This window comes from Streptomyces sp. NPDC006463, from assembly GCF_042870715.1.
Lineage (GTDB): Bacteria > Actinomycetota > Actinomycetes > Streptomycetales > Streptomycetaceae > Streptomyces.
On record NZ_JBIAHP010000022.1, the window covers coordinates 1 to 55,236 of the forward strand.

Genomic DNA, 55,236 nt, shown 5'->3' on the forward strand with positions numbered 1-55,236 from the left:
TGTGGTTGGTGTTCTTGTTGTGGGAGTTGGTGTTGGTCCGCCACCGCCACTTATACACTTAGTGTCCGTCGCTGTCCGCCGGGGCCCCCCCCCCCCGCCCCCCCCCCCCCGCCACCGGAAGGGGTGAAGAGTCGTAACTTTCCCGTACGGTTCGCGTTCGAGCACGCTAGGAAGGGGTGCCGTACACGAAGATCTTCCGCCGCGGCGCACGGCGTTCGGCGGAAGGACCGGAGTCCGGCGGGGATGGCCAGCGCCGGGTCAACTCCCCGGAAACACCCAGGGATTGGGCTTGCACTGGATCCCGTCGATGTCGAGGGACTTGGTCTGCTGCTGCATGATCGGCGCGAGCGCGCCGGGAGTGCGGCAGCTCACGTGGCCGTGTCCGAGCCGGTGGCCGACCTCGTGGTTGATGAGCATCTGGCGATAGGCGAACATCTGGTCCGGGCCGTACGTGGCCGAACCCTGGGCCCAGCGGAACGCGTTGATCATCACCCGGTCGGTGGACGCCGAGTCGCACGAGACGTTGTCGATGGTGGTGTCCAGCCCGGATTTGGCGCACCACGTCCCGGTGGTCCCGGGACTGGCCAGGGTGATCACGAAATCGGCCTCACCGCCCGGCACCCGCTCGAAGGTCTTCGCGCCGCCGTGGCCCCAGCTCCGGTCGTCGTTGAGGGTACGGTGCACGGCCTCGGCGAACAGCTGCGGGTCCAGGCCCAGGCCCTGCTCCACGTCGACCCGGTAGCGCACGACCTTGCCCTTGCCGGGGGCCTTGGCCACACCGGGCACGGTGTCGAAGGTGCCGGGACCGGCGAGCTTCTCGTCGATCGGCAGCTGCTGGGCCATCTTCTGCTCGAACGTCAGCTCCACCGCGGGAGCGGGAGCGGCCGCGGCGGCGTCCGGCGTCGGGCGGCCGTCGGAACGGGAGGTGGGGGCGTCGGCCCGGCTGTCGCCGCCGGCGGTGAGCTTGCCGTGCTGGGCGGTCTCGCCGTGTTGCAGCACCTGGCCCGCGACGACGACGGCCACGACGGCGGTGACGGCCACGGCGGCCGCGCCGGTGTACGCGCGGACCTTGCGGCTGCGGCCGGGGCCGGGGCCGGGCTGCTCCGCCGGGGCGTCGGCCGGCTTGCGGGGCCCGGGCACGCGGCGGTGCGAGCCGGTGGAGGTGACGGGGTCCGGGGCGGGTTCGGGCACGGGCATCGGAGCCGGCGCGGGCATCGGCGCGGGCTCCGTCAGGACGACCTGCGGGAAGCCCCCGGCGGGGGTGTCGTACGCCTGGGTGCCGGTGTCGAGCAGGGCGGTCGCGGTCCGGGCCCGCGGGATACCGCGCCAGTCCCCGTACACGGCGCCGGACGAAGCGCCCCAGGCGCCGCCGGGCTCGTGCTGCTCGGGGTGGCCGCCGGGAACGGGCCGCTCCTGGGGCACGTACCCCTGGTGGGTGACGGTGGGCTGGGGCCACCGCCCGGCGTGCGGTTCCTCGTACGGGACGGTGCCCCGGTACGGGGAGGGGTTCTCGTACTGGGAGGGGTTCTCGTACGGGACGGGGTCCTCGTACGGGAACGGCTGCTCGTACGCCACCGGTTCCTCGTACACCGGCGCCGGTCTGGCCGGGGCAGGGGCGGGAGCCGGGGCGGGGTCCTTGCGACTATGTCGTCCCACGGTTCTCAGCCTCTGCCGTCTTCGGTGTCCAGGAGCAGCTCGCGGAAGGCGGCGGCCACCACCTCGGGGTATTCCATCATCGCCACGTGCCCGGCCTCGGGCAGACACAGCAGCCGCGAACCCCGGAAGGCGGCGGCGGCCTTGTGCGCCATACGGTACGAGACCAACTGGTCCCTGCCGCCGTAGACGAGCAGCGTCGGCGCGAGCACCCGCTGCGCCTGCCGCCACAGCCCGTGCTGCCCGCCGAGGGTGTAGGCGTCGACGATGCCGCGCGAGGAGCGGCTCAGGGACTCCCAGAAGTACGGCAGGGCCATCCGCCGCTCCATCTCCTCCACGGCGTCGCGGAAGCCCTCCGGTGTCACCCGTGCGGGGTCCCCGTAGCAGAGCTCCGTCACTCCTCGGGTGCGCTGTTCGGCGGTCAGCCCCTGCGCGAGGCGCCCCAGCAGCGCGCCCATCCCGGGTACGGCGAGCAGTGCGGTCGGCACGGCGGCCCGCTGCACCCGCAGCTCGGGCAGGGCGGGCGAGACCAGGGTCAGCGTGCGCACGAGGTCGGGCCGGACGGCCGCGACCCGGGTGGAGACGGCGCCACCGAGGGAGTTCGCGATCAGGTGGACCGGTCCGCGCCCGGCGGCGTCGAGGTGCCGGATGACCACGCGGGCGAACGCGGTGACGGAGTAGTCCCGGTCGGCGGGCGGCGGGGACCAGCCGAAGCCGGGCAGGTCCAGGGCCTCGCCGTCGACGGTGTCCGCCAGCCGCGCCATGAGCTCCGACCAGTTCTGCGAGGAACCGCCGAGTCCGTGGACGAACAGTGCGGGCGGCAGATCCGTGCGCACGGGCGGGCGCACCCGGACCGCCAGTTCCAGCCCGGGCAGCGCGACGGTGCGCAGCTGCTCTCCGTCGGCCACTCGGACGGCTCCCGCCAGGGAGGCCGGCTCGGCGGTGGACCGTACGCCGGGCAGCTCGGTCGAAGACATGCGGGCAATGTTACGAGACGATCACACTCCACTTCTTGTGTTCGCCGTCACAGACGCATGCGGATCCGCATAGCGGGGTATCCGCGTTCCTCCTAGGCTCATAGGTGAAGAAGGAAGCGAGGGGAGTGGTATGACTGTCGACCCTGCGGAGCCGGACACCTTCCGGGAGCCGTTTCCCGAATCCATCGACCCCGAGGCCCCGGAGGCGGACCTGGCGGAACAGCTGACCGAGGTGGGGCCGTCGGAGGACGATGACCGGGTCACCGGTGTGGAGCGCGGCGAGGCCACCGACGGCGACGCGGTCGAGCAGGCTCGGGTGGTGCCACTGGACGACGACGACTACCGCTGACCAGCGCATCCGACCGGTCCGTACCGCGAGAAAAGTCGGCTTGAACCCACCAGATTCGGTTACCGAAAAGTACGATGGCGGCGCGGCGCATGGGGCACTGTGTTCTTAGAGAAAGTGGGAGGCGGCGTGACAGCCATCGAGCAGACCGAGGCAGCGCGTCCGCGGGGCACGCGACTGCCGCGCCGAGCCCGGCGCAATCAGCTCCTGGGCGCGGCGCAGGAGGTTTTCGTCGCGCAGGGTTACCACGCCGCGGCCATGGACGACATCGCCGAGCGGGCCGGAGTGAGCAAGCCGGTGCTGTACCAGCACTTCCCCGGCAAGCTCGACCTCTACCTGGCGCTGCTGGACCAGCACTGCGAGGCCCTGCTGCTCGCCGTGCGCACCGCGCTCGCATCGACGACCGACAACAAGCTGCGCGTGGCCGCCACGATGGACGCGTACTTCGCGTACGTGGAGGACGAGGGCGGCGCGTTCCGGCTGGTCTTCGAGTCCGACCTGACGAACGAGCCGGCGGTGCGCGAGCGCGTCGACCGGGTCTCGCTCCAGTGCGCGGAGGCCATCTCCGACGTCATCGCCGAGGACACGGGCCTGTCGAAGGACGAGTCGATGCTGCTGGCCGTGGGCCTGGGCGGGGTCTCGCAGGTGGTGGCCCGGTACTGGCTGTCGAGCGAGAGCCCGGTCGCCCGGGACACGGCGGTCGGCCTGCTGACCTCGCTCGCGTGGCGCGGTATCGCCGGATTCCCGCTGCACGGCAGCGAGGGCTGAGCTTCTGTTCGCTGCGAGCGTGTCCGCTCTGCGCGGTCCGCGTCCCCTCTCCGGGCTAATGTGGACCGCGTACGGCGCGGCTGATCGCGCGAACCGGATCGTCGGAGGGACAAAGCCGTGGAGGTCAAGATCGGCGTGCAGCACGCACCCCGGGAGATCGTGCTGGAGAGCGACCTGAGCGCCGAGGAGCTGGAGACCATCGTCGCCGCCGCGCTGTCCGGTAAGGCGCCGCTGCTCAGCCTCACCGACACCAAGGGCCGCAAGGTCCTGGTGCCGTCCGACCGCCTGTCGTACGTCGACCTGGGCGAGCCGAGTGCGCGCAAGGTCGGTTTCGGCGCGCTCTGACGCGGCGGCACGTGACGTGCCGAGAACTGTGTGAAACGGCCTGGTGGTTGAAACCGCCGGGCCGTTTCCCTTTCCTCCGCTTCGGGTAGGACCGCAGTGATTCGGTATGCCGCGACGTGTGGGAGGGACCCCATGCTGCTGATGGAGACGTTCGGCTCGGCTCTGCTGGGCCTCGCCCTGTCCGCGACGGCCGCCCGGGTGCTCGCCAGCCGGCTGCCCGACCGGAGAGTGGTGCTGTTCAGCGGGGTGCTCGGGGCGCTCTTCGGGGCCTATCTGACGCACTTCGCGCTCGGCCCGGGGCACAACACGCTGACCGCGACCTTCGTCGGGGCCGTGCTGGTGTCGGCCGTGGTCCTGTCCCTGCTCCTCCGGCCGGCCGCCGGGCCCCGCAGGCGCCCGCACAGGACTCCGTTTTCACTCCCGTCGCGAGGCTGACCGTGACCCCTGAACCCGGCCCCTGATCCCGATTCCCGACCGTTCACGTACGTCGGCCCCGGCGCGGAGGATTCCGCGCCGGGGCCGGCGTACGCAGGGAGGGAGGGGCGCCTAAGCGGCGAGGCCGAGGGCAGCCATCCGCTTGGTGTGCGCCTTGGTGATCCGGGTGAACATCTCGCCGACGGCGGCGAGGTCGAAGCCCGCGGCCATGCCGTCGACGCCGCCGACCAGCATGGTGGACAGCGCGTCGCGCTCGGCTACCACGCGCTGGGCCTGCGAGAGGGCCTCGCCCATCAGCCGGCGTGCCCACAGCGCGAGGCGGCCGCCGCAGCGCGGGTCCGCCTCGATGGCCGCGCGCACCTTCTCCACTGCGAAGTTGCCGTGGCCGGTGTCGTCGAGCACGCCGAGCACGAGGGCGCGGGTGTCGGTGTCCAGGTGGCTGGCCACCTCGCGGTAGAAGTCACTGGCGATCGAGTCGCCCACGTACGCCTTGACCAGGCCCTCCAGCCAGTCCGACGGCGCGGTCTGGCGGTGGAAGTCGTCCACGCCCTTGGCGAAGGGCTGCATGGCTGCGGTGGGCTCGGCGTCGATCGCCGCGAGCCGGTCGCGCAGCTGCTCGAAGTGGTGGAACTCGGCGGAGGCCATGGCGGCGAGCTCGGCCTTGTCGTCGAGGGTGGGCGCGAGCTTCGCGTCCTCCGCGAGGCGCTCGAAGGCCGCGAGCTCGCCGTACGCGAGCGCGCCGAGCAGGTCCACGACGGCGGCCCGGTACTGCGGCGAGGCAGAGGCGGTCGCCCAGTCCTGGGCGGCGATGCCGGAGGCTTCGGCGGGGGCGCCGTCGTCGGCGGGCGAGGCGTTTTCAACGGTCGACATGCTCCGCACAATAGCCGTCCGGCAGACGCCCTACGCCACCACACAGCCACACCGTCCGTCCACGTAAACGCGCCGGGCCGGTGAATTCGCCCGACACAGCTGCGCGATTCCGGGGTACAGTGGTAATGCGCCTGCCGGATACTCGGCGGCGCATCCGAATGAGGATGCCCGGTCGGTGGCCCGATCGGCTCCAACCGACCCGCCCTCTGCGTGGTGCGTGCGTTCATGTGCCGCCACCCTTGAGGGGCCCCCTCAGCGGCACAAGCGCTTGAGCGAAGGCTTAGTGGTCCCGCGCAGCTTCGTATGTACGTCGTAGTACTGCAAGCCCGGCACGGTACGACCCCCCTCGCCGCCTCGCGCCGCGTCTCACAGAAGAGGCAGCACCCTGATTACGTTCCGAGACCTCGGGATCTATCCCGAGACGGCCGAGGCCCTTGAGGCCGTCGGCATCGTGTCCCCCTTCCCGATCCAGGAGATGACCCTCCCCGTCGCCCTTTCCGGCACGGACGTCATCGGCCAGGCCAAGACCGGAACCGGCAAGACGCTCGGTTTCGGCCTTCCGCTGCTGGAGCGGGTCACCGTCCCCGCGGACGTCGAGGCGGGCCGGGCCAAGCCCGAGCAGCTGACCGACGCCCCGCAGGCCCTCGTGGTGGTTCCCACCCGCGAGCTGTGCACCCAGGTCACCAACGACCTCCTGACCGCCGGCAAGGTCCGCAACGTCCGCGTGCTCGCCATATACGGCGGCCGCGCGTACGAGCCCCAGGTCGAGGCGCTCAAGAAGGGCGTCGACATCATCGTCGGCACCCCGGGCCGCCTGCTCGACCTGGCGGGCCAGAAGAAGCTCGACCTCTCGCACGTCCGGGCCCTGGTCCTGGACGAGGCCGACGAGATGCTCGACCTGGGCTTCCTGCCCGACGTCGAGAAGATCATCAACTACCTGCCGCCGAAGCGTCAGACCATGCTGTTCTCGGCGACCATGCCGGGCGCGGTCATCGGCCTGGCCCGCCGGTACATGACGCAGCCGACGCACATCCGCGCCACCTCGCCCGAGGGCGAGGGCGTGACGGTCGCCAACATCAAGCAGCACGTCTTCCGTGCGCACAACATGGACAAGCCGGAGCTGGTCTCCCGCATCCTGCAGGCCGAGGGCCGTGGCCTGGCCATGATCTTCTGCCGTACCAAGCGCACGGCGGCCGACATCGCCGAGCAGCTGGAGAAGCGCGGTTTCGCGTCCGGCGCCGTCCACGGCGACCTGGGCCAGGGTGCGCGTGAGCAGGCGCTGCGCGCGTTCCGCAACGGCAAGGTCGACGTGCTGGTGTGCACCGACGTCGCCGCTCGCGGTATCGATGTCGAGGGTGTCACCCACGTCATCAACTACCAGACGCCGGAGGACGAGAAGACCTTCCTGCACCGTGTGGGCCGCACCGGCCGCGCGGGCAACAAGGGCATCGCCGTCACCCTGGTCGACTGGGACGACATCCCGCGCTGGCAGCTGATCAACAAGGCGCTGGAGCTGGACTTCCACGACCCGGTCGAGACGTACTCCACGTCCCCGCACCTGTTCGAGGAGATGAACATCCCGGCCGGCACCAAGGGCGTCCTGCCCCGCGCCGAGCGCACGCGGGCCGGCCTGAAGGCCGAGGACCTGGAGGACCTGGGCGAGACCGGCGGCCGTGGTGGCCGTGGCGGCCGCTCCGGCCCGGCCGCGGCCGCCGTGGTGACCGAGGAGCGTCCGGCCCGCACCCGTACGCCGCGTCAGCGCCGCCGTACGCGGGGCGGGACCGAGCTGGGCGCCGAGCCCGCCGCCGCCGTCACGCCCGTCGTGGACGAGGCTGCGCAGGCTCCGGCCGCCGACGAGCCGCGCAGGCCGCGCCGCCGCCGGACCCGCGTGTCCGCCGGTGCCGCGATCGTCCCGGCCCCCGCCGCCGCGGTGGCCGAGGCCGCCCCGGTGACTCCGGTCGCCGAGGCCCCGGTGGCCGTCGCGGTCGCCGAGGCCGCTCCGGAGGCTCCGGTCAAGCCGAAGCGCACCCGCACCCGCAAGGCCGTCGCCGCGGTCGCCGAGGCGGCCGTCGTCGAGGCTCCGGCCGCGGGGGCCGAGGAGGCTCCGGCGAAGCCGAAGCGCACCCGGACCCGCAAGGTCGCGGAGGTCGCCCCGGTCGCCCCGGTCGCCCCGGTCGAGGAAGCCCCGGAGAAGCCCCGCCGCGCCGTGCGCCCGCGCAGGGTCGTCGCAGCCGACCCGGAGCCGGACTTCCAGATGGCTCCGCCCGTGGAGCCGGTCAAGACCCGCCGCACCACCCGGACCCGCAAGGTCGCGGAAGTCGCCCCGGAGGCTCCGGCCGCCGCCGCGGCGGCCGAGGACGCTCCGGCCAAGCCGAAGCGCACCCGCACCCGCAAGGCCGCGGCCGCGCCCGAGGCGTAAGCACGGCCCGATGGCCCGGCCCCTTTCCGAGGGGCCGGGCCATCGGCGTACCCCCGCGAGAGCGCTTCGTACGGGCCGGTAACCTCGGGCCATGAGCAAGCCGCCGCGCCTCACCCTGCCGTCCGCCGCCCGCGCCCGCCGTCTCTCGACCGCCCGTGGCGATTTCGCCGTGCACGAGGCGGGCGGGGCCACCCGTGGCACCGCTCTGCTGGTCCCCGGTTTCACGGGGAGCAAGGAGGACTTCATCGCCCTCCTGGAGCCGCTGGCCGCCGCCGGGTACCGGGTGGTCGCGGTGGACGGGCGCGGCCAGTACGAGACCCCGGGGCCGCGCGAGGAGTCGGCGTACGCCCTGGAGGAGCTGGCGCTGGACGTCCTCGCGCAGGCCCACGCGCTGGGCGAGGGCCCTCTGCACCTGGTCGGCCACTCGCTCGGCGGGCTGATCTCGCGCGCGGCCGTGCTGCGCGATCCGGCGCCCTTCGCCTCGCTGACGCTGATGAGCAGCGGGCCCGCCGCGATCTCGGAGGAGCAGCAGGCGCGCACCAAGCTGCTGGTGGCCGCGCTGGAGGCACTGCGCGAGACGGCGCCCGCTCAGAGCATGCCGGCGGTGTGGGCGGCGATGCGCGCGCAGGACCCGGAGGACGCGGTCCCCGACTCCCCCGAGCTGGCGGCCTTCCTGCGCGGGCGGTGGCTGGCCACCGTGCCCGAGCAGTTGATCACGACCGGCCGGGTGCTGCTCTCGGAGCCGGACCGGGTCGCGGAGCTGGCGGCCGTCCCGCTCCCCAAGCTGGTGCTGTCCGGAGCGGTGGACTACGCGTGGCCGGTGCCGCTCATGGATGACATGGCGGACCGCTTGGGCGCTTCGCGTGTGGTCGTCGAGGGGGCCGAGCACTCCCCCAATGCGGAGAATCCGCAGGTCACAGCTGATGCGCTGGCCGCGTTCTGGGACTCCTGCGACCGGTAGGCCCGCAGCAGTCGTTAGCTAGGGAAAAAATTTCCTTAGCGTAGGGAATGTTTGCTTCTTACACTTCGTTGAACCCTCTGCAAGGAGATACACCGACGAAGGGAGAAGCCCCGTGCGCTTCGAGATTCTGCGCCTGGACGACGTCGACGGGTCCGCCGTGGACAGCACCGTCGTGGACGCGGCCTCCGTCAACCGGATCGTGCAGCAGGCCGCCGCAGTCGGCCAGCGCATTCTGATCCGACCGGCCGAGACGGCGTCCTGCTGACGCTGCACACACCGCACACACGTCGACGCCCCCACACCATGCCGGTGCGGGGGCGTTCTCGCGTCCTGAGCCGTGCGGTCAGCCGCCCTGGACGACCTTGAGCACGCCGTTGATGATCTGCTGGACGGCGATCGCCGAGAGCATCATGCCGGCGAGCCGCGTCACGAGGACCACGCCGCCGTCCTTGATGACCCGGATGATCACGAGCGAGTAGCGCATCGTGATCCACAGGACCACGTGCATGGCGATGATCGCGGACCAGACGGCAACCTGCCCGCTGACCCCGTCCGCCTTCTGCACGGCCAGGATCACGGACACGATCGCGCCGGGCCCGGCCAGCAGCGGCATGCCCAGCGGGACGAGGGCGACGTTCACGTCCTTGGTCTGCTTCGGCTCGTCGGTCTTGCCGGTGAGCAGGTCGAGCGCGATGAGCAGGAGCAGCAGACCACCGGCGATCATCAGGGCCGGGACGGAGACGTGCAGGTAGTCCAGGATCTGCTGGCCGCAGACCCCGAAGACGGCGATGACGCCGAAGGCCACGCAGACCGCCTGCCAGGCCATCCGGCGCTGCACCTTGACGGGGCGGCCGGAGGTCAGGGCGAGGAAGATCGGCGTGATCCCCGGCGGGTCCATAATCACAAAAAGGGTGAGAAAAAGGGATCCGAAGACGGCGAAGTCGAACACAGAGATGCCTTGCAGTAAGGGGTGTGAAGAAAAGCGGGAAGGGCGGAGCGGCGCTTACGCGCGGACGCCTCCGCCGGCGCCGGGCACGGGGAAGGCCCCGGTCGCGCGGCGCGTGATCTCGCCGTAGATCTCGGGATCGGTGGTGTAGTCCCCGAGGCGACAGGTCTTGCGGCTGCCGTGGTAGTCGCTGGACCCGGTGGTCAGCAGTCCGAGGTCCGCCGCCAGGCCGCGCAGACGCGCTCGGGTGGCGGTGTCGTGGTCCATGTGGTCCACCTCGATGCCGTCCAGGCCCGCCGCCGCCAGCTCGGCTATCACGGACTCGGGCACGCACTCGCCGCGCTTGACGGCCGCGGGGTGGGCGAAGACGGTGACGCCGCCGGCCGCCTTGACCAGGCGGATGGCGTCGAAGGGGTCGAGTTCGTGCTTCTCGGCGTACGCGCGGCCGCCGTCGGCGAGCCAGTCGGGCGTGAAGGCGTCCGAGACGGTGGGTACGACACCCAGCTCGACGAGCGCGGTCGCGATGTGCGGCCGCCCCACGGAACCCTCGCCGGCGATCCGGGCCACCTGTTCCCAGGTGACGTCCACGCCGAGCGCCCGCAGCTTGCCGACCATGGTCTGGGCGCGGGGCGTGCGGTCGTCCCGTACGAGCTCCCGCTCACGGGCGAGCTCGGGCTCCTCGGGGTCGAAGAGGTAGGCGAGCATGTGCAGCCCGACCCCGTCCAGCCGGCAGGACAGCTCGGCCCCGGTCACCAGGGTCAGCCCGGCGGGAAGCGCGGCGAGGGCCCCGGCGTATCCGCCCACGGTGTCGTGGTCGGTCAGCGCGACCACGTCCAGCCCCGCGGCGGCGGCATTGCGCACCAGCTCGGCGGGGGTGTCCGTACCGTCGGAAGCCGTGGAGTGGGCGTGCAGGTCGATGCGCACAGCCGGGCTCCATGGGTCGTACGTACGGATGGGGGGCACTCCAGGATAACCGGGCCGGAGGTCCTCCTAGGTCGGGCCCAGGATGCGCGGGCTCAGGGCCCCGCACGGAAGGAGCTCGACCTCCGCTCCCGCGTCGCGGAGGTCGGTGAGGACGAGCTCGTCGTACATCAGGAGGCCGGACTGCTCCGGCCAGACGATCGCCCAGAGCCACAGGCCCCGCGCCTCGCCCGCGAAGACGGCCCGGTCGTCGGGGCTTCCCTTGACGTGCCACAGCGGTGTCGGCCGGCCGGCCGCGACCACCTTGGCGTGCGGCGGCGCCGATACGTCGATGCAGGTGCCCGGGTCCGGTCCGTCGATGCCCGCGAACCGCGCTCCGAGCCCCACGCCCAGCTCCTCGGCGACCAGCAGCAGCTCGCCGATGCCGCCCAGCGGACCGGGACCCGAGCAGGCCACCGCGGTCGCCCGTCCCCCACTGCGGTCGTCCCCGGCGGACGCCACCCCGGTGAACAGCCACCCCACCGGAAGGGGCCACGGCATCCACACCGGTACCTGCGTGCGGTGGACGACCACGCCCAAGCCCTCGACGCTGGGCGGGATCACGGGTTGCAGGGGGTGGACAGTGCCGTGCACCGTGCACTGCCAGGTGTCGGAGAAGAGACCGGGCGCCCTGACCCGGCCACCGCACTTCGGGCAACTTGGTTCGCCCCTCATAAGAAGCCACGCTCCTCCCCGCCCGGCGCGCCGTCAAGACGCGATCACCCGTCCGGGCTCAGTCCAGTGCGACTGCGGTACGCAGAGGATCCCGCAGATCCGTGCCGCGCGCGAGCCAGCGTTCCTGGAGGGCGGCCGCGCCGTGCACCCTCTTCCAGGCGGCCTCGTTCGCCGTCATGGGCAGGAGCGGCAGGAACCGCACCGGGTCCATGGGCTCGTCCAGTTCCAGGTCCTCCACCAGACCCCCCGGCTCCGCGACCAGGACGGAGCTGAAGGCGGCCCCGTCCCAGAGCGGTTCGCCCACGTCCAGCGAGGCGCCGGGGGCCACGATCAGCCCCTCCACCTGCGGCGAGGCGGCCAGTACCGCGAGCGGCCTGAGCAGTTTGTCGGTGGGCGCGAGTCCGCCCCGTACGGTCAGGACCAGCTCGGCGCGCGGCCCGCGTACGGGGTCCGCGACCACGGCGGTCGGGTCGGTCATCGGGTGTGCGGACATCCCGAGGGTCGCGTACCGCACCAGGTCGCCCTCGGTGAAGCGGAGTACCTCGATGCGGTCGGTGCCCAGGAAGGTGACGGCGGCGCGTGCGTCGGGTACGCCGAACGCGGTGCGGAGCCGAGCCTCAACGAGGGCCAGAATTTCTGCCATGAAGTGAGCATAGAACTCGTATCAGCCGGGTAAAGGGCGGGTCTTGACCATCCGTCGGCTGATAGTGTTGACAGCTGGTTCGGGCCGCACGCAGACGCGTTGTTTCAAGGCCTGGACGACAGGACGTCTCTCACGGGGGACCGGCCGGAGGAGGTGGGGCTGCGGTGGATCGAAGTCGATCGTGCAGTACCAATCGCTCTTCCACTTCTGTGACGGGCGCCTCCCGCCCCCTTTGATCTTCTGATCAGTAGAAGAGCGACGGCAGAACTTTGTCCTCCCGTCCTGTTTCCTTCCGTCCGCCGGGCCTGCCCGCCCGCGCTCACGGAAGGCCTCCCACCCGTGCGGTCCGCAGCCGTGCGCGCGAAGGAGCCTGCCATGTCGATGCTGCCCTACATCCGTGCCGCCGTCCGCCCGGCACTGCGCAAGTCCAGCCCGGCCCAGCCCGGATACGACACCACCCGCGACCCGTCCGCGAGCAGCGCCGTGGTCGACTGCGCCGTGTACCGCGAGGGCCGGCGCGTGCTGGGGCCGGCCTGCCTGACGCCCCGTGAGGCGATCCGCCGGGTCCGCGAGGACGGCGGCTTCGCCTGGATCGGCCTGCACGAGCCGACCGAGGCGGAGTTCGCGGGGATCGCGGCGACCTTCGGCCTGCACCCGCTGGCCGTGGAGGACGCGGTGCACGCGCACCAGCGGCCGAAGCTGGAGCGCTACGACGACACGCTCTTCACCGTCTTCAAGACGATCCACTACGTCGAGCACGCCGAACTGACCTCCACCAGCGAGGTGGTGGAGACCGGCGAGGTGATGTGCTTCACAGGCCCCGACTTCGTCATCACCGTCCGGCACGGCGGTCAGGGCTCCCTCAAGGGGCTGCGCCACCGCCTCCAGGACGACCCGGACCTCCTCTCCAAGGGTCCCTCGGCCGTGCTGCACTCCATCGCCGACCACGTAGTCGACGGGTACATCGCGGTCGCGGCGGCCGTGCAGGACGACATCGACGAGGTGGAGAGCGAGGTCTTCGCCGCGCCCGCGAAGGGCGGTACGCGCGGCGGTGACGCGGGCCGCATCTACCAGCTCAAGCGCGAGGTACTGGAGTTCAAGCGGGCGGTCTCGCCGCTGCTGCGACCGATGGAGCTCCTGAGCGAGCGCCCGATGCGGCTGGTGGACCCCGACATCCAGAAGTACTTCCGCGACGTCGCCGACCACCTGGCGCGGGTGCACGAGCAGGTCGTGGGCTTCGACGAGCTGCTGAACTCGATCCTCCAGGCGAACCTCGCGCAGGCGACGGTCGCCCAGAACGAGGACATGCGCAAGATCACCTCCTGGGCGGCGATCATCGCCGTGCCCACGATGATCTGCGGGGTGTACGGGATGAACTTCGAGCACATGCCGGAGCTCCAGTGGAAGTACGGCTACCCGATGGTGATGGCCTCGATCGTCGGCATCTGCTTCACCATCCACCGCGCACTGCGCCGCCACGGCTGGCTGTAGTACCACGGGAAGCACCCCCTACCCTGTCCGCATGACTCTCAGCACGCTCGACCTGGCCCTCGTCGAGGAGGCCACCAAGAAGTCCGGCCTGATCTGGGTCCGCGGCGCCGGGGACGACCGCGCCCTGTGGCACGCCTGGGTGGACGGCGCGGCCCACGTACTGGGCGACGGGCCCGGCGAGCAGCCGTTCCCGGGGCTGGCCGACGGCGCGGCCGCCGAGGTGACCGTGCGGAGCAAGGACAAGGGCGGGCGGCTGGTGGCCTGGACGGCGACGGTACGGGAGCTCCCGCCGCGCGGTGAGGAGTGGAAGGCGGCCGTCGCCGAGCTCAAGGGCAAGCGGCTGAACGCACCCGACTCGGAAGAGATGACCGAGCGGTGGGCGCGGGAGTGCCGGCTGCTGCGCCTGGAGCCGGAAGCGGTGTCCACTCTGCCGGGCGGCTCGCTGGCCGCGGCCCCGCTGGCCTCGCCGGCGATCACGCGCAGGCCCATCCCGGCGGGCCTGCCGAAGCTGCTGGTGAAGCGGAAGAAGGCCGCCCGCTAGGGGGTGTCTGACGGATCAGGGTCGGACAGCCCGGGTCGGCTGGTGCCGTGGATTGCAAGGCGGAGGAGGGAGTCGACGCGGTGGGGGCACCTCCCAGCGGTAGCTGGGGGACGTCGGCGACCGACGACAACGCGGCAAGCCGCGGTGCCGGGCGAGCCGGGCCCGGCCCTGATCCGTCAGACACCCCCTAGACGCGGCCTACGGCTTGGTGGGGTTGGAGCCCTGGCCGGAGCCCTTGGTGCTCTCCGTGCCCTTGGTCTCGCCGTCCTTGGTCGTCGGCAGCTGGGACCCGTAGTCGACGGTCTGGTCCTGCGCGGGCGCGGCGAGCGGGAAGGGCTTGCCCCACTCCGCGAGCTCCACCCGGCCGGCGCCCCCGGCGCGCTCCATCAGCAGCGGGTACGGGGTCCCCTCCAGGGACACCGAGAGCTTGCCCCCCTTGCCCGCGTCCGCCGTCACCTGGACCGCTCGGGTGTGCCCGACCTTGGTGTAGGACCCCTTGGCGAGCTTGCCCTGAAGCCCCATCAGCCCGTCCAGCAGCACGTGCATGTCGGTGAAGCCGCGGAACTGCTTGTACGAGGGGTCGCCCTCGGGCACCTTCACGTACTTGTCGCCGAGCTTGCCCGCCGAGTCGGACTTGCCCCAGAACGCCGCGCTCGCCTTCAGGTACAGCTGCTCCCCCACCCGAAGCACCTGGAAGGTGTCGTCCTGGGACTTCACCTCACCCGAGCCGCCGTCCGACTTCAGCCGCATGTCGAGGCTGAACGATTTGCCGCCGCTCACCAGCGTGCCGGACAGGTGCACCGAGTCCGCTTCGCCGGCGGCCGCCTTCGCCTTCGCCTCGATCTTGTCGGCGGGCAGCTTGCCGATCCCGTTCGTCCCCTTGTCGGGATCGTCCCCGCAGCCCGTACCTGTTACGGCGAGGCCCGCGCACAACACACCGATGAAGGCGGCCCGGCGCAGCCGCGCGGCAGGGAAGTAGGCGGTCACGTGCGGGTGCCTCTCGTCGGTTCTCTTCGAGCAGCAGGCAGCGTACCTTTCCTGCTGATGCCGGCCGCTGTCGGCCAAGGCGTCGAGGTAGCGGCGGCCGCGTAAAGCCTGCTACCCGCCCGTGGGCTTACGGCCACCGGCCCCGCAGGGACCCCGGGCGGACCGCCCCACCAGGACGCTTGCCGCGGGCACGGGCTAGCCTGAGGGTCGGCAGGACTGTTGATTGACGCTCTAGGAGGCGCTCGGATGGCTGCAGGCGCCCCGCGGATCTTCGTCTCGCATCTGTCGGGTGTGCCCGTCTTCGACCCCAACGGCGACCAGGTCGGCCGGGTCCGCGACCTCGTGGCGATGCTGCGCGTCGGCGGACGCCCGCCGCGGCTGCTGGGCCTGGTGGTCGAGGTGGTCAGCAGGCGCCGGATCTTCCTGCCGATGACCCGGGTCACCGGCGTGGAGTCCGGGCAGGTCATCACCACCGGTGTCGTCAACATGCGGCGCTTCGAGCAGCGCCCCACCGAGCGGCTGGTCCTCGGTGAGCTGCTGGACCGCCGGGTGACGCTGACCGCGACCGGCGAGGAGGTCACCGTCCTGGACGTGGCCATCCAACAGCTGCCGGCCCGCCGGGACTGGGAGATCGACAAGATCTTCGTACGGAAGGGCAAGGGGGGCGCGCTGCGCCGCCGCGGCGAGACCCTGACCGTGGAGTGGTCCGCCGTCACCGGCTTCTCGCTGGAGGAGCACGGGCAGGGCGCCGAGAACCTGGTCGCGACCTTCGAGCAGATGCGCCCGGCCGACGTGGCGAACGTACTGCACCACCTGTCGCCGAAGCGCCGCGCCGAGGTGGCCAACGCCCTCGACGACGACCGGCTCGCGGACGTCATGGAGGAGCTGCCGGAGGACGAGCAGGTGGAGATCCTCGGCAAGCTGAAGGAGGAGCGCGCCGCCGACGTCCTGGAGGCGATGGACCCGGACGACGCGGCCGACCTGCTGTCCGAGCTGCCGGAGGACGACAAGGAGCGGCTGCTCACCCTGATGCAGCCGGACGACGCGGCCGACGTGCGGCGCCTGATGTCCTACGAGGAGCGGACGGCGGGCGGTCTGATGACCACCGAGCCGATCGTGCTGCGGCCGGACGCGACGGTCGCGGACGCGCTGGCCCGCGTACGGCAGGCGGACCTGTCGCCGGCGCTGGCGGCGCAGGTGTACGTGTGCCGGCCGCCGGACGAGACGCCGACGGGCAAGTACCTGGGCACGGTGCACTTCCAGCGGCTGCTGCGGGATCCGCCGTTCACGCTGGTCAGCTCGATCGTGGACACGGGCTTGGCGCCGCTGCGGCCGGACGCCTCGCTGCCGGTGGTGACCAGCTACCTGGCCGCGTACAACATGGTGGCCGTGCCGGTGGTCGACGAGAGCGGTTCGCTGCTGGGCGCGGTGACGGTGGACGACGTACTGGACCACCTGCTGCCGGACGACTGGCGCGAGACGGACTTCCACTCGGAGGAGGTCGTGGGTGGCCACTGAACGGGGGCGCGGCGATCAGTCGCGTGATCGGCGGCGCGAACAGATCCGGGAGCGGCGCGAGCAGGCTCGTCGGCAGGCGCGCGCGGACGGGCTGGCGGAGGCTGCCGCGGAGCGGGTTGAACGTTCCTCCTTCGAGCGCGGTGAGCGGGCGAAGGCCGGTCAGTTCGGCCAGTCGACGGGTTCGAGCGCGCTGACGCGTTCGCGGGCCCGGCTGGATCTGCCGCGCCCGGCGCGCCGGCGGCTGCTGCCGGAGTACGACCCGGAGGCGTTCGGGCGGCTGTCGGAGCGGGTGGCGCGGTTCCTCGGCACGGGCCGGTTCATCGTCTGGATGACGGTCGTCATCATCGTCTGGGTGCTGTGGAACATCTTCGCGCCGGACGACCTGCGGTTCGACCCGTACCCGTTCATCTTCCTGACGCTGATGCTGTCGCTGCAGGCCTCGTACGCCGCTCCGCTGATCCTGCTCGCGCAGAACCGGCAGGACGACCGGGACCGGGTCAACCTGGAGCAGGACCGCAAGCAGAACGAGCGCTCCATCGCCGACACCGAGTACCTGACGCGGGAGATCGCGGCCCTGCGGATGGGTCTGGGCGAGGTCGCCACGCGTGACTGGATCAGGTCCGAGTTCCAGGACCTGATCAAGGAGATGGACGAGCGGCGGCTATTCCCGCAGGAACGTGACGAAGGCGACCGCTGACGGGCTTACCTGAGCCGTGCTACCGAGCCGTACCATCGGGGCATGGCTACCGACACAACCTCCGCCGACGCCGCCGCAGTGCCTGAGCAGGACGAGATCCTCGATGCGCTGGCGACGGTGAACGACCCCGAGATCCACCGGCCGATCACCGAGCTCGGCATGGTGAAATCGGTGGAGATCGGCGACGGCGGCGCGGTCGCCGTCACCGTCTACCTGACGGTGTCGGGCTGCCCCATGCGCGAGACCATCACCAAGAACGTCACCGAGGCCGTCGAGCGGGTCGCGGGCGTCACCTCGGTCGCGGTCTCCCTCGACGTGATGAGCGACGAGCAGCGCAAGGAGCTGGCGAACAGCCTGCGCGGCGGGACCGCCGAGCGCGAGGTGCCCTTCGCCAAGCCGGGCTCGCTGACCCGGGTGTACGCGGTCGCGTCCGGCAAGGGCGGCGTAGGCAAGTCCTCGGTCACGGTCAACCTGGCTGCGGCGATGGCGGCGGACGGCCTGAAGGTCGGCGTGGTCGACGCGGACATCTACGGCCACAGCGTGCCGCGCATGCTCGGTGTGGACGGCCGCCCCACCCAGGTCGAGAACATGATCATGCCGCCGTCCGCGAACGGCGTGAAGGTCATCTCCATCGGCATGTTCACCCCGGGCAACGCGCCGGTGGTGTGGCGCGGGCCGATGCTGCACCGGGCCCTCCAGCAGTTCCTGGCGGACGTGTTCTGGGGCGACCTGGACGTGCTGCTGCTGGACCTGCCGCCGGGTACGGGCGACATCGCGATCTCCGTGGCCCAGCTGGTGCCGAACGCGGAGATCCTGGTCGTGACCACCCCGCAGCAGGCGGCGGCCGAGGTCGCGGAGCGGGCCGGCTCGATCGCCGTGCAGACCCACCAGAAGATCGTCGGCGTCGTCGAGAACATGTCGGGCCTGCCGTGCCCGCACTGCGACGAGATGGTGGACGTCTTCGGCTCGGGCGGTGGCCAGAAGGTCGCCGACGGGCTGACGAAGACGGTCGGCGCGACGGTGCCGGTGCTGGGCTCGATCCCGATCGACGTCCGGCTGCGCGAGGGCGGCGACGAGGGCAAGCCCGTCGTGCTGTCCGACCCGGACTCCCCGGCGGGCGCGGCCCTGCGGGCGATCGCGGGCAAGCTGGGCGGCCGCGCGCGCGGCCTGTCGGGCATGTCGCTGGGCATCACGCCGCGCAACAAGTTCTGATTCCCGTCCGCGTACGCGAAGGGGCGCCGCTCGTCGAGCGGCGCCCCTTCGCGTTGCCCGCGCGGCTGCTACTCGTACGCCGCCAGGTCGCCGATGACCGAGAAGCCGAGGCCGTACGCGCTCATGCCCCGGCCGTACGCACCGAGGTGCACCCCGCTGCTGGTGGACCCGGCGAGCACCCAGCCGAACTCCGACTCGCGGTAGTGGAACGGCGTCGGCTCCCCGTCCACCGGCAGCGACAGCGTCGACCAGTCCGGCCCCGCGAGATCGTCCGCGAGTTCCCACGCGGCCTCGGTCTGCTGGTCGAGCCAGTCGCTGCGCAGCGAGTGGTCCATCTGCCCGGGCCAGCTGTAGGCCAGCAGCCCCGACCCGGCCAGCCAGGCCGCCGAGGAGACCGAGGTGGCCTCCAGGGTGCCGGTGCCGTCGCCGCTGCGCCGGACCGGGTTGCTCGCGACGGTGACGACCACCGCGAAGCGCTCCTTCTCACCGGTGGCGATCTCGCCGCGGGCAGACGGCTCGTCGCCGTGGCCGGTGGACCCGTGCTCGACGGTGCCGTCGGCCCCGGTGCCGACCTGCATGAGCCAGCGGGGGCCGGTGAAGGCCTCGTCCAGCCCGTACCAGGGGAAGTCGGCCGCCAGGAACCCCTCGGCCGTCCGGCGGGCTGCCGGGACGGGAGCGGCGGCCTCCTGCGGCTGCGTGGTGGTCTGCGGTTCCTGCGCGGGTGCGGCGGCGTGGGCGGGCGTCTCGGCGGTCTGCGCCCCTACCCGACTACTGCTCGTCGTCTCCATCTGAGCGGCCTCTCGTTCCGTGGGGTCCGGAACGGCCCGCCCCCCGCGGGCGTCCTGGATCCGGACTCATGGAGGATAGCCATCCGACCCGCGATCGCCGGGCAGGTCGCGTGTCAGGTGGCGTCGGCGTCGAACCGGGCGCGCTGGTCGGAGGCGGGCGCGGCGGGCTTCTTCAGCAGATCGGGACCGGTGCCGTCGGCGGGCGTGGCGGCCGACGGGAGGTCGGTCTCCTTGCTGTTGACGGCGTCGGTGACGTCGTTCAGCTCCTTGCGGAGATCGAAGCTGCTGCGGAGCTCCTTGAGGTCCTCGTTCTCGGTCAGCTGCTTGCGCAGATAGGTCTTCGGATTCAGGTCCTCGAACTCGAAGTCCTTGAATTCCGGGCCGAGTTCGGAGCGGATGTCCTGCTTGGCACTGTCCGAGAACGCACGGATCTTCCGGATGACGCCCGTCACGTCCTGAATGACCTTGGGCAGTTTGTCCGGGCCGAAGACGAGAATGGCGAGCACCACGATCGTGACGAGTTCGAGTGCGCCTATGTCGTTGAACACCTTGCCGCTCCTCGGCTCTCTTCACTGCGGGCCCGGACACACGGTACCCCAGTGCTCCTAAGAGCCGTTTGCGGATCCGAGGACGACTTCGAGCGTCCGCTCGCGGCCCTCGCGGAGCACGGTGAGGGTCAGCGGGTCGCCCGGACGATGGGCCCTGATCTTGATGATCAGCTCGTCACCGCCGCGCACGCGCTGGCCGTCGACCTTGGTGATCACGTCGCCGGCCTTGACTCCGGCGCGCGCGGCCGGGCCGCCGGCGGTCACGGCCGGCTTGCCGTCCTCGCCCTTGTCCCCGACCCGGGCGCCGTCACCCGTGTACTGCATGTCCAGGGTGACCCCGATGACGGGGTGCGTGGCGCGGCCGGTGCGGATGAGCTCCTCGGCGACGCGCTTGCCCTGGTTGATCGGAATGGCGAAACCGAGCCCGATGGAGCCGCCCTGCCGCGCGGGATCGTCCTTGTCGGCGCCCCGGATCGCGCTGTTGATGCCGACCACGTGGGCCTTGGCGTCGAGGAGGGGGCCGCCGGAGTTCCCGGGGTTGATGGGCGCGTCGGTCTGGAGGGCGTCCACGTAGCTGATGTCGCTGCCGTCACCCTTGTCGCCGCCGGCGGTGACCGGCCGGCCGGTGGCGCTGATGATGCCGGCGGTGACGGTGTTGGACAGGTCGAACGGGGCCCCGATGGCCACCACCGGGTCGCCGACCTTCACGTTCTCGGAGTTCCCGAGGCTCAGCGGCTGGAGCCCCCGCACCCCGCTGACCTTGACCACGGCCAGGTCGTACCCGGAGTCGCGGCCCACCAGCTCGGCGGTGACGCTCTCGCCGGTGCTGAAGGTGACCGCTATCTCCTTGGCGTCGGCGACCACGTGGTTGTTGGTCAGGATGTGGCCCTGCTGGTCGAGTACGAAGCCGGTGCCGGTGCCGCTGCTCGACGCGCCCCGCACGTGCAGGGTGACCACGCCGGGGAGCGCCGTGGCCGCGATGCCCGCGACGCTCTCCGGTGCGCGGCCCTTGTCGGCGACGGCCGCCTGGGGCAGTTCCAGGCGGGTGCTGCTCTGCCGCTCGGCGAGCACGCCGAGGTACCCACCGATCCCGCCGGCCAGCAGGGCGGTAGCCGCGGCGAGGGCCGCGACCTGCCACAGCCGGAAGCCGGGGCCACGCCTGCCCCGGTCCACGGCGTGCAACGGCTGGTCGCCCCAGGGGTCGTAACGCACCGCGCGGACCGCCGCCTGCGCGTCGGCCCGGGCCTCGCCCTGGGCCTCGCCCTGGGCCTCGTCCTGGGCCTCGTCCTGGGGCGCGGGCCGGACTTCGTCCTGGGCTTCGCCGTCGGTCGCGCTTTCGGGCCGCGGGGAGGGGACCCCTTCGCGGCGCGCGTCCGTCGTGCCGTCGGGCCGGCTCCACCACTGTGGAGCCGGATCGGTCTGCTGCCTGTCGGCCATGGGCGCTCCCCGCGTACCTATCCGCATGTGCCGCAGATTCAACCAGGTCCCCCGTCAGCGCAGCAGCGAGACCGGGCGGGCCGAGCTCTGCGCGGAGGGGTGGAGCGGCGGGAGCGGGGTCGCGGCGGTGGACAGGAGGAGCGGTACCCCGGCGGGCGTGGGCGGCCGGTCGCGGACGGACGCGTCGGCCACGGACACGGCGGGGCCGGGCCTGGACACGGGTGAGGGCCCGGCCGGGTGCGTCGTACCCCGCAGGTTCGGGTCCGCTCCTTCCAGAGGCATCGCGCCGCCCAGCGCGATCGCGGCCAGCGACACGGCCCCGGCGGCGACGAAGGCGAACCGGCGGCGCGGACGGCCCACCTCGTGGATCCGGAAGCCTTCCTGGCGCGGCCCGGCGGACGTCGGCAGCGCGTACGCGAACGAGGCGAGCGGGTCGTTGCCGGAGCGGCCCGGGAGACCGGAGCTGCCGTCCTGACCCGCGGAGCCGGACGGTCCCGACGGCCCGTCGAGGCCGCCACCCGGCAGCCCTTGCAGCCGGGCCAGCAACCCGGCGGACAGCGGCGGCGGCGCGCTCTCCACGAACATGGTCTTCAGGCGGCGCTGGGCATCGGCCTCGGCCTTGCACTTGGCGCAGGTGGCCAGGTGGGCCAGGACCCGCTCGCGCACGTCGTGCGTCAGCTCGCCGTCCACCAGGGCGGCGAGCCGGTCACCCAGGTGCTGTTCGGCGGGGGACGGACTGACTCCGCTCACTCGGCTCCGCCCTCTCTCCCGGCGCCCGGCGCACCCACGGCCGCTCCGGCCAGCGCGCGCTGCTCGGCGCGGGCCGCGGGAGAGCGGTGCTTGAGCGCCTTGCGCAGGTGCGAACGGCCCCGGTGGATACGGCTGCGCACGGTACCGAGCTTCACGCCGAGCGTGGCGGCGATCTCCTCGTACGACAGGCCTTCGATGTCGCACAGCACCACGGCCGCGCGGAACTCGGGCGCGAGGGTGTCCAGCGCCTGCTGGACGTCTGCGTCGAAGTGCGTGTCGTGCAGGACCTGCTGCGGGGACGGCTCGCGGCTGGGCAGCCGCTCGGCGGCGTCGTCGGCGAGCGCGTCGAAGCGGATCCGCTGCTTGCGGCGGACCATGTCCAGGAACAGGTTCGTGGTGATGCGGTGCAGCCAGCCCTCGAACGTGCCGGGCGTGTACGTGGACAGCGAGCGGAAGACGCGGACGAAGACCTCTTGGGTCAGGTCCTCGGCATCGTGCTGGTTACCCGTCAGCCGGTAGGCAAGGCGGTAGACCCGCGCACTGTGCGTGCTGACGATCTCCTCCCATGAGGGAGGGGTCCACGCCTGGGAGCCCGCATCGGCGGCAAAGGTCGCGGTGGTTGCGGCGGCGGTGTGGAAGCTGTCAGCAATGTCGGTCACGGATTTCGGCTCACCCGCCGACCAGAAGAGGCGTCTGAACACGCCCCCACGATCCCCAGGCGCAGCCGCACCTCCCCTGTCGGCTCTGGTGGTGTCCAGTGGAGTCCCTACCATAGCCACCCCCTCTGTCAGCTCCGGATAAGCATTTTTGCAGTATCTTTACGCGAGTCTTAAGCCGCGGAGCGGTCCTGGACTGCCGATCTGCCCGGCACCGTCCCTTCTTATCCCGCCCACACCCTTCACAACGCCCGGTCCCATCTGCGGGTTCCCGACGTCAACGGATACAGTCACCGTTGCGCCAACTATGGGGACAGGAGAGGGTCATTACCGGCAACCGGCAGACGAGCTGGGCGTTCGCCGACGCGTTTGTCGCCGAGGACGACGCTCTGCGATGGGCCCGCGACCGGTCCAGGGAAGCGGGCCTGCGCTCCGTCTCTCCCGGCACCGGGGCCGCGCTGCGCCTGCTGGCAGCCACCGCGGACGCCAAGGCGGTCGCCGAGATCGGTACCGGAACCGGCGTCTCCGGCATCCACCTGCTCCACGGAATGCGCCCCGACGGGGTGCTGACCACGGTCGATCCCGAAGCGGACCGGCAGGCCTTCGCCCGCCAGGCCTTCCGCGCCGCGGGCTTCGCGGGCAACCGCGCGCGGTTCATCCCCGGCCGCGCACTCGACGTGCTCCCCCGCCTCGCCGACGGCGGGTACGACCTCGTCTTCTGCGACGGCGACCCGGCCGAATCCCTCGACTACCTTGCTGAATCGTTGCGCCTGCTGCGCCCCGGCGGGCTGGTGTGCTTCGAGGGAGTCTTCTCCGAAGGCCGTACGGTCGACTCCGCGGCCCAGCCGGTGGAGGTGCTGCGCGTCCGCGAACTGCTGCGCAGCGTCCGGGAGAGCCCCGCGCTGGAGGCCGCCCTGCTCCCGGTGGGCGACGGGCTGCTGTGCGCCGTGCGGCGCTGAGCCCCGCGCCGCATCCCCCGCCCGCCCCCGCGCACCCCGTACGCGCGTCTCAGCGCAACAGGGAGAAGGTGAGCGCCGCCGTACCGCCCAGGGCGGCGCCGGCGAGCAGTTGGGCGGCCGTGTGCGCCCGCAGGGCCAGTCGCGACCACCCGACGGCGGCGGCGATCAGCGCCGCGGGAAGCACGGACGGACCGAAGACGAGCGCCAGGATCATCACGGAGCCGCCGGCCACCGACATGTGGATGGATATCTGCCAGCCGATGGTGACCAGCAGGGACGACACGAGGCCGACGAGCATCGCCACGACGAGCGCGAAGACGTCCTCGGGGGCGTCGAGCGCGTACAGCAGGGTGATCCCTGCGCAGACGGAGACCAGGCTCAGGGCCATCGGGACCACGCGCTGGCGCCGTACGCGGATGTGCTGGTCGGTCAGCGCCCCGCGGCGGACCCCGAGCACGATGATCCCGATCGGGACCGCACCGCAGAACAGCGCGGCGAGCAGCCCCCAGCCGAGGCCGGACCACGAGGTGGTGCTGTGCCAGCCGATCAGCAGGAGGAGGGCGGCCACCAGGTTCGCCGGCGCCAGGACGTCGGAGAGGACCCGGGCCGCCTTCTGACGCGGCGTGCAGTCGGCGAAGGCGGGCGGCGCGGGCGGGGAGAACGTCACGGCGTGGCTCCGGAAGGGGATGGGGCGGCCTGGAGGACGACACAACGCTGCCCCGGCCGCAGATCGCGGTCGGGGCAGCGCAGGGAATGCAGAACGCAGATGGTGCCGACGATTCAGCCGACGACCTTCTTCAGGGCGTCACCCAGGGCGTCCGCCTCGTCCGGCGTCAGCTCGACGACAAGCCGACCGCCGCCCTCGAGCGGTACGCGCATGACGATGCCCCGCCCCTCCTTGGTGACCTCGAGCGGGCCGTCGCCCGTCCGCGGCTTCATGGCCGCCATGCTCGTTCCCCTTCCTGAAACCAGCTCATCGTCAGCCGACGGCCCCATTCAGGCGCCTAGTACCCGGCATCGAACACATTGCTTCCAAGCCATTATCCCGCATGTCAGGACCCGATGACCAACATCGCCCGTGAACGGTTGGGCAACTCGCTCGGCCAAAACCACTCATTTCGGGGACCCGCCTGCGATACTTCGCCGCCGCACCCCGCGAACCGCGTGCGCTTTCTTTGACGCACATCACATGTGCGCGTGCGCTCCGGTCCGCCATGCTGACCCTTGCACCGGCCGGTACCGGCTGGTAACCATTCCGCGACGAAGGGGTACCCCTCCCATGGCCGACAGCGTGCTCTACGAAGTGAACGACGGACTCGCGACCATCACGATCAACCGCCCGGACGCGATGAACGCCATGAACACCGAGGCCAAGGTCGCGCTGCGCGACGCGGTCCAGGCGGCGGCCGCGGACACCGCGGTACGGGCCGTCCTGCTCACGGCGGCCGGTAACCGGGCCTTCTGCGTGGGCCAGGACCTCAAGGAGCACGTCGGGAACCTGTCGTCGGACCGCGAGACCGGGACCTCGCTCACGATGAACACGGTCTCCGAGCACTACAACCCGATCGTCCGGGCGCTCACGGAGATGCCGAAGCCCGTGGTGGCCGGGGTGAACGGCGTCGCGGCCGGAGCGGGCTTCGGTTTCGCGCTGGCGGCGGACTTCCGGGTCGTCGCCGACACCGCGTCCTTCAACACCTCGTTCGCCGGGGTGGCGCTGACCGCCGACTCCGGGGTCTCGTGGACCCTGCCCCGTCTGATCGGCGCCTCCCGCGCCTCGGACCTGCTGCTCTTCCCGCGCTCGGTGAAGGCCCAGGAGGCGTACGAACTCGGCATCGTCAACCGCCTGGTCCCCTCGGACTCCCTGCACGCCGAGGCCGAGGCCGTGGCCCGCGCGCTGGCGTCCGGCCCCACGGTCGCCTACGCGGCCCTCAAGGAGTCCCTGGCGTACGGGGCCACCCACTCCCTCGCCGAGGCGCTGGAGCGCGAGGACGTCGTCCAGACCCGCGCCGGAGCCTCCGAGGACCACGCCATCGCCGTCCAGGCCTTCCTCGCGAAGCAGCCGCCGAAGTACCTCGGCCGCTGAGACCCCTCTCCCGCGAGGCTCAGGCCTCGCGGGAGGCGCAGTCGATCAGGTGGTCGTTGACCAGGCCGCAGGCCTGCATCAGGGCGTAGGCCGTGGTGGGGCCGACGAAGCGGATGCCCGCCTTCTTCAGAGCCTTGGCCAGGGCGGTGGACTCCGGCGTGACCGCCGGCACCTCGGTGACCGTACGCGGGGCCGGGCCCGGCTTCTCGGGGGCGTGGGACCAGATCAGGGCGTCCAGCTCGCCCGGCTCCCAGCCGGCCAGGACCTTCGCGTTGGCCAGGGTCGCCTCGATCTTGGCCCGGTTGCGGATGATCCCCTCGTCGGCGAGGAGCCGGTCGGTGTCCGCCGGCCCGAACTCCGCGACCTCCGCGATCCCGAACGAGGCGAAGGCCTTGCGGAACCCCTCCCGCCGCCGCAGGATCGTCAGCCAGGACAGCCCCGACTGGAAGGCCTCCAGACACAGCCGCTCGTACAGCGCGTCGTCGCCGTGTACGGGGCGGCCCCACTCGGTGTCGTGGTAGACGACGTACTCCTCCGTGGACAGCGCCCACGGGCACCGCAGCAGCCCGTCCGAGCCCGCCACCGTGCCGGTCACCGCTCACCGCCCTTGGTGAGGTCGACGCTCACGGCCCCGTCCGACGGGCCCGGGCGGGTGGCCGCAGCGGCCGTCAGCTGTGCGATCCGCGCGTCCCGCTCGGCCAGCTCGGCCGCCAGCCGCTCCAGTACGTCGTCCACCTCGGCCATCCGGTATCCGCGCGGCGCGACCGGCAGCCGCAGCGCGTCGATGTCCGCCCGGACGACGGGCCGGGTCTCCGGCAGCCCGTCGGCCACCCGGTCCGGCTCCGCTTCCGGCAGGACGGCCTCCGAGCCGCCGCCGATCACCGCCATGGTGACCGCTGCAACGACCACGACCAGCGCGATCATCAAGAAGAAGAACACGATCAACTCCCCTGAGAGACTCCGGCCACCAGGTTAAGGTCGCAGGCGAGGCGCGAGGGCCGCCGAAGGAGGAAAGAGAAGGATGCTGCGACTGGGCAGGCGCGAGTTCGACACCCACGAGCCGGTGATCATGGCCATCGTGAACCGGACTCCGGACTCCTTCTACGACCAGGGCGCGACGTTCCGCGACGAGCCGGCGCTGGACCGGGTCGAGCAGGCGGTCGCCGAGGGCGCCGCGATCATCGACATCGGCGGGGTCAAGGCGGGCCCGGGCGAGCACGTGGACGCGGCCGAGGAGGCGCGGCGCACGGTCGGCTTCGTGGCGGAGGTCAGGCGCCGCCACCCGGACGTGGTGATCAGCGTGGACACCTGGCGGCACGAGGTCGGCGAGGCCGTGTGCGAGGCCGGGGCGGACGTGCTGAACGACGCGTGGGGCGGGGTGGACCCCAGGCTGGCGGAGGTCGCGGCGCGCCACGGGGCCGGGCTGGTGTGCACCCACGCGGGCGGGGTCGAGCCCCGGACCCGGCCGCACCGGACCCAGTACGAGGACGTGGTGGAGGACATCCTGCGCGTCACGGTCGGCCTGGCGGAGCGGGCGGCCGCGCTGGGCGTCCGCCGGGACGCGATCATGATCGACCCGGGCCACGACTTCGGGAAGAACACCCGCCATTCCCTGGAGGCCACGCGCCGCCTGTCGGAGATGACCGACACCGGCTGGCCGGTCCTGGTCTCCCTGTCCAACAAGGACTTCGTCGGCGAGACCCTCGACAAGCCGGTCAAGGAACGCCTGCTGGGCACGCTGGCCACGACGGCCGTCTCGGCCTGGCTGGGCGCCCAGGTCTACCGCGTCCACGAGGTCGCGGAGACCAAGCAGATCCTGGACATGGTCCGCTCCATCCAGGGCCACCGCCCCCCGGCCGTCGCCCGCCGCGGGCTGGCCTGAGCCCATCGCCGGGCTCACACCTCGGCCCGTCCAGGGCGCGTACTGCCCCTACGGCGCCCGGCGTTCAAGGACCCCGGCGGCCACGTCACCGGCGTGACGCAGGAGCGCCCGGAGGCCCGCCGTGACAGGAGCCGCTCCGCGGCGTGGCGGTAGCGCGTCCCTGCGTCGAACCGGGAGCGGACGGCATCATGCGCCGGACCGCGCATGCACGGGTGCGAGCAAGGTCCTCGCGTTCGGGCAGTGACCCCCGGCCGCACCTGAGGCGAGAGCGCGCGGGCCCCCGGCGGTCGACCGCCGGGGGCTCGCGCAGCTCGGTCCTACTTGCCGACTTCCTTCGTCACCAGCGCGATCGCCTCGTCCACGTCGTCCGTGACGTGGAAGAGGTACAGGTCCCTCTCCGAGGCCTTGCCCTGCGCGATCACCGTGTTCTTCAGCCATTCGATCAGGCCGCTCCAGTACTGCGTGCCGAACAGCACGATCGGGAAGCGGGTGATCTTCTGGGTCTGGACCAGGGTCAGCGCCTCGAACAGCTCGTCCAGCGTGCCGAGGCCGCCGGGCAGGACCACGAAGCCCTGGCTGTACTTCACGAACATCGTCTTGCGGACGAAGAAGTACCGGAAGTTCAGCCCGAGGTCGACGTGCTGGTTGAGCCCCTGCTCGAAGGGGAGCTCGATGCCGAGCCCGACCGAGATGCCGTTCGCCTCGCGGGCGCCCTTGTTGGCCGCCTCCATCGCACCCGGACCGCCACCGGTGATCACCGCGAAGCCCGCGTCGACGAGCGCGCTGCCGATCCGCACCGCGGCGTCGTACTCCGGTGAACCGGCGGGCGTACGGGCCGAGCCGAACACGCTGATCGCGGGCGGCAGCTCGGCCAGCGTGCCGAAGCCCTCGATGAACTCCGACTGGATGCGCAGGACCCGCCAGGGATCGGTGTGCACCCACTCCGAGGGCCCGGCCGAATCCAGCAGCCGCTGGTCCGTCGTGCTGCCCGCCTTGATCTGGCTCCGCCTCCTCAGCACCGGCCCGAGCTGCTGCTCCTCGGGCCGGCGCTGAGCGTCCCCATCAGGATTACCGCGGTTGCCCATGACGTGCTCCCTCCTGCTGATCGTTGGATCAGATTAGGCGCACGAAGGTGACGGGAAGCGGAATTCAGGCGGTCAGCCAGGCACGGAGTCGTTCCTCGCAGTGCAGGATCGCCTTCGTCTCGACGCGCTCGTCGACCTTGTGGGCCAGCAGGGCGTCGCCCGGCCCGTAGTTCACCGCGGGGACGCCCAGCGCGCTGAAGCGGGAGACGTCCGTCCAGCCGAACTTGGGCATGGCGCGGCCGCCGACCGCCTCCATGAAGGCCGCCGCCGCCGGGTGCGAGAGACCGGGCAGCGCGCCGCCGGAGTGGTCGTCGACCACGAACTCGGCGACGCCGCAGTCCGCGAAGACCTCCCGTACGTGGGCCAGCGCATCGGCCTCGCTGCGGTCGGGGGCGTAGCGGAAGTTGACCGTGACCGTGCACGCGTCGGGGATGACGTTGTTGGCGACGCCGCCCTCGATGCGCACCGCGTTGAGGCCCTCGTGGTACTCCAGGCCGTCGATGACCGGCTTGCGGGGCTCGTACGCCGCCAGTCTGGCCAGGATCGGGCTCGCCGCGTGGATGGCGTTGGCGCCCATCCAGCTGCGCGCGGAGTGGGCGCGCTCGCCGACCGTGCGCAGCAGTACGCGCAGCGTGCCCTGGCAGCCGCCCTCGACCTCCGCGTTGGAGGGCTCCAGCAGGACCGCGAAGTCGCCGGTCAGCCAGTCGGGATGGGCCTCGGCGACCTTGCCGAGCCCGTTGAGGTCGGCGGCGACCTCCTCCTGGTCGTAGAAGACGAAGGTGAGGTCCCGGTTCGGCTCGGGGACGGTCGCCGCGATGCGCAGCTGTACGGCGACACCGGACTTCATGTCGGTCGTGCCGCAGCCCCACAGGACGTCGTTCTCGTCGAGGCGGGAGGGGACGTTGTCGGCGATCGGAACGGTGTCGAGGTGGCCTGCGAGTACGACGCGCTCGGCGCGGCCGAGGTGCGTGCGGGCGACGACGTTGTTGCCGAAACGGTCCACGGTGAGGTGCGGAAGGGCCCGCAGCGCGTGTTCCACGAGGTCGGCGAGTACCTTCTCGTCGCCGCTCACGGAGGGAATGTCGACGAGCCGGGCGGTCAGCTCGGCGGCGTCCTGGGTGAGGTCCAGCTCGGATTCGGGCATGGACCGACCCTAACGCCCCGGGCACGGGGGCAGCCTCGGACGTCCGGCCGCTGGACGCGTCATATGGCTCAAGTACGGTGGGCCGCGTGCCCGAGAACCGTGATCCTCGCCCCCGTCGCCGCAGGCCGCTCCGTACGGCCGTGGGTCTGCTCGTGCTGTTCGCGGTGATCGGCTATTTCGCCGTCCAGCGGTACTCCAACGGCGGCGTCGGCGCCCCGCACTGCACGGCCGCCGCGTCCGGCGGCGGCGAGCAGGAGTACGAGATGACCCCGGAACAGGCGGCGAACGCGGCGACGATAGCCGCCGTCGGCATCTCCAAGGGGCTGCCGGACCGGGCGGTGACCATCGCGCTGGCGACCGCGATGCAGGAGTCGGCGCTGCGCAATCTCGACCACGGCGACCGGGATTCGCTGGGGTTGTTCCAGCAGCGGCCCTCGATGGGCTGGGGCACGCCGGAGCAGATCATGGACCCCGTGTACTCGGCCGGGATCTTCTACGAACACCTCGCGGACGTTCCGGGGTATTCGCGGATGCCGCTGACGGTGGCCGCGCAGAAGGTGCAGCGCAGCGGCTTCCCGCAGGCGTACGCGAAGCACGAGTCGGACGCGACGGTGCTGACGGCGGCCTTCGGCGAGAGCGGCACGCTGTCCTGCGCGGGCCCCGCGCCGCAACACGGCGATCCGCAGAAGGTGAGGGACGAGCTGGTACGCGCCTTCGGCAAGGAGGTCCTGGGCACTGGCGGAAACGGTGCGCCTGCCGGCCGGACGGCCCCGGGCGGGGCCCCGGAGCCCGAGATCACCCTGCGGCTGAAGCAGGACGGCGGCCCGGGTGAGGCGCGCCGCGGCCGGGCGTTGGCGCACTGGGCGGTGGCCCGGTCGCACGAGCTGGGCATCGCCCGGGTCTCGTACGCGGGCAAGGGCTGGACCGGCGGGCAGGCCCGGGGCGAGTGGCAGCGCAAGGGCGGGAGCGGCACGTCCGGCAACGGCGGTCCGGAAGGCTCCTCCGCCGACGAGGTGCGGATCTTCATCGCCCGCTGAGGCGCGGGCAGACGTACGAGTGATCACTCCTGCGGGGGTGATCGAAAGACCCGGCCGCGAGGGTCCCGGAAGCACAGAAGGCCTGGTGGGCGGGCATCCAATGCGCTTGTCGCGGAAGCCGATTAAACGATGCGTTACAGATCCTTTACCCACCGGATCCGCAACTCCACCCGCCCCACGAGCGGTTGTACAAGGCGTACTCAGCCGCTACCGCTTAGGAGCAACATGTCTCTCCCCCTGACCCGTCGGATCGCCCGTGCCGCGCTGCTCGTCGCAGCCGGGGCAGCGCCCGTGGTCGGTGCCGCCGGCGCGGCCAGCGCCGCCGGTCTGGAGTCCGTGCCGCAGCTGGGCGCACTGACCGCCCCGGACGCCGCCGACGCCTCGGCCGTGACCGGTGCCGCCACGGAAACCGCGGGTGCTGCGACCGAGGCCCTGCCGGCCGCCGCCCCCGCCGCCGACGTGGCCGGTAAGGCGACCGGACTGCTCGGCGGGCTCCCCGCCGCGCCGCAGCTGCCGCTGGCCGGCGGCGGGCTGCCCGGTGGCCTGCCGGGCGGTCTGCCCGGTGGTCTGCCGCTGGGCGGCTGATCTGCCGCGGGAAACACCGAAGGGGCCGGGAGCACGAACTCCCGGCCCCTTCGGGCTGTTCGAGGACGTCCTCAGCCGAGGCGCTTGACCGCCGCCTCGACGCGCTCGTCGGTGGCGGTGAAGGCCACGCGCACGAACCGGGCGCCCGCCTCGCCGTAGAAGTCGCCCGGCGCGACCAGGATACCCAGGCCCGCGAGGTAGGCGACCGTCTCCCAGCAGGGCTCGTCCCGGGTCACCCAGAGGTAGAGGCTCGCCTCGCTGTGCTCGACGCGGAAACCGTGCGCCTCCAGGGCGCCTCGCAGCGCCGCGCGGCGGGCGGCGTAGCGGCCGCGCTGCTCCTCGACGTGCGCGTCGTCGCCGAGCGCCGCGACGGTGGCCGCCTGCACCGGGGCGGGGGTCATCATGCCGCCGTGCTTGCGGATCTCCAGCAGTTCGCCGAGCACGTCCGCGTCGCCGGCGACGAACGCCGCCCGGTAGCCGGCCAGGTTGGACCGCTTGGAGAGCGAGTGGACGGCGACGAGGCCCTCGTACGAGCCCCCGCACACGTCGTCGTGGAGGACGGAGACGGGCTCGGCCTCCCAGCCCAGCTCCAGGTAGCACTCGTCGCTGAAGACCAGGATCCCGTGCTCGCGCGCCCAGGCCACGATCCGGATGAGTTCCTCCTTGGCGAGGACCTGCCCGGTGGGGTTGGACGGGGAGTTGAGCCACAGCAGCTTCACGCCGGCCGGGTCGAGCTCGCTCCCCGCGGGGTCACTCGCAAATGTCTCGGCGTCGTAGACGACGGCCTCGGCCCCGCACAGCCGCGCACCGACCTCGTACGTCGGGTAGGCGAGCCGGGGGTAGGCGACCTTGTCCCCGGCTCCGAGGCCCAGCTGGGTCGGCAGCCAGGCCACCAGCTCCTTGGAGCCGACGACCGGCAGGATGTTGCGGTGCCCGGCGGCGCTCGCGCCGAGGCGCCCGCGCACCCAGCCGGTGATCGCGTCGCGCAGGGCGGGCGTGCCCCACACGGTCGGGTAGCCCGGGGAGTCCGCGGCGCCGATCAGGGCGCGCTGGATCAGCTCCGGCACCGGGTCCACGGGCGTGCCGACCGACAGGTCGACGATGCCGTCCGCGTGGGCCGCCGCCGTCGCCTTGTACGGCTCCAGCTTGTCCCAGGGGAAGGCGGGAAGACGGTCGGATACTGCGGCCACGGTGGTCTCTGCTCTCTCTGGGTGCTGGACGCGAAGGTCGGGAAACACCTCGGTCCCGTGCGGCGGGCAGGCCGTACGGGACCGAGTGGCGCTTGTGCCGCGAACCCTCAGTGAGACGGGTTGATGTCGGCGGGCAGCGCCGCGATGAAGGGGTGGTCGCGCTCGATCAGGCCGAGCTTGGAGGCACCACCGGGCGAACCGAGCTCATCGAAGAACTCGACGTTCGCCTTGTAGTAGTCCTTCCACTCCTCCGGAGTGTCGTCCTCGTAGAAGATGGCCTCGACCGGGCAAACCGGCTCACAGGCACCACAGTCGACGCACTCGTCCGGGTGGATGTACAAGGACCGCTGGCCCTCGTAGATGCAGTCGACCGGGCACTCTTCGATGCATGCCTTGTCCTTGACGTCGACACAAGGCTCCGCGATGACGTAGGTCACGCTCTCGTTCCTCCTCGGTAGGGCTTTCCATATCGCGCGGGAGCGCGGCGTCGTCGATGCCCGCACCTAGTATCTCCGTTCCCGGGCACGATCCGAACAGGAGGGGCGTACAGAGCTGTGGAAATCACCGCCGGTGGGCTGCTGGAAGTCCGTATTACCCCAGCTGACGTGGGTAAACGAGTCTCTGTACGACGGGTGGAGCGCGGCCGGAGCGGGGCGCCGGAGTACGCGGACGCGGTAGGGGTTCTCACATCCTGGAACGAGGGTGTGCTGCTGATCACACGAAAGAACGGCGAGACCGTCCGGATCGCGGAATCCTCGCTGGTCGCGGGCAAGGTCGTGCCGCCCGCGCCGGCCCGCCGACGGGGTCCGGCGGCCTCTTTCGAGGAGCTCTCGCGGGTCGGGGCGCGGTCCTGGCAGCCGCTGGAGAGCGAGCGGCTGGGCGAGTGGACGCTGCGGGCGGCCGCCGGATTCACCCGGCGGGCCAATTCGGTGCTGCCGCTCGGCGATCCCGGGATACCGCTGGACGATGCACTCGCGCGGGTGACCTCCTGGTACGCGGAACGAGGACTTCCGGCGTACGTGCAGGCCGCGACGGGGGCGGTCGGCACCCAGGAGCTGCTGATCGCGGAGCTGGAACGGCGCGGCTGGGCGGCCGAGGTGTCGGCGGAGGTACGGATCGGGGCGCTCGCGCCGGTGGGTGACGTGGACGCTCCCGCCGCCGGGGACGTACGTCTGAGGCGCGTCCCGGACGAGGAGTGGCTGGGGCGCTACGGGAAGGTCGGCGACCCGGATGTGGCCCGGCGGGTGCTGACCGAGGGCCCGTCGGTGTGGTTCGCGGCGCTGCCCGGGGGCCGGGCGATCGGGCGGTGCGTGGTGGACGGCCGGTGGGCCGGTTTCGCGGCGGTGACGGTGGACCCCGCGCACCGGCGGGAGGGTCTGGCGACGGCGGTGATGGCGGCGCTGGCGCGGCGGGCGCTGGAGGAGGGCGCGTCGGCGGCGTGGCTCCAGGTGGAGACGGACAATCCGGGGGCGCTGGCCCTGTACGACGGGCTGGGCTTCGCGCCGCACCACACGTACCACCACTACCGGGCGGCGGCGTGACTCCGGCGGACCGGCGGGAGCGGTTCGCGGAGGAAGCGCGGTCGGAGCGGCCGGACCTGGCGCTGCTGTGCCTGCTGGTGGCGGCGGAGGCCGACCCGGAGGTGGACGAACGCGCCATGGACTGGGCACAGATCGAGCTGGACCGGCTGGCCGGGATGCTGCCGTACGGGCTGCGCGGCGGGCGGGCGTGGGCCTCGGCGGTGACGGAACTGCTGGGCGGACGCCTCGGTTTCCACGGCACCCCGGCGGACTACGACCGGCTGTCGTCCTCGCTGCTGCACGAGGTGCTGCGGCGTCGGCGGGGGCTGCCGATCCTGTTGTCGGTGGTGTGGCTGGAGGTCGCCCGGCGGGCGGGTGCGCCGGTGTACGGGCTGGGGCTGCCGGGGCACTTCGTGGTGGGCTTCGGGGACCCGGAGGAGGGCGTGGTGGTCGACCCGTTCGCGGGCGGCGCGTCCTTGGGCGCGGGGCCGGCGGAGCTGGCGGAGGGGCCGCGTACGCCGGCCCGCACGCTCGACATCGTGCTGCGGATCCTGAACAACATCCGGGCGTGGGCCTCGGTCCGGCCGGAGCAGTCGGGGGTCGCGCTGTGGGCGGTGGAGCTGTCGCTGCTGCTGCCGTCGCATCCGGCGTCGCTGCGGTTCGAGCGGGCGCGGCTGCTGGTGGAACGGGGTTCCTTCCAGGAGGGCGCGGCCGAGCTGGAGGCGTACGCCGATGTGGTGGCGGCGGTGGATGCCGATGCGGCGGCCCGTATCCGCGCCGAGGCCGTCTCCGCTCGCGCTCTGCTGAACTGAGCCCTGGCTCCGGCCCCGGCCCGGCCCCGGCCCGGGGCCCCCGCGCGGCTCGAAGACCTGGGGCTCCGCCCCGGACCGCGCGCCTCGCACGCCGGCGGGGCTGGATCTTGGCGGAGCCCCGGTCAGAGCCAGCCCTTTTCGCGGGCCGTGCGGACGGCTTCGGCGCGGTTGCGGGCCGCGAGCTTCTGGATCGCCGTCGAGAGGTAGTTGCGGACCGTGCCCTGGGACAGGTGGAGGCGGGCCGCCACTTCCGCGTTCGTCGCGCCCGACTCAGCCGCCCGCAGGACCTCCCGCTCCCGGTCCGTCAGCGGGTTCGCGCCCTCCGCCAGGGCCGCTGCCGCCAGCGTGGGGTCGATGACGCGCTCCCCCGCCAGGACCTTGCGTACGGCGGCCGCCAGCTGCGCGGCCGGCGCGTCCTTGACCAGGAACGCGGAGGCGCCCGCCTCCATCGCCCCCCGCAGGTAGCCGGGGCGGCCGAAGGTGGTCAGGATGACGATCCTGATCGCGGGGTGGGCGGCCCGCAGGGCCGCGGCCGCCTCGATGCCCGTCATGCCCGGCATCTCTATGTCCAGCAGCGCGACGTTCACGTCGTGCGCGCCCGCCGCCGTCACCACCTCGTCGCCGCGGGCGACCTGGGCCAGTACCTCGATGTCCGGTTCCAGGCCGAGGAGGGCGGCGAGGGCCTCGCGGACCATCGACTGGTCCTCCGCCAGGAGGATGCGGATGGGGCGTGAGGTCATGATCCTGATCCTAGGTCCAGCGGGACACGGGCCGTGAGGGCGAAGCCGGTCTTTCCGGCCGGGCCGGCCGACAGGGTGCCGCCGACCGCCTCCAGGCGTTCGGTCAGGCCCGTCAGGCCGTTGCCGGGCAGGCCCAGGCCGCCCGTGCCGTCGTCCGACACCGTCAGCTCGGCCACCGGGCCGGCGAGCGTCTGGCGGGTCTCCAGCGTGACCCGGCAGCGTTTGGCCCCGCTGTGGCGGACCACGTTGGTCACCGCCTCGCGCAGCGACCACGCCAGCGCCGACTCCGCCTCTTCCGGAAGCCCGTCCTCCGGCCCCGTCGGGATGTCCGCCACCACGCCCGCCGCGGCCAGCGCGGTCCGGGCGCCCGCGAGTTCGCCGGGCAGGGTGGGCCGCCGGTAACCGCTCACCGCTTCGCGTACGTCGACCAGCGCCTGCCTGCTGACCCGCTCGATGTCCGCCACCTGCTGGGCGGCGGCCTCCGGCTGTCCGGGCAGCATGCGGCCCGCCAGCTCGCTCTTCAGCGTGATCAGCGACAGCGAGTGGCCCAGCAGGTCGTGCAGGTCGCGGGCCAGCCGCAGGCGCTCCTCGTTGGCCGCGAGCTGCGCCACCGTGGCCCGGGCCTGGCGCAGTTCGACGGTGGTCCGGATCATCGCCCGGACGCCGACCATCGCGAAGCCGCCCATCAGGGCCGGGATCAGCAGGCCCGCCAGGTAGTCGTCCCCGCCCGGCACCGCGAAGGCCGTGGCCGTCATCAGTGCGGTCGCGCCCGGGACCGTCCAGCGGGAGATCTCCCCGGGCAGCGCGGCGCCGGAGGAGATGGACACGTAGACGAAGAGCACGAGCCATTCGCGGCCCAGCGTCAGCGACAGGACCGTGGCCTGGGCGGAGAGCACCGCCAGCGAGACCAGGACCCGGCGTACCGCCATCTGCCGGACGGTGCGGAAGACCAGCACCAGGTACCAGGCGACGAAGGCCGCGAGGCCCAGGCCGCCGAGCAGCCGGACCCCGGTGCTGTGTCCGCCGTGGATCAGGTCGCTGACGGGCGCGCTCAGGTAGAAGAGCCAGATGCTGATCCAGAGCGCCTTCACCAGCTTCTGGCGGCGGTTCTCCGGCGGCTTGCCGATCGCCGTGCGGTCGTCGTCCTCCTGCGTCAGCGCCACTGGTTCATGCCTTCATCGAGTCCTTGCGGTACAGCCAGGCGGCGGCACCGGTGAACAGTACGAAGTACACGGCGAGGGTCGCCACGTCCTTGGCCTGGGGCGCCCCGCCGAGCTCGATGGCCTGGCCGAGGCCCGCGTAGGCGTGGGTGGGGAGCCAGCTCGCGATGGTCTGGAGCCACTGCGGGAAGTTCGTGGTGGGCATCCACAGGCCGCCGAGGATCGACAGGCCGAAGTAGAAGAGCATCGTGATGGGGCGGACGTTGTCCCCGCTCGCCAGGTATCCGATCGCGACGCCGAGCGCGGCGAAGACGAGGCTGCCGGCCCAGATCGCGCCGGTGAGGGCGAGCCACTGCCAGGCGGCGAACCGTACGTCCTTCGCGGCGGCCGCCACCGCGAAGACGATCAGGATGGACGGGAGCGAGAGCACGCCCGCGCCGGCGGTCTTGGCGAGGACGTAGCCGCGGCCGGGCAGGGCGGTCAGCCGGAGCTGGCGGACCCAGCCCTGCTCGCGCTCCTTGGCGATGCGCTCGCTGTTGCCCATCAGGACGGCGGTCAGGGCGCCGAAGGAGGCCATGGCGACCATGTAGAAGGCGGGCATGGTCAGTTCGGTGCCCATGACCTTCGTCGTGCCGTCGAGGGTGCCACCGAGCATCAGGAAGAGGGCGGCCGGGTAGAGAACGGTGAAGAAGAGGTACTTCTTGTTGCGCAGGGCCCGGGTTATTTCGAGCTTGATCAGGGCGTTCACTTCGAGGCCTCCTCGGTGAGGGCGATGAAGGCCTGTTCCAGGCCGAGGCCCGCGACCTCCAGGTTGCGGGGGTAGAGCCCGAGCGCGTAGACGGCGTGCACGGTCGCGTCGGCGTCGCGGGACTGGAGCCGCACGGTCGCGCCGTGCCGCTCGTAGGCGGTGAGGGCGGGCAGGGCGCGGAGCATCTGCTCGTCCACCGGGTCCTGGGCGTCCAGGTCGAAGGAGATCTTCCGGGCGCCCGCCCGGGCCTTGATCTCGGCGGCGGTGCCGTCGGCCAGCAGCCGGCCCTTGTTCAGCACCAGCACCCGGTCGGCGATCGCGTCCGCCTCTTCCAGGTAGTGCGTGGCGAACAGGACGGTGCGCCCCTGGGCGGCCTGCTCCCGCATGGTGGCCCAGAAGGCCTGGCGGGAGGTCACGTCCATGCCGGTGGTCGGCTCGTCCAGCACGATCAGGTCGCCCTGTCCGGCGGTGGCGAGGGCGAAGCGGACGCGCTGTTCCTGGCCGCCGGAGAGCTTGTTGACCATCCGGTCGGCGATGCCGTCGACTCCGGCGCGGGTCAGCACCTCGTCGACCGGGTACGGGCGGGGGTGCAGGGAGCAGCCGAGGGCGACGATTTCACGCACGGTCACTTCCTCCATCAGGCCGCCGCTCTGGAGCATCGCGCCGACGCGGCCGGCGGCGACGGCCTCGCGCGGGGTGGTGCCGAAGAGCCGGACGGAGCCGGAGTCCGCGGGGCGCAGGCCGAGCAGGAGGTCGAGGGTGGAGGATTTTCCGGCGCCGTTGGGGCCGAGGAGTGCGACGGTCTCGCCCGGGTGGAGTGAGAGGGAGAGGCCGTCGACGGCCCGGACGGTGCCGTAGCTCTTGGTCACGTTCTCGAAGCTCACCACGGTGTCGGTGGCGGGCTTCGCGGTGCGTGTCGCGGTCGTCGTCATGGCTCAAGATTCGCCCGCGAGGGGTCTCGCGCGGCAGTGCCGACCGTCGTGGGTGCCGCATGACGGATGTCATGCGACGGACATGACGGTGCCCCCGCCCGGGTGGGGGCGGGGGCACCGGTGCGGGGCTGCCTAGCTCGCGTTGGTGTCGATGACCACGGTCCGCTCGGCCGTCGTCTTGCCCCGCAGGGCCTTGACGAGGGCGCCGGCGACGTCCTGCGGGGTGACGGCGGTCTTGGAGCCGTCGCCGCGGGTGATCAGGACGCCGTCGAAGGCGTTCCCGTACGTCTGCTTGAGGGCTTCCAGGTCGAACTTCTCGACGAGGTGGCCGTCGACCGGCTGCATGCTGAGGATGCGGGGCAGGGACTTGCTGCCGAAGGGGATGGACTTGGCACCCGCCTTGACCGTGGCGTTGGCGGACATCGCGGGTTCGGCGAAGTCCTTCATGGCCCTGTCGAGTTCGGCCTGGTCGATGACCGGCGCCTTGGTGGTGACCGGCAGCTCTGGCACGGTCGGCTTGCCCGTGGCCACCATGTCGCGGAAGGCCTTGGTGACCTGCGGGACGGAGGCGTCCACGTCCAGGGTGGTGCCGGAGGTGCCGGGTACGGCCACGGCCTTGCCGGTGTCGAACTTGATGGTGCCCTCGGTGGCCGAACCGGAGGTGCCCGCGAGCTCCTGGAGCGCGACCTGGAGCTTCTCCTCGTCGACCGGCAGCACGGCGTCGGCCTTGCGCTCGTTGCCGAGGAGGGAGCCGATGACGGTGATCGGGTTGTAGTCGCTGCCGGCCGCGTTGCGGACGGTGGTCTGGCTGTCCAGGGTCAGGCCGGCCTTCTCGGGCTTCAGCTCGACCTGCTTGCCGCCGACGCTGAGCTGGAGCGGGGTGGTGGCGCGGCCGCCGAAGGCCGTCTGGACCTTGGCCACGGCCTCGTCGCGGCTGCCGCTGATGTCGACGCCGAGGACGGTGGTGCCCTTGGGGACGTCGGAGTGGTTCAGGAGCAGCCCGGCTCCGTAGGCCACGCCGAGCAGGACCACGGCGGCGCCGCCGAGGAGGACCAGCTTGGAGCGGCCCTTCTTGGCCGGCTTGGCGGCCTTGGCGGGGGCGGCCTTCTCCTGCTGGGGCGCCGGGCGCGGGACGGCCGGCGCGGGCGTCGGGACCGGGGTCGGCACACGGCCCGCCTCGGGTCCGGGCCAGCTCGGCGCCGCCTGGGCCGGGGTGCCGCCGACGTCGGCGGTGCCGAAGCCGGGTCCGCCCGTGGGGCCGGGGTAGTCGTCACCCTGGCTGTCGTAGACGGGGAACGCCTCGGTGACGGGGCCGGTGTCGTCCGGGCCGCTCCCGTACGCCGGGAAGCCCTGGGTCGAGCCGACGCCGGGGCCGCCCGGTGCGGGGGCGGCCGGGGAGAAGCCCGTGCCGTAGTCCGCGACCGGCGGGGGCGGGGTGCGCGGCGGCGCGAAGCCCGCGTCGGGTGCCGGCGGGGCCTGGGTGCGCGCGGGCGGCGGGTAGCCCGCCCCCGGCCCGGCCGGAGCCGGCGGGGTGGCCCGCGGAGCGGGCGACGGGGCCTGGCCGGCCACCGGTGGCGCGGGCGGCGCGGTCTGCTGCCTGACGGGCAACGGCGGGGCGGCCGCGGGGGCCGGGGCGGGCGCCTTGCGGGGAGCGAACCAGTTGCTGGCCGGTTCCTCGGCTTCCGCCGTGCCCTGGGCGCCGGCCGGCTCCTGCTCGGCCTCGATCCGGGTCGGCACGGGCTTCGGCCGCTGCGCGAGCGGCGGCTCGGACGCCCGCCCGGGCGCCGGCTCGGACGCCGGCTGCGGCGTCGACCGGGTGTCCGGCGCGGCGCCGGCCTCTCCGGAGCCGCTGCCCATCGCCTTGCGTACGACCACCGGTGGGATCGGCCGCGAACCCGGGATGTTGATCCGGATCCGGGTCGTCAGGGTGGTCTCGGTCTTGGGCCCGTCGGAATCGGGCGTGGACGGCTTCGAGGTCACAGAGTTCTCCTCCGGGGCGGTCGACGCACCGGGCCCAGGTGGCACAGTCGTGGACGGATACTGGCCGGTTCCATACGGCGGCGTACCCGAGGGGTATGCGGCTCCACCGCGCCCGTTGGGCCCGGAGGACGGACTGTCAGTTTCACGACTCAAGGCAGGTTCTCCCGGTTGGCTCCGCCGCCCGTCATACCGTGCGCGGGCAGCTCGGCGGCCCGTCCACCATACTGGCCGTCGCCGCCGGGCAACTGACCGGAGGGAATCCCTGGTTCCTCATAGGCCCCGCCAAACCCCCCTGAAGCGGCCCTCGGGCCCCGGTGTGCTCGCGTCGCGCCGATTCCCTAAGGAGTCCGACACCACGTCACTTGGCAGGCCGCGCGGCCGAAACCGGCCGATCCAGCGGGCCGCGCATCGTGGCGCACATCACAGCGAGCACCGTTCCGCCCAAAAGGTAGGCGTACAGGCCGATTCCGGACGAACTGAGCAGGAAGTCGCCCTCGGGGCGCGGGGCGCCGAGCAGCACGTACGCGAGGAACCAGCCGACCGCGGCCCCACCCACCCCGAGTCCGGTCCCGAGCGCGATCCGCCCGCCGAGGAACAGTCCGAAGGCCGCCAGCAGCGCGAGGAGCAGGCCGCCGGGGAACCACAGGTCCACCACCAGCCAGCCGGCCATGCCGGTCAGGGCGCCCACCACCAGCAGGCCCAGGCAGCCGGCGATCCGCGCCGGGGTCAGCGTCCCGGTCACGCGTCCACCCCCGCGAACAGGTCGTGCTCGCGCTCGCCCGCCGGTACGCCCGGGCGGCCCTGCACGAGTTCGTAGTACTCGCGGGCGAACAGCGGCTGCGCGAGGTCGTTGGAGAGCGCGAAGAAGGGCCCGTCCACGGCGATCTGGGTGGCGTGGGCGCGCATGGCGGCCGCCTTCGCCGCCACGAACCGCTCCTCGGCGCCGATCTCCGCGGTGATCCGCTCGTCGGGGACGACGCCCGGCACGTCCTGCGGCGAGGCCAGCCCCGGGAAGGGCGCCGCGTCGCCGGCTGCCCTCAGCTTGGCGAAGCCCTCCTCGACCGCCGAGAGCGGGACGCGGTTCCAGTAGATCTTCCCGACCGCGTGCGGCTCACCGAGGTCACGCCGGTACGCGCCCTCAGCGGCGAGTTCGGCCGCGCGCATGGCGACCCGGTGCGCCTGGATGTGGTCGGGATGCCCGTAACCGCCGTCCGGGTCGTAGGTGACGAGCACCTGCGGACGCACCTGCCGGATCACCTCCACGAGGTAGGCGGCGGCCTCGTCCACGTCGGCGGACCAGAAGGCCTCCGGGCGGCGGTTCTGCGGGGCGCCCATCATTCCGGAGTCCCGGAAGCGGCCGGGGCCGCCGAGGAACCGGTGGTCGCCGACGCCCAGCTCGGCCATGGCGGCAGCGAGTTCGCCGACGCGGTGGGCGCCGAGGCTGTCGTCGCGGTCGGCCGCCAGGTGTGCGAGCGCGGGCGGGATGACCTCCCCCTCCTCACCGAGGGTGCAGGTCACCAAGGTGATGTGGGCACCCTCGGCCGCGTACTTGGCCATGGTGACGCCGTTGTTGATCGACTCGTCGTCCGGGTGCGCGTGCACGAGGAGCAGACGACGGGCGGGAAGACCGTTCATGGCGCCTAGCCTACGAGGCGGGTCCTAGAACTTGAGCCCACTGATCATGCTGGCCACGTTCGAAGTGAGCTGGCTGAGTGTCGGGGCGATGGTGGAACTCGCCAGATAGAAACCGAGGAGCACACAGACCACCGCGTGTCCCGCCTTCAGGCCCGACCTTCGGACCAGCAGGAATACGACGATCGCCAGCAGCACCACGGCCGAGATCGAGAGTGCCACGGCGTTTCACCTCCACGTCGAGCGGACATCGGTACACGATTCGTGCTCGGCGAGAGTCATACCCACCGTGCGCTACGGATCATAACTTTCCGTACCAGCGCATCGATCGAAATCCGGCAGCACAAGGGGCGCACGCCGCGCATGGACCGGGTCACGGGGGAGGCCGGCCGGAGGGGCTGTACGCCTCTCCGGCCGGCTGTCGGCACCCGCACGGCCGCACGCCATCCAGGCTGCATGCCCCAGATCTCGGGGCAGAAACGGTCAAGTTGCCCCCGTGTTAACGACGTTGAGCCGCGAAGCCGTCGATTCCCTGCCGGATAACCGTGGGTGGCCGGAAATGATCGGCCGCGTGAGCTACTCCTTCGTGAGCGGAGGCGGCGGCGGGGCAGTCGGCGGGACCACCTGCTTCTCCGCAGCGAAGTGACAGGCCGACGGGTGGGCCGCCGGCCCGGACGGGAAGACCGCCGGAACGGCGAGCAGCGGCACCTCCACCACGCACCGCTCCTGGGCTTTCCAGCAGCGGGTGCGGAAGGGACAGCCCGAGGGCGGGTCGGCCGGGGACGGCACGTCGCCGGAGAGGATGATGCGCTCCCGGTGGGTGCGGGCCTCCGGGTCGGGGACGGGTACGGCCGACAGCAGGGCCTGGGTGTACGGGTGGGTCGGGTGGTCGTAGATCTGGGTGTCGGTGCCGATCTCGACGATCCGGCCGAGGTACATGACCCCGACCCGGTCCGAGATGTGCCGGACGATCGACAGGTCGTGCGCGATGAAGACGTAACTCAGCCTGAACTCGTCCTGGAGGCGCTCCAGCAGGTTGATCACCTGGGCCTGCACCGACACGTCCAGCGCGGAGACCGGCTCGTCGGCGACGATGATCTCGGGCTGGAGGGCCAGTCCGCGGGCGATGCCGATGCGCTGGCGCTGGCCGCCGGAGAACTGGTGCGGGTACCGGTTGATGTACTCAGGGTTCAGGCCCACCACGTCCAGCAGGTCCTGGACCTTCTGCCGGCGCGAGCCCTTCGGGGCGACCTCCGGGTGGATGTCGTACGGCTCGCCGATGATGTCGCCGACCGTCATGCGCGGGTTCAGCGAGGTGTACGGGTCCTGGAACACCATCTGGATGTTGCGCCGGACCGCTTTGAGGGCGCGCCCCGACAACTTGGTGATGTCCTCGCCCTTGTACGAGATCGCGCCGGCCGTCGGCCGTTCCAGGTTGACCAGCATCTTGGCGACGGTCGACTTCCCGCAGCCGGACTCGCCGACGATGCCCAGGGTCTCGCCGGCCCGGAGGTCGAAGGAGACCCCGTCGACGGCCTTGACCGCGCCGATCTGCTTGCGGAAGACGATCCCCCGGGTCAACGGGTAGTGCTTGACGAGGTCCTTCACTTCCAGGAGGGACTCAGCCATGGAGGCACTCCTTCCAGAAGTGGCAGGCGCTGGTCCGCCGCACCGGTGATCCGGTCACCGCGTACAGCGGCGGGACGTCGCTGCGGCACACCGCCTGCGCCATCGGGCAGCGCGGGTTGAAGGCGCAACCGGGCGGGATGGCCAGCAGGTTGGGGGGCAGGCCCTTGATCGCGTACAGCTCCTGGCCCTTCTGGTCGAGGCGCGGGATGGAGTCCAGAAGGCCGCGGGTGTACGGGTGCGCGGGCGCCTTGTAGATCTCGTGCACCGGAGCCGCCTCGACGATCCGGCCCGCGTACATGACGGCGATCTTGTCGGCGACGTCGGCGACCACGCCGAGGTCGTGGGTGATCAGGATCAACCCCATGTTCAGCTCGCGCTGGAGCTCGGCCAGCAGGTCCATGACCTGGGCCTGGACGGTCACGTCGAGAGCCGTGGTCGGCTCGTCGGCGATGATCAGCGAGGGCTCCAGGGCCAGCGCCATGGCGATCATGATGCGCTGGCGCATGCCGCCCGAGAACTGGTGCGGGTAGTCCCCGACCCGCTGCTTCGCCGCCGGGATCTTCACCCGGTCCATCAGCTCGACGGCCTTGCCCTTGGCGTCCTTGCGGGACATCCCGCGGTGGACCTCGTACATCTCGCCGAGCTGCGCGCCCACGCTGAGCACGGGGTTCAGGGAGGAGAGGGCGTCCTGGAAGATCATGGCCATGTCCGCGCCGCGGATCTTCCGCCGGTCCTCCTCCTTCATCTTCAGCAGGTCCTGGCCCTTGAAGAGGATCTCGCCGCCCGCGATCCGGCCCGGGGGCATGTCCAGGATGCCCATGATGGCCTGGGCGGTCACCGACTTTCCGGAGCCGGACTCGCCGAGCACGGCGAGGGTCTCGCCCTCCTCCACCGAGTAGTCGACGCCGTTGACCGCCTTCGCGACTCCGTCGCGCGTCTTGAATTCCACGTGCAGGTCGCGGACTTCGAGCAGCATGTGCGGGGCTCCTCAGCGCAGCTTGGGGTCGAGGGCGTCGCGCGCCGCGTCGCCGAGCATGATGAAGGCGAGCACGGTCAGGCTGAGTGCGGCCGCCGGGTAGAGCAGCATGTGCGGGGCGTTGCGGATCTGCGAGGCCGCGTTGGAGATGTCGATGCCCCAGGAGACGGTCGGCGGGCGCAGGCCCACGCCGAGGAACGACAGGGTGGCTTCCAGCGCGATGTACGTGCCGAGCGCGATGGTGGCGACCACGATGACGGGCGCGACGGCGTTGGGCGCCACGTGCCGCAGGAGCAGCCGGCCGTTGCCGGCGCCGAGTGCCCGGGCGGCCTGGACGTAGTCGTTCTGTCTGGCGGTGATCACCGAGCCGCGGGCGATGCGGGCGACCTGCGGCCAGCCGAGCAGCACGATGAAGCCCACGACGGGCCAGACGGTGGTGCTGGTGACGACGGACAGGAAGACCAGGCCGCCGAGGACCACCGGGATGCCGAAGAAGATGTCCGCGGCCCGGGAGAGCAGGGCGTCGCCCCAGCCGCCGAAGAAGCCGGCGAGGCCCCCGAGCGCCGAGCCGAGCAGCGCTGCGCCGAGGGTGGCGCAGACGCCCACGGTGATGGAGGCGCGGGCGCCGTAGACGGTACGGGTGTACACGTCGCAGCCCTGGGTGTCGTAGCCGAAGGGGTGGCCGGGGGCAGAGCCCTGCTGCGATTTGGACAGGTCGCACTGGAGGGGGTCGCCGCTCGCGATGAGCTGGGGCCAGATCGAGATGACGACCAGGAAGAGGATCATCAGGGAGGAGATGATGAAGACCGGGTTCCGGCGCAGCTCGTGCCAGGCGTCGGACCACAGCGAGCGGGCCTTGTCCTTGGGCCCGGCGCGGCCGGGCCGGGCGTCCTTCTCGATGCCCTCGACGCTCTCGGCCTCTTCGATGGCCAGGTCTATGGGACCGCCCTGGCCGGTGGGGGACACGGCCTCGTGGGGGCGCGGCCCCACGGGGTCGTAGCCGCCGGGGCCTGCGGGGCGCTCGGGGTCAGGCATAACGGATCCTCGGGTCCAGGACCGCGTAGAGCAGGTCGACGAGCAGGTTCGCCAGCAGGAAGACGATCACGAGGATGGTCACGAAGCCGACGACCGTGGGCGAGTTGTTGCGCAGGATGCCCTGGTAGAGCTGGTAGCCGACGCCGTGGATGTTGAAGATCCTCTCGGTGACGATGGCTCCGCCCATCAGGGCGCCGATGTCGGTGCCGATGAAGGTGATCACCGGGATGAGGGAGTTGCGCAGCAGGTGCCGGGTGACGACCCTGCGGCGCGGCAGGCCCTTGGCGGTGGCCGTGCGGACGTAGTCGGCCTTGGCGTTCTCGGCGATCGAGGTGCGGGAGAGCCGGGTGACGTACGCCAGGGACACGAGGGCGAGCACGATGCCGGGCAGGATCAGCTCGTAGAAGGGGGCGTCCGGGGAGACGGTGGGCTTGACCCAGCCCCATTTGACGCCGAAGAGGTACTGGAGCAGATAGCCCGTCACGAAGGTGGGCACCGAGATGACGACGAGGGTCATCACCAGTACGGAGGTGTCGGCGGCCTTGCCGCGGCGCAGTCCGCTGATCACGCCGAGGGTGATGCCGAAGACGATCTCGATGACGATCGCGACGATGGTCAGCCGCAGGGTGACGGGGAAGGCGCTGGCCATCAGCTCGGTGACCGGCTGCCCGTTGAAGGCGGTGCCGAAGTTGCCCTGGAAGATCTGCCCCATGTAGTGGAGGTACTGCTTCCAAAGGGGCTGGTCGAGGAAGAGGTCCTTGCGGATGCGCGCGGCGGTGGCGGGGTCGGGTGCCTTGTCCCCGAAGAGGGCCGCGACCGGGTCACCGAGCGCGTACACCATGAAGAAGATCAGGAACGTGCTGCCGATGAACACCGGGATCATCTGGAGCAGCCGCCGGATCACGTAACGTCCCATGGAGTGCTCCATGTGTGTGGGTGGGCCCGTGTCGGTGTTCGGCGGGCCCCCCGCACGGCGGGAGGCCCGGATCCGTGCGATCCGTCAGCCGGTCAGCTGACCTTGATCTCGTCGTAGACCGGAACGCTGAACTGGTTGAGCGCCACGTCCGTGAGCCGCTCGGAGTACCCGGCGCTGCCGTTCTGGTACCAGAGCGGGATGGACGGCATCTGCTCGGCGAGGATCTTCTCGGCGTCCTGGAACGTGGCGATCGCCTTCGCCGCGTCGCTCTCCTGGTTGGCCTGGTCGACGAGCTTGTCGAACTCCGGGTTGCTGAACTTCCCGTAGTTGGAGGAGGCGCCCGTGTAGTACAGCGGCTGCAGGAAGTTCTGGATCAGCGGGTAGTCGGCCTGCCAGCCCGAGCGGAAGGGGCCCGTCAGCTTGTAGCTGCTCTGCTGGTTGCGGAAGTCGGCGAAGGTGCCGACGGGGTTGACCGTGCACACCGGGCCCTCGCCGAGCGCGTTGTTGATGCTGTTGCAGACGGCGTCCATCCAGTCGCGGTGCGATCCGGTGTCCACGTTGGAGGTCAGCGTGACCTTGCCGCCGGGGAGCCCGCCGCCCTCCTGGATGAGCTTCTTGGCCTCGGCGGGGTCGTACACGCAGGCGTCGCCGCAGATGGTGGCGGAGAAGCCGCCCTTCTCCCCGAGGGCCGGGGAGGTCCAGTCCTTGGCGGAGGTGCGGGTCTCCTGGAAGATCTGCTTGGTGATCTCGTCGCGGTTGATCGCCCGCGAGATGCCCAGGCGGACCTTCTCCGTGCCCGGCTTGCTCCACTGGGGGTCGTACAGGGGGAAGGTGAGGGTCTGGATGATGAGGGCCGGCTGGTTGATGTACCGGTCGCCGAGGTCGTTCTTGACGTTCTTCAGCTGCTGCGCCGGGACGTCGTCGACGAGGTCGAGGTTTCCGGAGATCAGGTCCGTGTAGGCGGTGTTGTTGTCGGTGTAGACCTTGAGGTCCACTCCGCCGTTCTGGGCCTTGTCCGTACCGGGGTAGGCGTCCCACTTGCGCATCTTCATCCCGGTGCCCTTGGTGTACGAGTCCACCATGTACGGGCCGTTGCCGACGGGCTTGGCGAGCCAGCCGGCGTGGTCGGTGAAGAAGGCCTTGGGCAACGGGGAGAAGGCCTGGTAGCCGAGGGTCTGCGGCCAGGTGGAGAACTTCTCCTTCAGGGCGACGGTGAAGGTGCCCGGGCCCGTGACGACCAGCCCCTTCATCGTCTTGGCGGTGGGCTCGCCGGTGGCGGGGTGCACGTCCTGGTAGCCGACGATGTCCGAGAAGAACGGCGAGTTGTTCTGCTTGTTGCGCACGTCCGCCCCGTAGTTCCAGGCGTCCACGAAGGACTGGGCGGTGACCGGCTCGTCGTTGCTGAACTTCCAGCCGCTCTTCACCGTGATCGTGAAGTTCTGGCTGTCGGTCGTCTCGATCTTCTCGGCGAGCATGTTCTCGGCCGCGCCGGTCTTCGCGTCGTAGCGCTTCAGACCCCGGAAGAGCATGTCGAGGACCTTGCCGCCCTGCACCTCATTGGTGTTGGCCGGCTCCAGCGGGTTCTGCGGGTCACCCCACGAAGAGCTGATGATCCCGGCACCCTCGCCACCGCCGCCGCTGCTGTCGCTGTCGCCCCCGCAGGCCGTCGCCGTGAGGACGACGGCCACCGCACATGCGGCCCACTTGACGTGGGTGGCTCCGCGCATGGAGTGCCTCCTATGGATCCCAAGACTCACTTGGGCCCTATGTCACCCCATGTAAGGTCCCGCACACCCCCGGTTGGACCGATTGCACCCCCCCTCGCGCCCCCTGTCACCCCTCCGGGTGCAAAGGCAGGTCGCAGGGTCGGACCGGCCGGGGCGGCCGGGGGAGATCGACGGCCGGACGGAAAAGGCCAGGGCGCCCGGGCCGGAGGAATCCGGTCCGGGCGCCCTGGACGCCGTACGGCTGCAGCCGCGGGAGGTCAGACGGCCAGGACGGCCTTCTCCTCCGCGAAGTGGCAGGCCGACTCGTGCGCGGCGAAGACGTCCTGCCCCTTGAAGCGCTCCGGGATCGCCAGCAGCGGCTCCTCGACGGAGCACTTGTCCTGGACCTTCCAGCAGCGGGTGCGGAAGCGGCAGCCCGACGGCGGGTTGGCCGGGGACGGGACGTCACCGGTGAGGATGATCCGCTCGCGGCCCTCGCGGGCCTCGGGGTCCGGAACCGGAACGGCCGACAGCAGCGCCTGGGTGTAGGGGTGCGTCGGGTGTTCGTAGATCTGCGCGTCGGTACCGATCTCGGCCATCTTGCCGAGGTACATGACGCCCACGCGGTCCGAGATGTGCCGGACGATCGACAGGTCGTGCGCGATGAAGACGTAGGACAGGTTGAACTCGTCCTGGAGCTTCTCCATCAGGTTGATGACCTGGGCCTGCACCGACACGTCGAGCGCGGAGACCGGCTCGTCGCAGATGATGATCTCCGGGTTGAGCGCGAGGCCGCGGGCGATGCCGATGCGCTGGCGCTGGCCGCCGGAGAACTGGTGCGGGTACCGGTTGATGTACTCCGGGTTCAGGCCCACGACGTCCAGGAGTTCCTGGACCTTGCGGCGCCGGTCGCCCTTGGGAGCCACCTCGGGGTGGATGTCGTACGTCTCGCCGATGATGTCGCCGACCGTCATGCGCGGGTTCAGCGAGGTGTACGGGTCCTGGAACACCATCTGGATGTTGCGCCGGACCGCCTTCAGGGCGCGCCCGGACAGCTTGGTGATGTCCTGGCCCTTGTAGAAGACCTCGCCGGCCGTCGCCCGCTCCAGGTTCATCAGCAGCTTGGCGACCGTGGACTTGCCACAGCCGGACTCGCCGACGATGCCCAGGGTCTCGCCCCGGTACAGGTCGAAGGAGATCCCGTCGACCGCCTTGACCGCGCCGACCTGCTTCTTGAACAGGATGCCCTGGGTCAGCGGGAAGTGCTTGACCAGGTTGCGGACCTGGAGGATCGGCTCGCGCTCGGTGGTGTCCTTGGTGAGCTCAGCCATGGAGCTGCTCCTTCCAGAAGTGGCACGCGCTGCGGCGGCCCGGCAGCTCGGTGCCGTCCTGCTCGCTGACCACCGCAAGCGCGGGGACCTCCGAGTGGCAGATGTCCTGCGCGGCGGTGCACCGCGGGTTGAAGGAACAGCCGCTGGGCAGACGCAGCAGGTTGGGCGGCAGGCCCTTGATCGCGAAGAGCTCCTGGCCCTTCTGGTCGAGACGCGGGATCGAGTCCAGCAGACCGCGGGTGTACGGGTGCGCCGGGCGCTTGTAGATCTCGTGCACCGGGGCCGTCTCGACGATCCGGCCGGCGTACATGACCGCGATCTTGTCCGCGACGTCGGCGACGACGCCGAGGTCGTGGGTGATCAGGATCAGACCCATGTTCAGCTCGCGCTGGAGCTCGGCCAGCAGGTCCATGACCTGGGCCTGGACGGTCACGTCGAGAGCCGTGGTGGGCTCGTCGGCGATGATCAGGTCCGGCTCCAGCGCGATCGCCATGGCGATCATGATGCGTTGGCGCATACCGCCCGAGAAGTGGTGCGGGTAATCGTCCACGCGCTGCTTCGCAGCCGGGATCTTCACCTTGTCCATCAGCTCGATGGCCTTGAGCCGGGCTTCCTTCTTCGACAGGCCCTGGTGGACGCGGAACATCTCGCCCAGCTGGTAGCCGACGGTGAGCACCGGGTTCAGGGAGGACAGCGCGTCCTGGAAGATCATGGCGATCTTCCGGCCGCGCAACTTGCGCCGCTCCTCGAAGCTCATCTTCAGCATGTCCTGGCCGCGGAAGAAGATCTCGCCCTGCGGGATCTTGCCGGGGGGCATGTCGAGGATGCCCATGATGGCCTGCGCCGTCACGGACTTGCCGGAGCCGGACTCGCCGAGGACGGCGAGGGTCTCACCGGCGCTCACGCTGTAGTTGACGCCGTTGACTGCCTTGGCCACACCGTCGCGGGTGTGGAACTCGACGTGCAGGTCGCGCACTTCGAGGAGCGGCGTCTGCGGGTCCCCGTCACGCGGGGAGGGAACGCTGGAGGTGTTGTCCATGGTGATCACTTACGCCCTCCTCAGCGCAGCTTCGGGTCGAGGGCGTTGCGGACCGCTTCGCCGAGCATGATGAAGGCGAGGACGGTGAGGCTCAGCATGATCGAGGGGTAGAGCAGGATGTGCTCCGCCACTCGGATCTGCGCAGCACCGGCGGAGATGTCTACGCCCCACGAGATGGTCGGGGACGCGAGACCCAGACCGAGGTAGGACAGGGTCGCCTCGGCCGCGATGTAACCGCCGAGCGCGATCGTGGAGACCACGATCACCGGGGCCATGGCGTTCGGCAGGATGTGCCGCATCAGGATCCGGGTGGTGCCGGCGCCCAGGGCCTTGGCCGCGTGGACGTAGTCGGCCTGCTTCACGGTGATGACCGCACCGCGCATGACGCGGTTGATCTGCGTCCAGCCGAGGAAGGCCAGGGCGAACACGACCGTCCACACCGTGCGGTCGGTGAAGGCCTGGAGGACGACCATCGCGCCGAGCAGGAAGGGGATACCGAAGAAGATGTTGGTGATCCCGGAGATGATCGTGTCCGTGATGCCGCCGAAGTAGCCGGCGATCATGCCGGTGATACCGCCGACGATCGTGACGATCGCGGTCACCGCGAGGGAGACGATGATCGAGGCCCGGGTGCCGTAGATGAGGCGCGCGTAGACGCTGCGGCCCTGGCCGTCCCAGCCGAGCCAGTCAGGCGAACCGATGCTGCCCAGTTCCGGCTTGGTCAGGAAGTGGTGAACCAGGTCGCCCTTGGTGGGGTCGGCGCTGGTGAACAGGCTCGGGAAGGCAGCGATCATCAGCAGGAGGAAGATCAGCACCGAGGAGACGATGAAGTACGGGTTGCGACGCAGGTCGGCCCAGGCGTCGCCCCAAAGGCTGCGCGCCTTCTCGGCCTTCACCGGGTCCACCGGGGCGACGTCCGCCGGGGCGGCCTCGGGCGTCGCGGTTTCGGTCTTGGTCATGTCAGGCATACCGGATCCTCGGGTCCATGACCGCGTAGAGGAGGTCGACGAGCAGGCTGGCTATGAGGTAGACGACGACCAGGAAGGTGACGACACCGACCACGGTCATGCCTTCGCGGCGGACGACCGAGTCGTAGATCAGACCACCGACGCCGTGGACGTTGAAGATGGACTCGGTGACGAGCGCGCCGCCCATGAGGGCGCCGATGTCGGTGCCCAGGAAGGTCACGACGGGGATCATCGAGTTGCGCATCAGGTGCACGCCGATGACGCGGCGCTTGGGAAGACCCTTGGCCACGGCGGTGCGCATGTAGTCGGCGCGCAGGTTCTCGGCCATCGAGGTGCGGGTCAGGCGCGCCACGTAGGCGAGGGAGAGCGATCCCAGCACGACGGCCGGCGCGATCAGCTCGCTCCACGTCTCCTTGTTGCTGACGTTCGGCTGGATCCAGCCGAGTTGGACGGCGAACACCGTCTTGACAATGAAGCCGAGGACGAAGACTGGCATCGAGATGATCAGCAGGGTCAGGATCAGGATCAGGTTGTCCGCGAACTTGCCGGCCTTGAGGCCGGCGACGATCCCGAGGGCCAGGCCGAGGACGATCTCGATGGCGAAGGCCAGGAAGGCCAGCCGGAGCGTGACCGGGAAGGCGCTGCCGATGACCTCGGTGATCTCACGTCCGCTGCGGATCTGGGTTCCGAAGTCGAAGTGGAACAGGATGCCGGTCATGTAGTTGTAGTACTGCTCCCACTTGGGCAGGTCCAGACCGTGCTGGTGCCGAAGTGCGGCCAGCGTGGCGGGGTCTGTGCCCTTGTCCCCGAAAAGTCCGGCCACGGGGTCACCGGGCAGGCTGTACACCATCATGAAGATGAGCATGGTCGTTCCGAAGAAGACCGGGATCATCTGGAGCAGTCGTCGTGCGACATAGCGCCCCATCATGCCTCCGTAGAAGATGCGGCAGCGGCAGCCGGACGGGCCCTTTCGCCACGCACGCGCGTGACGATGACGTCACTGCGTCGCGAAAGGGCCCCCCGGGCGCTGCGTATAGGCCCGGATGCGGGCCGGCTCCCCGCCGGCCCACATCCGTCGAACGTGAATTACGCGGCGGAACTTACTTCTTGACCTCGACATCTTCGATGATCGGGTCGCCGTCCTGGGCGTACTTGACGTTCTGGACCTTCTCCGAGTAGCCCGCGTTGACCTTGTAGTACCAGAGCGGGATCGAAGGCATGTAGTTGACCAGGTCCTTCTCGATGGCCTGGTACGCCTTCACGGACTCGTCCAGGCTCGCCGCGGTGTCAGCCTTGGCGATCTTGTCGTCGAGCTCGGCGTTGGAGAAGCCACCCTGGTTACCACCGGCGCCCGTACGGAACAGGTCGCTGATGAAGTTGGCGTTCACCGGGTAGTCGAGGACCCAGCCGGAGCGGTAGATCGACTTGACCTGCTTCGACTTGCGGGCCTGGAGGTCGGCCTGGAAGTCGGGCTTGGCGTCTCCGGTGCACTTCACGCCGGTGGCCTGGGTGATGCTGTTGCAGACAGCCTCGACCCATTCCTTGTGGCCACCGTCAGCGTTGAACTGGATCGAGATCTCGTTGTTCGGAACGCCACCACCCGCGGTGATGAGCTCCTTGGCCTTGGCCGGGTTGAACTTGGTGACGTCACCGGTCGCGTTCGGCGTGTAGCCGAGGACACCCTTGGCGACCCAGCCGGTGGCGGGCTCGCGGGTGCCCTGGAGCACCGTCTTGGTGATGGTGTCGCGGTCGATCGCCATCGACAGACCCTGGATGACCTTCGGGTCGACCGGCTTCGGGGTCTTCCACTGGTCGGCGTAGAACGCGATGGCCAGCGTCTGGACGGCGGAGTACGCCTGGTCCACGGCACGGTCACCGAGGTCGGCGCGGTAGACCGGGAGGTCCTTCGGGCCGATGGTGCGCAGGACGTCGACGTTGCCGGACTTCAGGTCCTCGTAGGCGGTCTCGACGGTGGTGTAGTTCTTGAGGATCACACCGCCGTTCTTCGCCTTGTTCTCGCCCTTGTAGTCGTCGAAGCGGGCCAGCTCGATCTGCTTCTTGTGTTCCCAGGACTTGAACTTGTACGGGCCGTTGCCGACCGGCTTCTCACCGGCGGCCGCGGGGTCCTTGTAGAAGGACTCGGGCAGCGGGGAGAAGACCTCGTAGCCGAGCTTGTACGCGAAGTACGGGACGGCGTTGGCGAGTTCGATGGTGAAGGTGTTCTCGTCGACGACCTTCAGACCCTCCATCGAGGTGCCGGTGGGCTTGGCGCCCTCCGCCTCGGGGTGGACGGCCTCGAAGCCCTTGATGTCCGCGAACCAGGACGCGTTGCCCTGCTTGTTGTCGATGTTCGCGGCCCAGTTCCAGGCCTTGACGTACGAGTCGGCGGTCACCTTGGTGCCGTCGTGGAACGTCCAGCCCGACTTCAGCTTGACGGTCCAGAGCTTGCTGTCCTTGGACTCGACCGACTCGGCGTTGACCATGGTCAGCTTGCCGTCGGCGTCGTAGTCGACCAGCTGCGAGAACAGGCCCGACATGACGATGGAGCCGTTGGACTCCATCGTGTCGGCCGGCTGCAGGAGCTTCTCGGGCTCGCCGACCTCGATCGAGTAGATGCCGTTCGGGTCAACCTCGCCCTTGCCGGCGGCCTTGTCGTCACCGCCGCCACAGGCAGTCGCTGCCAGGGCGACGACAATCGCGCCCGCTACCCACTTGGCGCTCTTGGCACCGCGCATGGGTTTCCTCCTCATGAGTCCACTGTCAGATGTGAAGGACACCCATACGTTTCGCCGACACCCCTGACGGCGATATGAACGGTGTCCCAAGTGTGCTCGTGAGTCGGCGCTCCCCACAGCGCGTGACCCATTGACCCGAGCTCAATGGAGCCATCCTCAGGGACTCTTAGACCGTAAACCACACTTAAGTGGTCTCGTTTTCACAACATCACTCCAGGCCGAAAACCCGAAATCCGGACAAACGGATAGGAGACAGACACGTGCGAAACGGACGGTTAGCTCACCATCCGGAGTGTCACGGTCGGTATGCGGACACCTGAACACAAAATCCGCTTGACAGACGCGAACAGCCCCTCCCGTCACGGACTGCGTGACGGGAGGGGCTGTTGCGTACTACGGCTGTGCGGCCGAGAAGGTCACCGCCCGAGCGGCGACCGGGCTCGGCAGGTTACTACTTGGCGGACTTGGCGCGCGACGCGGTGCGCGAGCGCTCCTTCTGGTCCAGGACGACCTTGCGGATGCGGACGGCCTCGGGGGTCACCTCGACGCACTCGTCGTCGCGGCAGAACTCCAGGGACTGCTCCAGGGAGAGCTTGCGCGGCGGCACCACGTTCTCGGTGTTGTCCGCGGAAGCCGCACGCATGTTGGTGAGCTTCTTCTCCTTGGTGATGTTCACGTCCATGTCGTCGGCGCGCGAGTTCTCGCCGACGATCATGCCCTCGTACACCTCGGTGCCGGGCTCGGTGAACAGGACACCGCGCTCCTGCAGGTTGATCATCGCGAACGGCG

The 55,236-nt window shown here is 71.0% G+C and carries 59 protein-coding genes (1 of these 59 only partly in view); 19 read left to right on the forward strand and 40 right to left on the reverse strand.

Annotation, left to right across the window (positions count from 1 at the left end; genetic code table 11):
- Positions 1-258 precede the first annotated feature (258 nt).
- Together ACFYOB_RS31370 and ACFYOB_RS31375 are read right to left on the reverse strand one after the other, a co-directional pair.
- Complete coding sequence (locus ACFYOB_RS31370) at positions 259-1,656, reverse strand: DUF3152 domain-containing protein (protein WP_388565599.1); 1,398 nt, start codon at positions 1,654-1,656, stop codon at positions 259-261.
- 5 nt (positions 1,657-1,661) lie between these two features.
- Positions 1,662-2,630 carry an alpha/beta fold hydrolase gene (locus ACFYOB_RS31375; RefSeq protein WP_388565601.1) on the reverse strand — a complete coding sequence of 323 codons (969 nt, stop codon included), beginning with the start codon at positions 2,628-2,630 and terminating at the stop codon, positions 1,662-1,664.
- A gap of 130 nt (positions 2,631-2,760) precedes the next feature.
- Between ACFYOB_RS31375 and ACFYOB_RS31380 the strand changes: the two genes are divergently transcribed.
- The 4 genes from ACFYOB_RS31380 (at position 2,761) to ACFYOB_RS31395 (ending at position 4,524) form a co-directional block, all read left to right on the forward strand.
- Positions 2,761-2,979: a hypothetical protein gene (locus tag ACFYOB_RS31380; protein ID WP_388565603.1), complete on the forward strand. Its 219-nt coding sequence runs from the start codon at positions 2,761-2,763 to the stop codon at positions 2,977-2,979.
- 126 nt (positions 2,980-3,105) lie between these two features.
- A complete protein-coding gene (locus ACFYOB_RS31385; protein WP_215011841.1) occupies positions 3,106-3,744 on the forward strand; it encodes a TetR/AcrR family transcriptional regulator in 639 nt (212 codons plus the stop codon).
- A gap of 117 nt (positions 3,745-3,861) precedes the next feature.
- A complete protein-coding gene (locus ACFYOB_RS31390) occupies positions 3,862-4,089 on the forward strand; it encodes a DUF3107 domain-containing protein (protein WP_388565605.1) in 228 nt (75 codons plus the stop codon).
- Between the two features lie 132 nt (positions 4,090-4,221).
- Complete coding sequence (locus tag ACFYOB_RS31395; RefSeq protein WP_388565606.1) at positions 4,222-4,524, forward strand: hypothetical protein; 303 nt, start codon at positions 4,222-4,224, stop codon at positions 4,522-4,524.
- Between the two features lie 111 nt (positions 4,525-4,635).
- Here ACFYOB_RS31395 and ACFYOB_RS31400 read toward each other — a convergent pair whose 3' ends face one another.
- A complete protein-coding gene (locus tag ACFYOB_RS31400) occupies positions 4,636-5,394 on the reverse strand; it encodes a ferritin-like fold-containing protein (RefSeq protein WP_328927509.1) in 759 nt (252 codons plus the stop codon).
- Positions 5,395-5,845: 451 nt separating this feature from the next.
- On the opposite strand from ACFYOB_RS31400, the gene ACFYOB_RS31405 reads away from it, so the two are divergent.
- From ACFYOB_RS31405 to ACFYOB_RS31415, 3 genes are all read left to right on the forward strand, one after another.
- Positions 5,846-7,813, forward strand: a complete 1,968-nt coding sequence (locus ACFYOB_RS31405) for a DEAD/DEAH box helicase (RefSeq protein ID WP_388565607.1) — start codon at positions 5,846-5,848, stop codon at positions 7,811-7,813.
- A 91-nt stretch (positions 7,814-7,904) separates the two neighbouring features.
- Positions 7,905-8,774 carry an alpha/beta fold hydrolase gene (locus ACFYOB_RS31410; protein WP_388565608.1) on the forward strand — a complete coding sequence of 290 codons (870 nt, stop codon included), beginning with the start codon at positions 7,905-7,907 and terminating at the stop codon, positions 8,772-8,774.
- Between the two features lie 112 nt (positions 8,775-8,886).
- The gene (locus tag ACFYOB_RS31415) at positions 8,887-9,039 is read left to right on the forward strand and encodes a hypothetical protein (protein ID WP_215149874.1); all 153 of its coding nucleotides are present in this window, start codon (positions 8,887-8,889) and stop codon (positions 9,037-9,039) included.
- Positions 9,040-9,117: 78 nt separating this feature from the next.
- Here the strand turns inward: ACFYOB_RS31415 and ACFYOB_RS31420 are convergent, their stop codons facing one another.
- The 4 genes from ACFYOB_RS31420 to ACFYOB_RS31435 all read right to left on the reverse strand — a co-directional run bounded on the left by ACFYOB_RS31420 (position 9,118) and on the right by ACFYOB_RS31435 (position 11,998).
- Complete coding sequence (locus ACFYOB_RS31420) at positions 9,118-9,723, reverse strand: MarC family protein (protein WP_388565610.1); 606 nt, start codon at positions 9,721-9,723, stop codon at positions 9,118-9,120.
- 54 nt (positions 9,724-9,777) lie between these two features.
- Complete coding sequence (locus tag ACFYOB_RS31425) at positions 9,778-10,644, reverse strand: PHP domain-containing protein (protein ID WP_388565612.1); 867 nt, start codon at positions 10,642-10,644, stop codon at positions 9,778-9,780.
- 66 nt (positions 10,645-10,710) lie between these two features.
- Positions 10,711-11,355 (reverse strand): DUF6758 family protein, encoded by a 645-nt coding sequence (locus ACFYOB_RS31430; RefSeq protein ID WP_388565614.1) that lies wholly within the window; start codon positions 11,353-11,355, stop codon positions 10,711-10,713.
- A gap of 58 nt (positions 11,356-11,413) precedes the next feature.
- Positions 11,414-11,998, reverse strand: coding sequence for a suppressor of fused domain protein (locus tag ACFYOB_RS31435; RefSeq protein WP_328927503.1), 585 nt, complete (start codon positions 11,996-11,998; stop codon positions 11,414-11,416).
- A 375-nt stretch (positions 11,999-12,373) separates the two neighbouring features.
- Here ACFYOB_RS31435 and ACFYOB_RS31440 point away from each other — a divergent pair, with 375 nt between their 5' ends.
- Both ACFYOB_RS31440 and ACFYOB_RS31445 read left to right on the forward strand, forming a co-directional pair.
- Positions 12,374-13,489 (forward strand): magnesium and cobalt transport protein CorA, encoded by a 1,116-nt coding sequence (locus tag ACFYOB_RS31440; protein WP_328927502.1) that lies wholly within the window; start codon positions 12,374-12,376, stop codon positions 13,487-13,489.
- Positions 13,490-13,520: 31 nt separating this feature from the next.
- Entirely contained in the window at positions 13,521-14,030 is a 510-nt protein-coding gene (locus ACFYOB_RS31445) for a hypothetical protein (protein ID WP_388565617.1), read from the forward strand.
- 198 nt (positions 14,031-14,228) lie between these two features.
- Here the strand turns inward: ACFYOB_RS31445 and ACFYOB_RS31450 are convergent, their stop codons facing one another.
- Positions 14,229-15,017, reverse strand: coding sequence for a hypothetical protein (locus ACFYOB_RS31450; protein WP_388565620.1), 789 nt, complete (start codon positions 15,015-15,017; stop codon positions 14,229-14,231).
- Between the two features lie 246 nt (positions 15,018-15,263).
- On the opposite strand from ACFYOB_RS31450, the gene ACFYOB_RS31455 reads away from it, so the two are divergent.
- The 3 genes from ACFYOB_RS31455 (at position 15,264) to ACFYOB_RS31465 (ending at position 18,444) form a co-directional block, all read left to right on the forward strand.
- On the forward strand, positions 15,264-16,535 hold the full coding sequence (locus tag ACFYOB_RS31455) for a magnesium transporter MgtE N-terminal domain-containing protein (protein ID WP_376679390.1): 1,272 nt from the start codon (positions 15,264-15,266) through the stop codon (positions 16,533-16,535).
- Between the two features lie 190 nt (positions 16,536-16,725).
- On the forward strand, positions 16,726-17,232 hold the full coding sequence (locus tag ACFYOB_RS31460; RefSeq protein ID WP_388565884.1) for a DUF1003 domain-containing protein: 507 nt from the start codon (positions 16,726-16,728) through the stop codon (positions 17,230-17,232).
- 96 nt (positions 17,233-17,328) lie between these two features.
- Entirely contained in the window at positions 17,329-18,444 is a 1,116-nt protein-coding gene (locus tag ACFYOB_RS31465) for an Mrp/NBP35 family ATP-binding protein (RefSeq protein ID WP_388565887.1), read from the forward strand.
- A 68-nt stretch (positions 18,445-18,512) separates the two neighbouring features.
- On the opposite strand, the gene ACFYOB_RS31470 is transcribed toward ACFYOB_RS31465, so the two are convergent.
- From ACFYOB_RS31470 to sigE, 5 genes are all read right to left on the reverse strand, one after another.
- Entirely contained in the window at positions 18,513-19,232 is a 720-nt protein-coding gene (locus ACFYOB_RS31470; RefSeq protein WP_388565623.1) for a hypothetical protein, read from the reverse strand.
- Positions 19,233-19,345: 113 nt separating this feature from the next.
- A complete protein-coding gene (locus tag ACFYOB_RS31475) occupies positions 19,346-19,780 on the reverse strand; it encodes a sec-independent translocase (RefSeq protein ID WP_388565626.1) in 435 nt (144 codons plus the stop codon).
- Between the two features lie 57 nt (positions 19,781-19,837).
- Entirely contained in the window at positions 19,838-21,217 is a 1,380-nt protein-coding gene (locus ACFYOB_RS31480; RefSeq protein ID WP_388565628.1) for a S1C family serine protease, read from the reverse strand.
- A gap of 54 nt (positions 21,218-21,271) precedes the next feature.
- The gene (locus ACFYOB_RS31485) at positions 21,272-21,967 is read right to left on the reverse strand and encodes a zf-HC2 domain-containing protein (protein WP_388565631.1); all 696 of its coding nucleotides are present in this window, start codon (positions 21,965-21,967) and stop codon (positions 21,272-21,274) included.
- Positions 21,964-22,740 (reverse strand): RNA polymerase sigma factor SigE, encoded by a 777-nt coding sequence (sigE, locus tag ACFYOB_RS31490; RefSeq protein ID WP_388565633.1) that lies wholly within the window; start codon positions 22,738-22,740, stop codon positions 21,964-21,966. The genes ACFYOB_RS31485 and sigE overlap by 4 nt, the downstream gene beginning before the upstream one ends.
- 179 nt (positions 22,741-22,919) lie before the next feature.
- Here sigE and ACFYOB_RS31495 point away from each other — a divergent pair, with 179 nt between their 5' ends.
- The gene (locus tag ACFYOB_RS31495; RefSeq protein ID WP_388565636.1) at positions 22,920-23,582 is read left to right on the forward strand and encodes an O-methyltransferase; all 663 of its coding nucleotides are present in this window, start codon (positions 22,920-22,922) and stop codon (positions 23,580-23,582) included.
- Positions 23,583-23,631: 49 nt separating this feature from the next.
- Here the strand turns inward: ACFYOB_RS31495 and ACFYOB_RS31500 are convergent, their stop codons facing one another.
- Both ACFYOB_RS31500 and ACFYOB_RS31505 read right to left on the reverse strand, forming a co-directional pair.
- Positions 23,632-24,249, reverse strand: coding sequence for a hypothetical protein (locus ACFYOB_RS31500; protein ID WP_388565638.1), 618 nt, complete (start codon positions 24,247-24,249; stop codon positions 23,632-23,634).
- A 113-nt stretch (positions 24,250-24,362) separates the two neighbouring features.
- Positions 24,363-24,530, reverse strand: a complete 168-nt coding sequence (locus tag ACFYOB_RS31505; RefSeq protein WP_003966491.1) for a DUF3117 domain-containing protein — start codon at positions 24,528-24,530, stop codon at positions 24,363-24,365.
- 331 nt (positions 24,531-24,861) lie between these two features.
- On the opposite strand from ACFYOB_RS31505, the gene ACFYOB_RS31510 reads away from it, so the two are divergent.
- Positions 24,862-25,665, forward strand: coding sequence for an enoyl-CoA hydratase/isomerase family protein (locus ACFYOB_RS31510; protein WP_388565641.1), 804 nt, complete (start codon positions 24,862-24,864; stop codon positions 25,663-25,665).
- Positions 25,666-25,684: 19 nt separating this feature from the next.
- On the opposite strand, the gene ACFYOB_RS31515 is transcribed toward ACFYOB_RS31510, so the two are convergent.
- Entirely contained in the window at positions 25,685-26,260 is a 576-nt protein-coding gene (locus tag ACFYOB_RS31515; protein WP_388565644.1) for a DNA-3-methyladenine glycosylase I, read from the reverse strand.
- The gene (locus tag ACFYOB_RS31520) at positions 26,257-26,610 is read right to left on the reverse strand and encodes a DivIVA domain-containing protein (protein WP_388565647.1); all 354 of its coding nucleotides are present in this window, start codon (positions 26,608-26,610) and stop codon (positions 26,257-26,259) included. The genes ACFYOB_RS31515 and ACFYOB_RS31520 overlap by 4 nt, the downstream gene beginning before the upstream one ends.
- 76 nt (positions 26,611-26,686) lie before the next feature.
- Between ACFYOB_RS31520 and folP the strand changes: the two genes are divergently transcribed.
- Positions 26,687-27,547 carry a dihydropteroate synthase gene (folP, locus tag ACFYOB_RS31525; protein ID WP_388565650.1) on the forward strand — a complete coding sequence of 287 codons (861 nt, stop codon included), beginning with the start codon at positions 26,687-26,689 and terminating at the stop codon, positions 27,545-27,547.
- A gap of 317 nt (positions 27,548-27,864) precedes the next feature.
- On the opposite strand, the gene ACFYOB_RS31530 is transcribed toward folP, so the two are convergent.
- Together ACFYOB_RS31530 and dapE are read right to left on the reverse strand one after the other, a co-directional pair.
- Positions 27,865-28,632 carry a TIGR00730 family Rossman fold protein gene (locus ACFYOB_RS31530; protein ID WP_388565652.1) on the reverse strand — a complete coding sequence of 256 codons (768 nt, stop codon included), beginning with the start codon at positions 28,630-28,632 and terminating at the stop codon, positions 27,865-27,867.
- Between the two features lie 64 nt (positions 28,633-28,696).
- Positions 28,697-29,776 (reverse strand): succinyl-diaminopimelate desuccinylase, encoded by a 1,080-nt coding sequence (dapE, locus tag ACFYOB_RS31535; RefSeq protein WP_388565654.1) that lies wholly within the window; start codon positions 29,774-29,776, stop codon positions 28,697-28,699.
- Positions 29,777-29,862: 86 nt separating this feature from the next.
- Between dapE and ACFYOB_RS31540 the strand changes: the two genes are divergently transcribed.
- Both ACFYOB_RS31540 and ACFYOB_RS31545 read left to right on the forward strand, forming a co-directional pair.
- Complete coding sequence (locus ACFYOB_RS31540; RefSeq protein WP_388565656.1) at positions 29,863-30,813, forward strand: hypothetical protein; 951 nt, start codon at positions 29,863-29,865, stop codon at positions 30,811-30,813.
- A gap of 225 nt (positions 30,814-31,038) precedes the next feature.
- Positions 31,039-31,398: an ATP-binding protein gene (locus tag ACFYOB_RS31545; RefSeq protein ID WP_388565658.1), complete on the forward strand. Its 360-nt coding sequence runs from the start codon at positions 31,039-31,041 to the stop codon at positions 31,396-31,398.
- 71 nt (positions 31,399-31,469) lie between these two features.
- Here the strand turns inward: ACFYOB_RS31545 and dapC are convergent, their stop codons facing one another.
- Positions 31,470-32,588, reverse strand: a complete 1,119-nt coding sequence (gene dapC, locus ACFYOB_RS31550) for a succinyldiaminopimelate transaminase (RefSeq protein WP_388565661.1) — start codon at positions 32,586-32,588, stop codon at positions 31,470-31,472.
- Between the two features lie 107 nt (positions 32,589-32,695).
- Positions 32,696-33,025 (reverse strand): ferredoxin, encoded by a 330-nt coding sequence (fdxA, locus tag ACFYOB_RS31555; RefSeq protein ID WP_030868357.1) that lies wholly within the window; start codon positions 33,023-33,025, stop codon positions 32,696-32,698.
- A 117-nt stretch (positions 33,026-33,142) separates the two neighbouring features.
- Between fdxA and ACFYOB_RS31560 the strand changes: the two genes are divergently transcribed.
- Both ACFYOB_RS31560 and ACFYOB_RS31565 read left to right on the forward strand, forming a co-directional pair.
- A complete protein-coding gene (locus tag ACFYOB_RS31560) occupies positions 33,143-34,129 on the forward strand; it encodes a GNAT family N-acetyltransferase (RefSeq protein ID WP_388565664.1) in 987 nt (328 codons plus the stop codon).
- Positions 34,126-34,920 (forward strand): tetratricopeptide repeat protein, encoded by a 795-nt coding sequence (locus ACFYOB_RS31565; RefSeq protein ID WP_388565666.1) that lies wholly within the window; start codon positions 34,126-34,128, stop codon positions 34,918-34,920. The genes ACFYOB_RS31560 and ACFYOB_RS31565 overlap by 4 nt, the downstream gene beginning before the upstream one ends.
- Positions 34,921-35,042: 122 nt before the next feature.
- On the opposite strand, the gene ACFYOB_RS31570 is transcribed toward ACFYOB_RS31565, so the two are convergent.
- From ACFYOB_RS31570 to typA, 19 genes are all read right to left on the reverse strand, one after another.
- The gene (locus ACFYOB_RS31570) at positions 35,043-35,660 is read right to left on the reverse strand and encodes a DNA-binding response regulator (RefSeq protein ID WP_388565668.1); all 618 of its coding nucleotides are present in this window, start codon (positions 35,658-35,660) and stop codon (positions 35,043-35,045) included.
- Positions 35,657-36,823 carry a sensor histidine kinase gene (locus ACFYOB_RS31575; protein ID WP_388565670.1) on the reverse strand — a complete coding sequence of 389 codons (1,167 nt, stop codon included), beginning with the start codon at positions 36,821-36,823 and terminating at the stop codon, positions 35,657-35,659. Before ACFYOB_RS31575 ends, ACFYOB_RS31570 begins: the two co-directional genes overlap by 4 nt.
- Positions 36,824-36,827: 4 nt before the next feature.
- A complete protein-coding gene (locus tag ACFYOB_RS31580; RefSeq protein WP_388565673.1) occupies positions 36,828-37,568 on the reverse strand; it encodes an ABC transporter permease in 741 nt (246 codons plus the stop codon).
- The gene (locus ACFYOB_RS31585) at positions 37,565-38,500 is read right to left on the reverse strand and encodes an ABC transporter ATP-binding protein (protein WP_388565676.1); all 936 of its coding nucleotides are present in this window, start codon (positions 38,498-38,500) and stop codon (positions 37,565-37,567) included. The genes ACFYOB_RS31580 and ACFYOB_RS31585 overlap by 4 nt, the downstream gene beginning before the upstream one ends.
- Positions 38,501-38,632: 132 nt before the next feature.
- Positions 38,633-40,480, reverse strand: a complete 1,848-nt coding sequence (locus ACFYOB_RS31590; protein WP_388565678.1) for a hypothetical protein — start codon at positions 40,478-40,480, stop codon at positions 38,633-38,635.
- A 358-nt stretch (positions 40,481-40,838) separates the two neighbouring features.
- Positions 40,839-41,222 carry a DUF6113 family protein gene (locus ACFYOB_RS31595; RefSeq protein WP_388565681.1) on the reverse strand — a complete coding sequence of 128 codons (384 nt, stop codon included), beginning with the start codon at positions 41,220-41,222 and terminating at the stop codon, positions 40,839-40,841.
- On the reverse strand, positions 41,219-42,115 hold the full coding sequence (gene mshB / locus ACFYOB_RS31600; protein WP_388565683.1) for an N-acetyl-1-D-myo-inositol-2-amino-2-deoxy-alpha-D-glucopyranoside deacetylase: 897 nt from the start codon (positions 42,113-42,115) through the stop codon (positions 41,219-41,221). Before mshB ends, ACFYOB_RS31595 begins: the two co-directional genes overlap by 4 nt.
- Positions 42,116-42,139: 24 nt before the next feature.
- Positions 42,140-42,334: a hypothetical protein gene (locus ACFYOB_RS31605; RefSeq protein ID WP_053677094.1), complete on the reverse strand. Its 195-nt coding sequence runs from the start codon at positions 42,332-42,334 to the stop codon at positions 42,140-42,142.
- Positions 42,335-42,688: 354 nt separating this feature from the next.
- Entirely contained in the window at positions 42,689-43,741 is a 1,053-nt protein-coding gene (locus ACFYOB_RS31610; RefSeq protein ID WP_388565685.1) for an ABC transporter ATP-binding protein, read from the reverse strand.
- Positions 43,734-44,717: an ABC transporter ATP-binding protein gene (locus ACFYOB_RS31615; RefSeq protein WP_388565687.1), complete on the reverse strand. Its 984-nt coding sequence runs from the start codon at positions 44,715-44,717 to the stop codon at positions 43,734-43,736. Before ACFYOB_RS31615 ends, ACFYOB_RS31610 begins: the two co-directional genes overlap by 8 nt.
- A 12-nt stretch (positions 44,718-44,729) precedes the next feature.
- Positions 44,730-45,752, reverse strand: coding sequence for an ABC transporter permease (locus ACFYOB_RS31620; protein WP_388565690.1), 1,023 nt, complete (start codon positions 45,750-45,752; stop codon positions 44,730-44,732).
- Positions 45,745-46,668, reverse strand: coding sequence for an ABC transporter permease (locus tag ACFYOB_RS31625; protein ID WP_388565693.1), 924 nt, complete (start codon positions 46,666-46,668; stop codon positions 45,745-45,747). Before ACFYOB_RS31625 ends, ACFYOB_RS31620 begins: the two co-directional genes overlap by 8 nt.
- A gap of 92 nt (positions 46,669-46,760) precedes the next feature.
- Entirely contained in the window at positions 46,761-48,395 is a 1,635-nt protein-coding gene (locus ACFYOB_RS31630; protein WP_388565696.1) for an ABC transporter substrate-binding protein, read from the reverse strand.
- A 257-nt stretch (positions 48,396-48,652) separates the two neighbouring features.
- Positions 48,653-49,705, reverse strand: a complete 1,053-nt coding sequence (locus ACFYOB_RS31635) for an ABC transporter ATP-binding protein (protein WP_388565698.1) — start codon at positions 49,703-49,705, stop codon at positions 48,653-48,655.
- Entirely contained in the window at positions 49,698-50,744 is a 1,047-nt protein-coding gene (locus ACFYOB_RS31640) for an ABC transporter ATP-binding protein (RefSeq protein WP_388565890.1), read from the reverse strand. Before ACFYOB_RS31640 ends, ACFYOB_RS31635 begins: the two co-directional genes overlap by 8 nt.
- A 20-nt stretch (positions 50,745-50,764) precedes the next feature.
- Positions 50,765-51,712, reverse strand: coding sequence for an ABC transporter permease (locus ACFYOB_RS31645; RefSeq protein ID WP_388565701.1), 948 nt, complete (start codon positions 51,710-51,712; stop codon positions 50,765-50,767).
- Entirely contained in the window at positions 51,705-52,637 is a 933-nt protein-coding gene (locus ACFYOB_RS31650; protein WP_388565893.1) for an ABC transporter permease, read from the reverse strand. The genes ACFYOB_RS31645 and ACFYOB_RS31650 overlap by 8 nt, the downstream gene beginning before the upstream one ends.
- 175 nt (positions 52,638-52,812) lie before the next feature.
- Complete coding sequence (locus ACFYOB_RS31655; RefSeq protein ID WP_388565703.1) at positions 52,813-54,447, reverse strand: ABC transporter substrate-binding protein; 1,635 nt, start codon at positions 54,445-54,447, stop codon at positions 52,813-52,815.
- Positions 54,448-54,898: 451 nt separating this feature from the next.
- Positions 54,899-55,236: the 3' end of a translational GTPase TypA gene (gene typA / locus ACFYOB_RS31660; protein ID WP_388565706.1), read on the reverse strand. Its footprint extends 1,567 nt past the window's final position; the window shows 338 of its 1,905 coding nt (coding positions 1,568-1,905); its start codon lies beyond the right edge, outside the window; the stop codon is at positions 54,899-54,901.

Bases quoted from the DNA above. Each gene is read 5' to 3' on its own strand.
- ACFYOB_RS31375 (WP_388565601.1), bottom strand. From the start codon at position 2,630: ATGTCTTCGACCGAGCTGCCCGGCGTACGGTCCACCGCCGAGCCGGCC.
- ACFYOB_RS31380 (WP_388565603.1), top strand. From the start codon at position 2,761: ATGACTGTCGACCCTGCGGAGCCGGACACCTTCCGGGAGCCGTTTCCC.
- ACFYOB_RS31395 (WP_388565606.1), top strand. From the start codon at position 4,222: ATGCTGCTGATGGAGACGTTCGGCTCGGCTCTGCTGGGCCTCGCCCTG.
- ACFYOB_RS31400 (WP_328927509.1), bottom strand. From the start codon at position 5,394: ATGTCGACCGTTGAAAACGCCTCGCCCGCCGACGACGGCGCCCCCGCC.
- ACFYOB_RS31410 (WP_388565608.1), top strand. From the start codon at position 7,905: ATGAGCAAGCCGCCGCGCCTCACCCTGCCGTCCGCCGCCCGCGCCCGC.
- ACFYOB_RS31430 (WP_388565614.1), bottom strand. From the start codon at position 11,355: ATGAGGGGCGAACCAAGTTGCCCGAAGTGCGGTGGCCGGGTCAGGGCG.
- ACFYOB_RS31435 (WP_328927503.1), bottom strand. From the start codon at position 11,998: ATGGCAGAAATTCTGGCCCTCGTTGAGGCTCGGCTCCGCACCGCGTTC.
- ACFYOB_RS31440 (WP_328927502.1), top strand. From the start codon at position 12,374: ATGTCGATGCTGCCCTACATCCGTGCCGCCGTCCGCCCGGCACTGCGC.
- ACFYOB_RS31445 (WP_388565617.1), top strand. From the start codon at position 13,521: ATGACTCTCAGCACGCTCGACCTGGCCCTCGTCGAGGAGGCCACCAAG.
- ACFYOB_RS31455 (WP_376679390.1), top strand. From the start codon at position 15,264: ATGGCTGCAGGCGCCCCGCGGATCTTCGTCTCGCATCTGTCGGGTGTG.
- ACFYOB_RS31470 (WP_388565623.1), bottom strand. From the start codon at position 19,232: ATGGAGACGACGAGCAGTAGTCGGGTAGGGGCGCAGACCGCCGAGACG.
- ACFYOB_RS31480 (WP_388565628.1), bottom strand. From the start codon at position 21,217: ATGGCCGACAGGCAGCAGACCGATCCGGCTCCACAGTGGTGGAGCCGG.
- sigE (WP_388565633.1), bottom strand. From the start codon at position 22,740: ATGGTAGGGACTCCACTGGACACCACCAGAGCCGACAGGGGAGGTGCG.
- ACFYOB_RS31505 (WP_003966491.1), bottom strand. From the start codon at position 24,530: ATGGCGGCCATGAAGCCGCGGACGGGCGACGGCCCGCTCGAGGTCACC.
- ACFYOB_RS31510 (WP_388565641.1), top strand. From the start codon at position 24,862: ATGGCCGACAGCGTGCTCTACGAAGTGAACGACGGACTCGCGACCATC.
- folP (WP_388565650.1), top strand. From the start codon at position 26,687: ATGCTGCGACTGGGCAGGCGCGAGTTCGACACCCACGAGCCGGTGATC.
- ACFYOB_RS31530 (WP_388565652.1), bottom strand. From the start codon at position 28,632: ATGGGCAACCGCGGTAATCCTGATGGGGACGCTCAGCGCCGGCCCGAG.
- dapE (WP_388565654.1), bottom strand. From the start codon at position 29,776: ATGCCCGAATCCGAGCTGGACCTCACCCAGGACGCCGCCGAGCTGACC.
- ACFYOB_RS31545 (WP_388565658.1), top strand. From the start codon at position 31,039: ATGTCTCTCCCCCTGACCCGTCGGATCGCCCGTGCCGCGCTGCTCGTC.
- ACFYOB_RS31570 (WP_388565668.1), bottom strand. From the start codon at position 35,660: ATGACCTCACGCCCCATCCGCATCCTCCTGGCGGAGGACCAGTCGATG.
- ACFYOB_RS31585 (WP_388565676.1), bottom strand. From the start codon at position 38,500: ATGACGACGACCGCGACACGCACCGCGAAGCCCGCCACCGACACCGTG.
- mshB (WP_388565683.1), bottom strand. From the start codon at position 42,115: ATGAACGGTCTTCCCGCCCGTCGTCTGCTCCTCGTGCACGCGCACCCG.
- ACFYOB_RS31610 (WP_388565685.1), bottom strand. From the start codon at position 43,741: ATGGCTGAGTCCCTCCTGGAAGTGAAGGACCTCGTCAAGCACTACCCG.
- ACFYOB_RS31615 (WP_388565687.1), bottom strand. From the start codon at position 44,717: ATGCTGCTCGAAGTCCGCGACCTGCACGTGGAATTCAAGACGCGCGAC.
- ACFYOB_RS31620 (WP_388565690.1), bottom strand. From the start codon at position 45,752: ATGCCTGACCCCGAGCGCCCCGCAGGCCCCGGCGGCTACGACCCCGTG.
- ACFYOB_RS31625 (WP_388565693.1), bottom strand. From the start codon at position 46,668: ATGGGACGTTACGTGATCCGGCGGCTGCTCCAGATGATCCCGGTGTTC.
- ACFYOB_RS31630 (WP_388565696.1), bottom strand. From the start codon at position 48,395: ATGCGCGGAGCCACCCACGTCAAGTGGGCCGCATGTGCGGTGGCCGTC.
- ACFYOB_RS31635 (WP_388565698.1), bottom strand. From the start codon at position 49,705: ATGGCTGAGCTCACCAAGGACACCACCGAGCGCGAGCCGATCCTCCAG.
- ACFYOB_RS31640 (WP_388565890.1), bottom strand. From the start codon at position 50,744: ATGGACAACACCTCCAGCGTTCCCTCCCCGCGTGACGGGGACCCGCAG.
- ACFYOB_RS31645 (WP_388565701.1), bottom strand. From the start codon at position 51,712: ATGCCTGACATGACCAAGACCGAAACCGCGACGCCCGAGGCCGCCCCG.
- ACFYOB_RS31650 (WP_388565893.1), bottom strand. From the start codon at position 52,637: ATGGGGCGCTATGTCGCACGACGACTGCTCCAGATGATCCCGGTCTTC.
- ACFYOB_RS31655 (WP_388565703.1), bottom strand. From the start codon at position 54,447: ATGCGCGGTGCCAAGAGCGCCAAGTGGGTAGCGGGCGCGATTGTCGTC.